General features: G+C 60.4%; 53 protein-coding genes (2 of these 53 cut by a window edge). 30 read left to right on the forward strand and 23 right to left on the reverse strand.

The features are described from left to right. Positions 1-1,211: the 3' portion of a bifunctional [glutamate--ammonia ligase]-adenylyl-L-tyrosine phosphorylase/[glutamate--ammonia-ligase] adenylyltransferase gene (gene glnE / locus NAT23_RS06570; protein ID WP_251926585.1), read on the forward strand. Its footprint begins 1,705 nt before the window's first position; 1,211 of the gene's 2,916 nt are visible here — the last part of the coding sequence; the start codon falls outside the window, past its left edge; its stop codon occupies positions 1,209-1,211. A 56-nt stretch (positions 1,212-1,267) separates the two neighbouring features. Here the strand turns inward: glnE and trhO are convergent, their stop codons facing one another. Continuing rightward, entirely contained in the window at positions 1,268-2,206 is a 939-nt protein-coding gene (trhO, locus tag NAT23_RS06575) for an oxygen-dependent tRNA uridine(34) hydroxylase TrhO (protein WP_251926588.1), read from the reverse strand. A 213-nt stretch (positions 2,207-2,419) separates the two neighbouring features. On the opposite strand from trhO, the gene NAT23_RS06580 reads away from it, so the two are divergent. From NAT23_RS06580 to NAT23_RS06595, 4 genes are all read left to right on the forward strand, one after another. After that, entirely contained in the window at positions 2,420-2,569 is a 150-nt protein-coding gene (locus NAT23_RS06580) for a hypothetical protein (RefSeq protein ID WP_251926590.1), read from the forward strand. A 174-nt stretch (positions 2,570-2,743) separates the two neighbouring features. Continuing rightward, positions 2,744-3,742, forward strand: a complete 999-nt coding sequence (gene dgcN, locus NAT23_RS06585) for an N-acetyltransferase DgcN (protein ID WP_251926592.1) — start codon at positions 2,744-2,746, stop codon at positions 3,740-3,742. Continuing rightward, positions 3,739-4,728: an N-acetyl-D-Glu racemase DgcA gene (gene dgcA, locus NAT23_RS06590; protein WP_251926593.1), complete on the forward strand. Its 990-nt coding sequence runs from the start codon at positions 3,739-3,741 to the stop codon at positions 4,726-4,728. The genes dgcN and dgcA overlap by 4 nt, the downstream gene beginning before the upstream one ends. Before the next feature lie 20 nt (positions 4,729-4,748). Further along, entirely contained in the window at positions 4,749-5,606 is an 858-nt protein-coding gene (locus NAT23_RS06595; RefSeq protein ID WP_251926594.1) for a D-amino-acid transaminase, read from the forward strand. A gap of 92 nt (positions 5,607-5,698) precedes the next feature. Here NAT23_RS06595 and NAT23_RS06600 read toward each other — a convergent pair whose 3' ends face one another. Then, positions 5,699-6,202 (reverse strand): hypothetical protein, encoded by a 504-nt coding sequence (locus NAT23_RS06600; protein ID WP_251926596.1) that lies wholly within the window; start codon positions 6,200-6,202, stop codon positions 5,699-5,701. A gap of 293 nt (positions 6,203-6,495) precedes the next feature. Between NAT23_RS06600 and NAT23_RS06605 the strand changes: the two genes are divergently transcribed. From NAT23_RS06605 to NAT23_RS06615, 3 genes are read left to right on the forward strand one after another with little or no spacing between them, the layout of a single operon-like run. Then, entirely contained in the window at positions 6,496-7,539 is a 1,044-nt protein-coding gene (locus NAT23_RS06605) for a TAXI family TRAP transporter solute-binding subunit (RefSeq protein WP_251926599.1), read from the forward strand. 4 nt (positions 7,540-7,543) lie between these two features. Beyond that, positions 7,544-8,065 (forward strand): DUF1850 domain-containing protein, encoded by a 522-nt coding sequence (locus NAT23_RS06610; protein ID WP_251926601.1) that lies wholly within the window; start codon positions 7,544-7,546, stop codon positions 8,063-8,065. Positions 8,066-8,077: 12 nt separating this feature from the next. Continuing rightward, entirely contained in the window at positions 8,078-10,261 is a 2,184-nt protein-coding gene (locus NAT23_RS06615; protein WP_251926603.1) for a TRAP transporter permease, read from the forward strand. On the opposite strand, the gene NAT23_RS06620 is transcribed toward NAT23_RS06615, so the two are convergent. The 3 genes from NAT23_RS06620 to NAT23_RS06635 all read right to left on the reverse strand — a co-directional run bounded on the left by NAT23_RS06620 (position 10,236) and on the right by NAT23_RS06635 (position 13,662). Beyond that, the gene (locus NAT23_RS06620; RefSeq protein WP_286009964.1) at positions 10,236-12,095 is read right to left on the reverse strand and encodes an EAL domain-containing protein; all 1,860 of its coding nucleotides are present in this window, start codon (positions 12,093-12,095) and stop codon (positions 10,236-10,238) included. The genes NAT23_RS06615 and NAT23_RS06620 overlap by 26 nt on opposite strands. A 157-nt stretch (positions 12,096-12,252) precedes the next feature. Next, on the reverse strand, positions 12,253-13,245 hold the full coding sequence (locus NAT23_RS06630) for an LLM class flavin-dependent oxidoreductase (protein WP_251926605.1): 993 nt from the start codon (positions 13,243-13,245) through the stop codon (positions 12,253-12,255). Positions 13,246-13,338: 93 nt separating this feature from the next. Then, on the reverse strand, positions 13,339-13,662 hold the full coding sequence (locus tag NAT23_RS06635) for a hypothetical protein (RefSeq protein WP_251926608.1): 324 nt from the start codon (positions 13,660-13,662) through the stop codon (positions 13,339-13,341). A gap of 111 nt (positions 13,663-13,773) precedes the next feature. Between NAT23_RS06635 and NAT23_RS06640 the strand changes: the two genes are divergently transcribed. After that, positions 13,774-14,610 (forward strand): ion transporter, encoded by an 837-nt coding sequence (locus tag NAT23_RS06640; RefSeq protein ID WP_251926609.1) that lies wholly within the window; start codon positions 13,774-13,776, stop codon positions 14,608-14,610. 361 nt (positions 14,611-14,971) lie between these two features. Further along, positions 14,972-15,922: a transaldolase gene (tal, locus tag NAT23_RS06645; RefSeq protein ID WP_251926611.1), complete on the forward strand. Its 951-nt coding sequence runs from the start codon at positions 14,972-14,974 to the stop codon at positions 15,920-15,922. Positions 15,923-15,992: 70 nt separating this feature from the next. On the opposite strand, the gene NAT23_RS06650 is transcribed toward tal, so the two are convergent. Then, complete coding sequence (locus NAT23_RS06650; protein ID WP_251592347.1) at positions 15,993-16,469, reverse strand: Dps family protein; 477 nt, start codon at positions 16,467-16,469, stop codon at positions 15,993-15,995. A 64-nt stretch (positions 16,470-16,533) separates the two neighbouring features. Then, entirely contained in the window at positions 16,534-17,691 is a 1,158-nt protein-coding gene (locus tag NAT23_RS06655) for a glycerate kinase (protein WP_251926613.1), read from the reverse strand. A 114-nt stretch (positions 17,692-17,805) separates the two neighbouring features. Between NAT23_RS06655 and NAT23_RS06660 the strand changes: the two genes are divergently transcribed. Both NAT23_RS06660 and NAT23_RS06665 read left to right on the forward strand, forming a co-directional pair. Further along, positions 17,806-18,354 carry a hypothetical protein gene (locus NAT23_RS06660; protein ID WP_251926614.1) on the forward strand — a complete coding sequence of 183 codons (549 nt, stop codon included), beginning with the start codon at positions 17,806-17,808 and terminating at the stop codon, positions 18,352-18,354. Next, entirely contained in the window at positions 18,351-18,734 is a 384-nt protein-coding gene (locus tag NAT23_RS06665) for a hypothetical protein (protein ID WP_251926616.1), read from the forward strand. Before NAT23_RS06660 ends, NAT23_RS06665 begins: the two co-directional genes overlap by 4 nt. Here the strand turns inward: NAT23_RS06665 and NAT23_RS06670 are convergent. Then, complete coding sequence (locus NAT23_RS06670) at positions 18,712-19,134, reverse strand: HIT family protein (RefSeq protein ID WP_251926618.1); 423 nt, start codon at positions 19,132-19,134, stop codon at positions 18,712-18,714. The two genes, NAT23_RS06665 and NAT23_RS06670, sit on opposite strands and share 23 nt — an antisense overlap. A 102-nt stretch (positions 19,135-19,236) precedes the next feature. On the opposite strand from NAT23_RS06670, the gene NAT23_RS06675 reads away from it, so the two are divergent. The 3 genes from NAT23_RS06675 (at position 19,237) to NAT23_RS06685 (ending at position 22,560) form a co-directional block, all read left to right on the forward strand. Continuing rightward, positions 19,237-19,368, forward strand: coding sequence for an entericidin A/B family lipoprotein (locus NAT23_RS06675; RefSeq protein ID WP_374708776.1), 132 nt, complete (start codon positions 19,237-19,239; stop codon positions 19,366-19,368). A 292-nt stretch (positions 19,369-19,660) separates the two neighbouring features. Then, the gene (locus tag NAT23_RS06680; RefSeq protein ID WP_251926620.1) at positions 19,661-21,853 is read left to right on the forward strand and encodes a TonB-dependent siderophore receptor; all 2,193 of its coding nucleotides are present in this window, start codon (positions 19,661-19,663) and stop codon (positions 21,851-21,853) included. A 104-nt stretch (positions 21,854-21,957) separates the two neighbouring features. Continuing rightward, positions 21,958-22,560 carry a YqaA family protein gene (locus NAT23_RS06685; protein WP_251926622.1) on the forward strand — a complete coding sequence of 201 codons (603 nt, stop codon included), beginning with the start codon at positions 21,958-21,960 and terminating at the stop codon, positions 22,558-22,560. A 28-nt stretch (positions 22,561-22,588) separates the two neighbouring features. Here the strand turns inward: NAT23_RS06685 and NAT23_RS06690 are convergent, their stop codons facing one another. The 6 genes from NAT23_RS06690 to NAT23_RS06710 are packed head-to-tail and all read right to left on the reverse strand — an operon-like array spanning position 22,589 to position 28,091. Beyond that, on the reverse strand, positions 22,589-23,383 hold the full coding sequence (locus NAT23_RS06690) for a 2,3-dihydro-2,3-dihydroxybenzoate dehydrogenase (protein WP_251926632.1): 795 nt from the start codon (positions 23,381-23,383) through the stop codon (positions 22,589-22,591). Next, complete coding sequence (locus NAT23_RS06695) at positions 23,380-24,234, reverse strand: siderophore-interacting protein (protein WP_251926634.1); 855 nt, start codon at positions 24,232-24,234, stop codon at positions 23,380-23,382. Before NAT23_RS06695 ends, NAT23_RS06690 begins: the two co-directional genes overlap by 4 nt. Positions 24,235-24,252: 18 nt before the next feature. Further along, on the reverse strand, positions 24,253-24,477 hold the full coding sequence (locus tag NAT23_RS14750) for a phosphopantetheine-binding protein (protein ID WP_286009965.1): 225 nt from the start codon (positions 24,475-24,477) through the stop codon (positions 24,253-24,255). Beyond that, positions 24,474-25,136 (reverse strand): isochorismatase family protein, encoded by a 663-nt coding sequence (locus NAT23_RS06700; RefSeq protein WP_286009966.1) that lies wholly within the window; start codon positions 25,134-25,136, stop codon positions 24,474-24,476. Before NAT23_RS06700 ends, NAT23_RS14750 begins: the two co-directional genes overlap by 4 nt. Positions 25,137-25,179: 43 nt before the next feature. Beyond that, a complete protein-coding gene (locus NAT23_RS06705; protein WP_251926636.1) occupies positions 25,180-26,856 on the reverse strand; it encodes a (2,3-dihydroxybenzoyl)adenylate synthase in 1,677 nt (558 codons plus the stop codon). Then, positions 26,853-28,091 carry an isochorismate synthase gene (locus tag NAT23_RS06710; RefSeq protein ID WP_251926637.1) on the reverse strand — a complete coding sequence of 413 codons (1,239 nt, stop codon included), beginning with the start codon at positions 28,089-28,091 and terminating at the stop codon, positions 26,853-26,855. The genes NAT23_RS06705 and NAT23_RS06710 overlap by 4 nt, the downstream gene beginning before the upstream one ends. A 371-nt stretch (positions 28,092-28,462) precedes the next feature. Between NAT23_RS06710 and NAT23_RS06715 the strand changes: the two genes are divergently transcribed. From NAT23_RS06715 to NAT23_RS06745, 7 genes are all read left to right on the forward strand, one after another. Further along, on the forward strand, positions 28,463-29,881 hold the full coding sequence (locus NAT23_RS06715) for a sugar porter family MFS transporter (RefSeq protein ID WP_251926638.1): 1,419 nt from the start codon (positions 28,463-28,465) through the stop codon (positions 29,879-29,881). A 63-nt stretch (positions 29,882-29,944) separates the two neighbouring features. After that, positions 29,945-30,610 carry an HAD family hydrolase gene (locus NAT23_RS06720; protein WP_251926639.1) on the forward strand — a complete coding sequence of 222 codons (666 nt, stop codon included), beginning with the start codon at positions 29,945-29,947 and terminating at the stop codon, positions 30,608-30,610. 2 nt (positions 30,611-30,612) lie between these two features. Next, positions 30,613-31,470, forward strand: a complete 858-nt coding sequence (locus tag NAT23_RS06725) for a LysR family transcriptional regulator (RefSeq protein WP_251926642.1) — start codon at positions 30,613-30,615, stop codon at positions 31,468-31,470. Positions 31,471-31,650: 180 nt separating this feature from the next. Beyond that, positions 31,651-32,409, forward strand: a complete 759-nt coding sequence (locus NAT23_RS06730) for a formate dehydrogenase accessory sulfurtransferase FdhD (RefSeq protein ID WP_251926644.1) — start codon at positions 31,651-31,653, stop codon at positions 32,407-32,409. A gap of 45 nt (positions 32,410-32,454) precedes the next feature. Continuing rightward, complete coding sequence (locus tag NAT23_RS06735) at positions 32,455-34,737, forward strand: FdhF/YdeP family oxidoreductase (RefSeq protein WP_251926648.1); 2,283 nt, start codon at positions 32,455-32,457, stop codon at positions 34,735-34,737. Beyond that, positions 34,734-35,012, forward strand: a complete 279-nt coding sequence (locus NAT23_RS06740; RefSeq protein WP_251926649.1) for a hypothetical protein — start codon at positions 34,734-34,736, stop codon at positions 35,010-35,012. The genes NAT23_RS06735 and NAT23_RS06740 overlap by 4 nt, the downstream gene beginning before the upstream one ends. A 180-nt stretch (positions 35,013-35,192) precedes the next feature. Further along, positions 35,193-36,848, forward strand: a complete 1,656-nt coding sequence (locus tag NAT23_RS06745) for an amidase (protein ID WP_251926652.1) — start codon at positions 35,193-35,195, stop codon at positions 36,846-36,848. On the opposite strand, the gene NAT23_RS06750 is transcribed toward NAT23_RS06745, so the two are convergent. Further along, positions 36,835-37,731, reverse strand: a complete 897-nt coding sequence (locus NAT23_RS06750; RefSeq protein ID WP_251926654.1) for a LysR family transcriptional regulator — start codon at positions 37,729-37,731, stop codon at positions 36,835-36,837. The two genes, NAT23_RS06745 and NAT23_RS06750, sit on opposite strands and share 14 nt — an antisense overlap. Positions 37,732-37,923: 192 nt before the next feature. Here NAT23_RS06750 and trpB point away from each other — a divergent pair, with 192 nt between their 5' ends. The 3 genes from trpB to NAT23_RS06765 are packed head-to-tail and all read left to right on the forward strand — an operon-like array spanning position 37,924 to position 40,400. Further along, positions 37,924-39,126 carry a tryptophan synthase subunit beta gene (trpB, locus tag NAT23_RS06755; protein WP_251926655.1) on the forward strand — a complete coding sequence of 401 codons (1,203 nt, stop codon included), beginning with the start codon at positions 37,924-37,926 and terminating at the stop codon, positions 39,124-39,126. A gap of 11 nt (positions 39,127-39,137) precedes the next feature. Further along, positions 39,138-39,986 carry a tryptophan synthase subunit alpha gene (gene trpA, locus NAT23_RS06760; protein WP_251926656.1) on the forward strand — a complete coding sequence of 283 codons (849 nt, stop codon included), beginning with the start codon at positions 39,138-39,140 and terminating at the stop codon, positions 39,984-39,986. Between the two features lie 36 nt (positions 39,987-40,022). Further along, on the forward strand, positions 40,023-40,400 hold the full coding sequence (locus NAT23_RS06765; RefSeq protein WP_251592294.1) for an I78 family peptidase inhibitor: 378 nt from the start codon (positions 40,023-40,025) through the stop codon (positions 40,398-40,400). Between the two features lie 111 nt (positions 40,401-40,511). Here the strand turns inward: NAT23_RS06765 and NAT23_RS06770 are convergent, their stop codons facing one another. Next, on the reverse strand, positions 40,512-41,606 hold the full coding sequence (locus tag NAT23_RS06770; protein WP_251592291.1) for a ribonucleotide-diphosphate reductase subunit beta: 1,095 nt from the start codon (positions 41,604-41,606) through the stop codon (positions 40,512-40,514). Positions 41,607-41,690: 84 nt separating this feature from the next. Further along, entirely contained in the window at positions 41,691-44,573 is a 2,883-nt protein-coding gene (locus NAT23_RS06775; protein WP_251926657.1) for a ribonucleoside-diphosphate reductase subunit alpha, read from the reverse strand. A gap of 595 nt (positions 44,574-45,168) precedes the next feature. On the opposite strand from NAT23_RS06775, the gene NAT23_RS06780 reads away from it, so the two are divergent. Together NAT23_RS06780 and NAT23_RS06785 are read left to right on the forward strand one after the other, a co-directional pair. Next, positions 45,169-45,879 (forward strand): winged helix-turn-helix domain-containing protein, encoded by a 711-nt coding sequence (locus NAT23_RS06780; RefSeq protein WP_251592288.1) that lies wholly within the window; start codon positions 45,169-45,171, stop codon positions 45,877-45,879. A 3-nt stretch (positions 45,880-45,882) separates the two neighbouring features. Beyond that, the gene (locus tag NAT23_RS06785; RefSeq protein ID WP_251926658.1) at positions 45,883-47,529 is read left to right on the forward strand and encodes an ATP-binding protein; all 1,647 of its coding nucleotides are present in this window, start codon (positions 45,883-45,885) and stop codon (positions 47,527-47,529) included. On the opposite strand, the gene NAT23_RS06790 is transcribed toward NAT23_RS06785, so the two are convergent. Together NAT23_RS06790 and NAT23_RS06795 are read right to left on the reverse strand one after the other, a co-directional pair. Continuing rightward, entirely contained in the window at positions 47,526-48,443 is a 918-nt protein-coding gene (locus NAT23_RS06790) for a LysR family transcriptional regulator (protein WP_251926785.1), read from the reverse strand. The genes NAT23_RS06785 and NAT23_RS06790 overlap by 4 nt on opposite strands. Positions 48,444-48,513: 70 nt before the next feature. Continuing rightward, on the reverse strand, positions 48,514-49,548 hold the full coding sequence (locus NAT23_RS06795) for a metal-dependent hydrolase (protein WP_251926659.1): 1,035 nt from the start codon (positions 49,546-49,548) through the stop codon (positions 48,514-48,516). Positions 49,549-49,646: 98 nt separating this feature from the next. Between NAT23_RS06795 and NAT23_RS06800 the strand changes: the two genes are divergently transcribed. Next, the gene (locus NAT23_RS06800) at positions 49,647-50,339 is read left to right on the forward strand and encodes a uracil-DNA glycosylase family protein (protein ID WP_251926660.1); all 693 of its coding nucleotides are present in this window, start codon (positions 49,647-49,649) and stop codon (positions 50,337-50,339) included. A 33-nt stretch (positions 50,340-50,372) separates the two neighbouring features. On the opposite strand, the gene NAT23_RS06805 is transcribed toward NAT23_RS06800, so the two are convergent. After that, a complete protein-coding gene (locus NAT23_RS06805) occupies positions 50,373-50,780 on the reverse strand; it encodes a DoxX family protein (RefSeq protein WP_251926661.1) in 408 nt (135 codons plus the stop codon). A gap of 116 nt (positions 50,781-50,896) precedes the next feature. Here NAT23_RS06805 and gloA point away from each other — a divergent pair, with 116 nt between their 5' ends. Together gloA and NAT23_RS06815 are read left to right on the forward strand one after the other, a co-directional pair. Continuing rightward, the gene (gene gloA / locus NAT23_RS06810; RefSeq protein WP_251926662.1) at positions 50,897-51,340 is read left to right on the forward strand and encodes a lactoylglutathione lyase; all 444 of its coding nucleotides are present in this window, start codon (positions 50,897-50,899) and stop codon (positions 51,338-51,340) included. A 237-nt stretch (positions 51,341-51,577) separates the two neighbouring features. After that, positions 51,578-52,690 (forward strand): GGDEF domain-containing protein, encoded by a 1,113-nt coding sequence (locus NAT23_RS06815; RefSeq protein WP_251926664.1) that lies wholly within the window; start codon positions 51,578-51,580, stop codon positions 52,688-52,690. Between the two features lie 20 nt (positions 52,691-52,710). On the opposite strand, the gene NAT23_RS06820 is transcribed toward NAT23_RS06815, so the two are convergent. The 3 genes from NAT23_RS06820 to NAT23_RS06830 form a co-directional block, all read right to left on the reverse strand. Then, a complete protein-coding gene (locus NAT23_RS06820) occupies positions 52,711-53,412 on the reverse strand; it encodes a phosphatase PAP2 family protein (protein WP_251926666.1) in 702 nt (233 codons plus the stop codon). Next, positions 53,409-54,122: a phosphatase PAP2 family protein gene (locus NAT23_RS06825; RefSeq protein WP_251926668.1), complete on the reverse strand. Its 714-nt coding sequence runs from the start codon at positions 54,120-54,122 to the stop codon at positions 53,409-53,411. Before NAT23_RS06825 ends, NAT23_RS06820 begins: the two co-directional genes overlap by 4 nt. A 186-nt stretch (positions 54,123-54,308) precedes the next feature. Beyond that, positions 54,309-56,196, reverse strand: partial view of a valine--tRNA ligase gene (locus NAT23_RS06830; protein WP_251926670.1) — the 3' portion only. The gene runs 950 nt beyond the window's last position; only the last 1,888 of its 2,838 coding nucleotides appear in the window; its start codon lies beyond the right edge, outside the window; the stop codon is at positions 54,309-54,311.

The following is a 56,196-nucleotide window of genomic DNA, read 5'->3' on the forward strand; positions in this document are numbered from 1 at the left end:
TTCGTCTTTGTGGCGCAAGCGCCTGGATCGCCGAGCAGATCGCGCGCTACCCGATGCTGCTTGATGAAATGCTGTCGCCAGCGCTTTTAGGCGTCAGCCCCAGCCGCGAAACACTGACCCATGAGCTTCGACAGGCGCTGGCGCGGATCCCCGACGACGATGACGAGGCGCTGATCGAGGCGCTAAGGCATTTTCGGCATGCCAAGGTGTTGCATGTGGCTGCCGGTGAAGTGGCCGGTGTGCACGACATCATGACCATCAGCGACAGCCTGACCATGATCGCCGAGGTAGTGCTCGAGGCGGTGCTCGGTATGGCCTGGCGCAGCCTGACGCACAAGCATGGCGTGCCCGAGGGGCATGAGCGTGGCCCGAAATTCTCCATTATCGGCTATGGCAAGCTGGGCGGCATCGAGCTTGGTTATGGCTCCGACCTGGATCTGGTGTTTCTGTTCGAGCCTTCGACCGCCTCACAAACGCCGGGGCCGCGTGCGATCGATGCGCCGGTGTTCTTCACCCGCCTCGGGCAGCGCATCATCCATCTGCTGACGGCCGTAACGCCGGCCGGCGTGCTGTACGAGGTGGACATGCGCCTGCGGCCCTCGGGTAATGCAGGGCTTCTGGTGTCGACGCTTGACGCCTTTGCCGATTATCAGCATCACCACGCCTGGACCTGGGAGCATCAGGCCCTGGTGCGCGCCCGGCCCGTGGCCGGTAATCAGGCGCTGGCCGAGCGCTTCGAGACGCTTCGCCGGGATGTGCTTTCAAAGGCGCGAGATGATGCGCGCCTCAAGCAGGAGGTGGTGGAAATGCGCGACAAGATGCGTGCGCATCTGGGCAGCGACGCGCAGGCGAGGGCATCGAGCCGATTCCACCTGAAGCAGGATCCGGGCGGGCTGGTGGATATCGAATTTCTCAATCAGTACATGGTGCTGGCCCATTCCCATGAAACCGGCGCGCTTTTGGCCTTTACCGATAACATCCGGCTGATCGAGACGCTTGAATCCAGCGGCCAGATGGCGCTTGCCGACGCCGACATGCTTCGAAACGCCTATCTCGCCTACCGCCGCGAAACGCATCGTATGGCGCTCAACAATGAAAAGAGCCTAACGGATGCGTCGATGTTCGACGCTGAGCGCGCAGGGGTCACGGCGGTATGGAAGCACTGGATGGGGCAGGATCTGGCCGCATCCGGCAGTGACACGCCAACTTAAGCCCTCCGCACAAAAAAGGCGCCGTCAGGCGCCTTTTCTTACAGATGTTGTAGCGTTCACTCTTGCTTGAGCTGGCGCTGATCGAAGCCGATGGGATGCGGCTGATTGCGCGTCTTGGCAAGCTCGATCTGTTTCTGGCGCTCGATGGCACGTTCCCGCGTTTTCTCAGGCAGCGCTTCCCAGCAGTGCGGACAGCTGATGCCGGGCAGGTAACGGTCACTTTGCATATCCTCGACGGAGACCGGGTGGCGGCAGGCGTGGCACTGCTCGAATTCCCCTTCGCTGAGGTCGTGCTTGACCGTGACGCGGTTGTCGAATACGAAACAATCGCCGTGCCATTTGGACTCTTCGCTTGGCACTTCCTCCAAGTACTTAAGGATGCCGCCTTTCAGGTGGTACACCTCTTCAAAGCCCTGACTCAGCATGTAGCTCGAGGCCTTTTCACAGCGAATCCCCCCCGTGCAGAACATCGCGACCTTCTTGTGTTTTTCCGGGTCATAGTGATTTTTCACGTACTCGGGAAATTCACGGAACGTCTTGGTCTTGGGGTCGACCGCGCCGTCGAAGGAGCCGATGGCCACTTCGTAGTCGTTGCGGGTGTCGATCACCAGCACCTCGGGGTCGCTGATCACGTCGTTCCACGCGTTGGGGTCGACGTAGGTGCCGACCTGACGGTTGGGGTCGATCTGCGGCACGCCCATGGTCACGATCTCTTTTTTGAGCTTGACCTTGGTGCGGTAGAACGGCTGCTCGTCGGCCGGCGATTCCTTGTGCTCGAGATCGCTCAGGCGCTCGTCGCGTTTCAACCAGGCAATCAGCGCATTGATGCCCTCGCGCGTGCCGGAAATAGTGCCGTTGATGCCTTCCTCGGCAAGCAACAGCGTGCCCTTGATGTCGTTTTCTGTCATGACCTCAAGCAGCGGGGCGCGAAGGTCCTGGTAATCGGGCAGCGTGACGAACTTGTAAAGCGCTGCCACCACGATGGGTGCATTCATGGAGCTCTCCAGTAGGTCATCCTCGCAAAGGATGGACCGGATAAAAGACGGCGCGTGATTGCTCACGCGTGGTTTTCGGGGCGCTAGTTTAGCGTTCGTGGCGGTTCAGGCAAGAGCGGCGGTGCTGCATTGTGTCGCGGGGCATTATTGAACCTTTTTGGAAAAGTGGTGTAGGTTTAAGGGAAAAGTTCATGCATTTCAAAAGGTTAATTTATGTCATTTTTTGAAGCCATCGGTATTGTCCTTGTGACCATCATCGGGATCTTCGGAGCGTTGGGGCTGCTCATGGCGTTGGTGTCGGCTCGCCCGGGCGCTCGGGCTCAGTCCCTGCTCAAGCGCGTTCAACGCAGGTTCATTAAATAAACGCACCGGTTTCAAGCCCGGTCAAGAGGTGAGGGACAGCTACGGCGAGCCGTTTTTGCACATGGCCGTTTATTCGCTGTCTCAGGCGCGTTATGTTGAGGTCTCATCGTGTCATCGGGCGTGCAACCACCACATCGACGACGCGAGTGTCACTTGCCACCGGGAGGCCTTTTCATGTTGAACACGCCGTATCTACTTTTCCTGGGCGATGCCCCTGATCCGCTGGCCGCAAAGGTCGCACAGGGCATTCGGGATTGGCGGCCAGACTACGCGCTTGGCCAGTTCCGGCTGGACGGCTGCCAGGCGGACATGAAACTGCCTGAATTGAGCATCGATGAGGCCGTCGAGCAGGGCGCGAAGACTCTGGTGATCGGCGTGGCCAATCGAGGCGGCGTCATTTCCGAGAGTTGGCTCGAGGTGCTCGAGTACGCGCTTTCCAAGGGGCTCGATATTGCCTCCGGTCTTCACAATCTTTTGACGGACGAGCCCCGGCTGACCAGGGCCGCTGAGACACATGGCCGGTCCCTGTTCGATGTGCGCGTACCCCAGCAGAGCTACCCCATCGGCGATGGCAAGACGCGCGCCGGCAAGCGGTGCCTGCCGGTGGGCACCGATTGTTCTGTCGGCAAGATGTACACGGCGCTTGCCCTGGATGCGGCCCTCAAGGCGCGCGGCGTGCCTTCCGATTTCAGGGCGACCGGGCAGACCGGCATCCTGATCACGGGTGAGGGAGTGCCGCTTGATGCGGTGGTCGCCGATTTCATGGCTGGTGCGGTCGAGTGGCTATCGCCGGCCAACGCCGAAGATCATTGGGACATCATCGAGGGGCAGGGTAGCCTGTACCACCCTTCGTTTTCCGGGGTGACAATGGCACTGATTCATGGGGGCCAGCCCGATGCGCTGGTGCTCTGCCATGAGCCGACCCGAACCCACATGCGCGGACTCCCTCACTATGAACTGCCAACCCTCGAGCAGCTTCGAGACACGGCTTTGCCGCTGGCGCAGATCGTCAATCCGGACTGCCGCGTCGTTGGCGTGTCCGTCAACACCGCGGCGTTTGATGACGATGAGGCGCGCTCTTATCTCGATGAGCTCGAGCAGCGGCTGGGGCTGCCGTGCATCGATCCGTTCCGACACGGCGCCGATCGGCTGGCGGAGGCGCTTTTGTCATGAAACTCGACGTCGAGGAAACGGTCTTTGCACTCGCCGACGCGTTCACCATTTCCAGAGGCTCTCGAACACAGGCGCGTACTGTCACGGTCACGCTTCATGATGAGACCGGCGCGCGCGGACAGGGCGAGTGCGTGCCGTATATGCGTTACGGCGAAACCGTTGAAAGCGTGATGGCAACGATCGAGAGTCTGCGTGACCGCCTCGCGGCCGGCATGACCCGAGAGGAGCTTCAAACGGCGCTTCAGGCCGGGGCCGCCCGAAATGCCCTTGATTGTGCGCTGTGGGATCTCGAGGCCAAGCGCGCAGGAACTTCCGTCTGGGCACTGGCTGGGCTGAGTTCGCCACCGGAGCCGGTGGTGTCGGCCTATACCCTATCGCTCGACGCGCCAAGCGCGATGCACGATAAAGCCGTGCGCCACGCCCACCGGCCGCTGCTCAAGTTGAAGCTTGGGGGCGAGGGCGATGAGGACATCGCGCGCCTTCGTGCCGTGCGGGCGGGCGCGCCCAACGCGCGCATCATCATCGATGCCAACGAAGGGTGGCGGGTCGAGGACTATCGGCTTTTGGCGCCTGTCATGGTGGCGCTTGGGGTCGAAATGGTCGAGCAGCCGCTGCCGGTCGATCAGGACGCCGCGCTTGAAACACTGACGCGTGACCTGCCTGTGTGCGCCGATGAGAGCTGCCATGACCGCTCGACGCTTGAAAGGCTTCGTGGTCGTTATGACATGATCAACATCAAGCTCGACAAGACCGGCGGCCTGACCGAGGCGCTTGCGCTCAAGCAGGCGGCCGAGGCGCTCGGGTTTCGCGTGATGGTCGGATGCATGGTGGGCTCGTCGCTTTCCATGGCGCCGGCGCTTCTGGTCGCGCAAGGGGCCGATGTCGTCGACCTCGACGCGCCCTTGCTTCTGTCCGAGGACCGGGCGCTGCCCATGCAATTTGACGACGCGGGCATTCATCCGGCATCGCCGGCACTTTGGGGCTAGTACAGCAAGGCGAGAAAACGATGACGCGTACGGTATACATCAACGGGCAGTATCTGCCTGAAGCGCAGGCCACGGTGTCCGTGTTCGATCGCGGGTTTTTGATGGCTGATGCCATCTACGAAGTCTGTGCGGTGCTGGAGGGCAAGTTGATCGATTGTCAGGGCCATTTTACCCGGCTCAGGCGGTCGATGGCCGAGCTTTCCATGAGCCTTGAACTAAGTGATGACGCGTTGCTCGAGATGCATCGCACGCTCATCGAGAAGAACGCGCTTGACGAGGGGTTGGTCTACCTGCAGCTGACGCGGGGCGTGGCCGACCGCGACTTCGCCTATCCGCCAGAAGGGACACCGCCGACGCTTGTGGCGTTCACCCAGGAAAAGGCCATTGTCGAGAGCGCGCTTGCAAAGCGCGGCGCGCGGGTCGCGACCCAGCCCGATCTGCGCTGGCATCGTCGTGACATAAAGACCACCCAGCTTCTGTATCCCTCCATGGCCAAGATGGCGGCGAAAGCCGCCGGCGCCGATGACGCCTGGCTGGTCGAAGAGGGGTACGTGACCGAAGGCTCCTCGAGCAACGCGTTTATTCTGACGCAGGACAACGTGCTGGTGACTCGGGAACTGTCAGCGGATTTATTACACGGCATCACACGCGCCGCCGTGCTCTCGCTTGCCGACGACGAGGGCCTTTTGATCGAACTTCGTGCCTTTACGCCGGATGAGGCCAAATCGGCTCGGGAGGCGTTCATGACCTCGGCCACCTCGATGGTGACGAGTGTCATAAGCGTTGATGGCCATTTGATCGGAAACGGCGCACCAGGGCCCGTGGCGGATAAGCTGCGAGCGCACTACCTCAAGCACAGTCGGGCGCATGCGATGTAGGCGGGCGCACGGGTGGGGATAAATGTCGAATAAAAAACGCCCGGAGCGTACTCTCCGGGCGTTTTCATCTGCGCTGAATGCCCAGGCAAGGCTTAGCGGCGCGTGTTGCTTGCCAGTTCCTGTTTGGTGTCCGGCTGGGTCAGGATCTGGTTCATGGGCGTGATGGTGTATTTGGCCCTCAACTCTTTCAAGGCCTTGGCGTAGTCCGGTTCTGAGAGCTTTCCGGTCGCGCGCTTGGTTTTCAGACGGGCTTCTTCCTTACGCTGCTGCTCCTGCAGGTAAGACCGTGTGGCCAGGTAGTTGGCAGATGTTGCCGCGTTATAACCGTTGGCCGGGTCCCACAGCATCGACAGAGGCCACAGTGCGGTGTTTAGTGCGGCCACGCCGTAATTGCCGGTATACCAGGAGCCGCCGCCCGGAAGCATGCCGAGAATGGCGCTTGAGTCCGGGTCCTTGACCACCTGGACCTGGCCGCGTTCCTTGTACATGGCGTATTCCTGCTGCTGTTGAGCGTTCAGGCCCGAGGCGCAGCCGGCCAGTGCCAGCGCAAGCAGGATAAGGGGGTAACGTACCCACCGTGAAATCGACTTCATCATGGCAAGTGTCTCAAAGCATCGTCAGGTCGAGGAAAAATGAAAGCGCAGACGCGTTCGAACGGGCGTATCAAATAAAGTGTTCATCTTAAGAGCTAAGCGGTCCGGGTGCCAGTCATGGGATGATGCGTTCAGTTAAACGTATTTGCCGGGCTTTGAATGGTGCGAAATGGCGTATCGAACGGCGTTAGTTCACAGAGATCATACTAAAGTCGAGATCATGCTTGATGGCCGATATCAGCTCCCACCCTGTAGGCTGACTTACGGCTTACCAATAAAACACTAGGGAACAAACGATGCCTTCAATAACAATGAAACTGAGCGCAGCCGCGCTTTTGGGCGCGCTGGCACTGGCGGGTTGCAGCGATGGCGGCGATGACAAGGCGTCGTCGCAGGCCTCGACCCAGAGCAAGCAACAGGGCGGCAATGACGGCGCGTCGACGGCGGCCGAGACGGTTAACCTCATCTTCGGAACCGGCGGCACCTCCGGCAGCTACTACCCCATCGGCGGCGCGCTCAAGACAATCTTCGAGCAGAGTGATCTGGTCGATAACGTGCAGGTTGTCTCGACCGGTGCCTCGGTTCAAAACATCAACAACATCAGCGATGGGCTCAACCAGATTGCGATCGTGATGAGCGATGTAGCCTTTGATGCGCTTAACGGTCAGGGGCAATTCGAGGGGCAGCCGGCGAAAATCAGCGCACTTGCTGGCCTTTACCCCAATGTCGTTCAGGTGGTGGCGACCGAGGAAAGTGGCATTTCATCGATCAAGGATCTGGCCGGCAAGCGCGTCGGCGTGGGCAAGGTGGGCTCGGGTGTTGAGCAAAGCGCGCTCAAGGTGCTTGAAGCAGCCGGGCTTTCCACCGAGGATCTCGGGCGCGTGAGTCATACGGGCTACGCCGACAGCGTCACCGAAATGAGCAACGGCAATCTCGATGCTGCCTTTTTCACCTCTGGCGTCCCTAACAGCAGCATTACCGGCTTGATGCAGTCTAACGACATCACGTTTGTACCGGTCGAGGGCGATACCGCCAAGAGCCTGCTCGAGAAGTACCCGTACTACGAAACTTTCACACTGCCGGCCAAGGCACCTGAGCGCTACAACCTCGATCAGGCGGTCAAGACGGTGGCCATTCGCAATCTGCTGATCGTGCCCGACAGCATGAACAACGATGTGGCCAAGGATCTTGCCAAGCGCTTCTACGAGTATCTTGGCACCGACAAGGTCTCGGTCGGGGCGCTCAAGCGTGTCGAGCGTGACACCATGAACCAGGATCTGGTTCTACCGGTACACTCGGGCGCGAAAGCGTTCTACGAAACTCTCTCTACGTCAAAGTGACCGAATGAGGCGCGTTGCGGTATCGGCTCTGGTTGTCGGCGCGCTGTCGCTGGCGGCCGGGGCCGTGCCTTTGCCGCTTCTGGTCGTTAACCACGACAACCTCCCTTACTACGCCTTCGTAATGCCGGAGCAGACAACGTTTCAGATGCGTTGGCGTCATTCAGTCGAAAAAGAGGTTTGGTATGAAACTTATCGGCGCGAGCACGCAGCACTCATGCTCGACCAGACCCGGTTCAAGACCTTTGGCGCCGGGGTGCCGTCGCAGGGGGGGACCCGTACCGAGCTGGTCGATGGGTTTGTCGTGATGCGCGGATTCTCGCGTCGCGTCGACCCACTCTGGATACAGGTTGCGCCTGATGAAACCTATGCCCTCGGGTGGGGCGGGGCGTGGTTTCCGTTTTACTTTCCAGAGCGTGCATCCCTGGTTCATATCACAGCAACCCGCGGCACTTTGATTCACTTCGCGCCATCACTGGTGCGCCCCTGGCTTCTAAAAATAAACAAAGCGCTGAACGTGTTTTCCTAGGAGATTTCTCTCATGTCGTCGCCGTCCCCCACCCCCGATCAGGACAGCGTGCAACAAACCCTCGAACAGCTTGACCGGGAAAGTGCCATCCGGCACACCCTGCCACGAGCCATTCGTACGTTTGTCCTCTACGCAAGTATCGCACTGGCGCTGTTTCATCTTTATACGGCGTTTTCCGGCCCGCTGGTCGATGTCGCCCAGCGAAGCATTCATCTCTATACCCTTTTGGGGCTTGCGTTCGTGCTGTATCCGGCGACCCGCAAGGGCGCCAAGGACCGTCTGCCCTGGATCGACGCATTGCTTGCGCTGGCCGCGTTCGCGGTCGGCATCTACATGCTGTTGGTGGCTGATCGAATCATTGCGTCGGCTGGACGTATTACCCCGACGGACATGTGGGTGGGCGTCATAGCCTTGCTCCTGGTCCTGGACGCTGCCCGCCGAGTGACCGGCTGGGGGCTGACGCTTCTGGCGGTTCTCTTTCTAGGCTACGGGGTCTACGCCAAGCTGTCGTTTTACCCGGCGCTCAACGAAAACATCGTCATGGCGGTTGGTCGTCAGGTGATCTCGCATCTGGTCTTCATCACTGAAGGCGTCTTGGGCACGGCAGTGGCGGTATCGGCAAGTTACATCATTTTGTTCATTTTGTTCGGCGCCTTTTTGGGCAAATCCGGGCTTGGTCAGCTTTTCAATGATCTGGCACTGGCGGTGGCCGGCCATACCCGAGGCGGGCCTGCAAAAGTGGCGGTGCTTGCCAGCGGTTTTCTGGGCTCGATCAATGGCTCAGCCATTGCCAACGTCGTCACTACCGGCGCCTTCACGATCCCCTTGATGAAAAAGACCGGGTATCGCGCCAACTTTGCCGGCGCCGTCGAGGCGTCGGCAAGCGTTGGCGGGCAAATTCTTCCTCCGATCATGGGGGCGGCGGCGTTCATCATGGCCGAAGTTCTGTCGGTGCCGTACACCCAGGTCATCCTTGCAGGCATCATTCCGGCGCTTCTTTATTACGCGGGCGTGCTGTTTCAGGTCCATCTCAGGGCCTCGCGCAACGGGCTTGAGGGCATACCGCGCAGCGAGCTGACACCGGTCAAGCAAGTGCTTGTGGCGCGCGGTCATCTATTGGTGCCGATGGCGGTGCTGCTCTGGCTGCTGTTTGAAGGGCGGGCGCCGTTTTTCGCTGCGTTCTGGTCGATCGCGGCGACGGTCCTGATCTGTGCGACGCCGCGCGTGCTTATCGGTGCAAGCCTTATTCTGACCGCACTGATTCTTGAGCCGCTCTGGCGGGCAGCGTTTGCCGGGCAGGCTTTGCCATCACTGCCGTCGAGCCGCTGGTGGCTCTTTGGCATCATCCTCGTGCCGGCCGTGATCAATCTGGTGCGAGCGCGACTGGGGCTTGTTGCTGAGACCATGGACTTGCCTGCCTGCAAAGATGCCATGACCGATGGCGTGCGTAATGCCATCCCGGTTGCAATCGCCTGTGGGGCGGTCGGCATTGTAGTTGGGGTTGCAACGCTCACCGGCATCGCACTCGAGGCCGCGGATGCGGTCGTGCAGCTGGGAAGTCAGATTCAATGGCCAATGCTTCAGCTTCTGGTCACGCTCATGCTGACCATGATCGCCTCGATCGTGCTCGGCATGGGACTGCCCAGCATTCCGACCTACATCATTACCAGCACCATGGCTGCGCCGATTCTTCTGAATCTGCCGCTGTTTACCTCGCTTGCCGGCAGCAGCGATACCGCGATGTTCGTCGCGCACATGTTTGTGTTCTATTTCGGAATCTTTGCCAACCTGACGCCGCCGGTCGCGCTGGCGGCCTACGCAGGCGCAGGTATCAGCGGTGGTTCGCCGAATGCGACCGGCGTTCAGGCTATGAAACTTGCGATTGCCGGGTTCGTGGTGCCGTACATGTTTGTGTTTGCCCACAGCATGCTGATGATCGACGTCAACGTACTGGAAGTCATGTGGGTCGTTGCCACAGGCCTTGCAGGGGTATTGATGCTGGCGATTGCTGTCGAGGGGTATTTCCGGCGGCCTATCAATATGGCGCTGCGAGGGGCGGCGCTTACCGGGGCGCTTGCGCTGATGTATCCCGGGGCGATCAGCGACGCGGCCGGGATCGTGATTCTGGGGATGCTCTACCTGGCCGGGCGTCGCACCCCAGGCGTCGAGGCTACGTCGCCCGAACGTGATCGATAGCGTCGTCAAATGACAGGGTCGGGGCGAACGCATCGCCCTTGCCCTCATCACAGCCGAGTTCGAGCAGCTGAGCCTTTTGAGTGTCGGTGTCGATGCCAACTGCCACGACGCGCCACTGTGCGCTGTGCGCAAGCGCCAGGGTGCTTGAGATCGCGGCCTGCGCTTCTTGTAGCTTGTCTGACCACTGCCGCGGCAGTTGCACGGACGAGATGGGCAGTGTCAGCAGCTCAAACAGCGGTGCGTGGCTAAGACCGAAGTCACTCAAGCTAAACCGCACGCCGATCGTTGCCAGTGAACGAATATGGCGCTTCAACTGAGTGTCGGTGTGAGCCAGGACATTCTCGGGCAGGTTGATGATCAATGTGTTGGGCGAAATGCCATGTCGGTTCAGTAGGTTGACGACCGAATCGCTGAAATCGGCTTGAATGCACCAGGCTCGACTGACGTTGAATGCGATGGGCGGGCAGGGCGTCTTTTTGCGCTGACACGCAGCGATCTGGCCCGCGATGGTTGTAAGCACCCACCGATCCATGGCTTCGGTCAGGTTGAGCCGATCGCACGCGTCCACGATTTCTTCCCGCGTTACTTCACCAAGCTCAGTGTCATACCACCCGATGCGAGCCTCAAGGCTTGAAACCGAGTTATCGCTAAGGGCGTAAACCGGCTGATAGGCCAGGGTGATGCGCTCTTCCTGGAACGCCTGGGGAAGACGTCGTGTAATCGTTGCGCTTCGTACAAGATCTTGCCGATGGTGTTCAGCATCGATCTGGTGAAAGGCGGGAATGGCGACGCCGTCATGTTCAAGCGTGTACTGCATATGAGAGATGATGTGGCTTGCACGTTCGAACAATCGACAATCGCTTAACCAGTTAAGTCTGGGGGCACAGCCGAAGGGGTCTTCTGGATGATCGTAGGCGCCATGCAGGGCATCCGCTGCCCGCTCGACCAGCTGTTCACGACCGGCCTGCGTTGCGGCTTCGAACAAAATCGCCATAACGGTATTGCCCAGCCGCCCGAAGAGCAGCCCATGGCCTCGAAAGGATTGCCTGAGTCGGCGCGAGGCTTCGATGGTGACCTTGGTGGCCTGATCGATGCCATAGCGGGCGCGCACCTGCTCGAGATTGGGCAAGTCCACCATGACCAGCGAGTAGTGGCTATCAGCATGAACTTCGTCGTTTAGAAGCTCGTCGATGCGTTCCATGAAGCGACCTGGGTAGAGGTAGTGCGTCAACGGGTCGAGCGAGTTTCGAAGCTTGGCGTCGTTGCGTTCGTTGTTGAGCGTCAGATCGTTGGTCAGTTCATGAGACAGAAAGGTCGCGAACTCATGGAGCAGTTCACGCTTGTGCGGGCTCAAGCGACGTGGGATATCATCGATCAGGCACAGCGTACCGAGCGGGAGCCCGTTGGCGGCTCGAATCAGCGCACCGGCGTAGAATCGAATGTGGGGTGGCCCGGTCACGAGCGGATTGGATACAAACCGAGGATCCTGAAGCGCGTCCTCGATGATCAGATCTTCCTCCTCATTGAGCGCGTGCGCGCAAAAGGATAGATCACGGTGCGTCTCGCGGGCGGTCAGGCCGACGCGTGACTTGAACCACTGGCGGTACTCATCGACCAGTGAGATCAAAACGATCGGCACGTCAAACGTTCGGCTGACCAGGCGGGTCAACCGGTCGAAGCGCTGTTCCGGGGCGGTATCGAGAATGGAAAGGTGCCTGAGCTCGTTGAGCCGCCGGGTTTCCTGAGGATGAGGATCCGCTGGAACAGCGCCGTTATCGAGTCGCATGTATTGCTCCTTGCTGAAGGAGGATTCGCACGTATCGGATAGTGTCATCAGGCTTCGCTCCCTGAACCCTGTTAAATGGGCTATCGGCAGAATATCTTTTTATTAGATATAGTTTATAAAATAAATGCATACTGCCAAATACCCCATGAATACCTTCAGACCACATTGGCATGGGGGCGCCTCCCACTTGTGCGCCGATAGGGCGTTATTCTCTCAGTTTTGCAAGAAGACGGTAGCTGTTCAATCGGTCGTTCATGTCGAAGGCATCGGTATTGATCATCAATTCATCGATTTGGGTACGTTCGATCAGCTGCTTGAGCTGAGTGCGTGCGGTCTCCGGTGATCCGACAACGGAGGCTCCCAGGTGGCGCTCGACGGCGATGCGCTCATGGGGCAACCAGTCGAGTGTATCTACCGGTGGCTGAAGGCGCGTGGTTTGACCTCGAATCAGGTTGAGGAATTTCTGTTGTTGCGTAGTGGCAAGCCACTGGGCGCGTTCATCGGTTTCAGCAATGACCATCGGGATGCCGAGCATGGCATAGGGCGCCGAGAGAACATTCGAAGGCCTGAAATTGGTTCGATAAAGGTCAAGCGCCTCGTACATGTAGCCCGGTGCGAATTGCCCCGCGAAGGCGAACGGCAAGCCGAGCCGCCCGGCAAGTTGAGCGCTGTAACCGCTCGAACCCAGTAGCCAGACGGGCACATGCGTATCCTGACCTGGTATGGCCTGAACGCGTTGACCCGGTTCGGGGGCGCCCAAATAACGCTGAAGCTCGGCAAGCTGGTCGGGAAAGTCATCCACGCCGCCCTGGGACGAGCGCCTCATCGCGTGCATGGTCGCGCCATCGCTTCCGGGGGCTCGGCCCAGGCCCAGATCGATTCGATCGGGATACAGGGTGGCAAGCGTTCCGAATTGCTCGGCGATCACAAGCGGAGGGTGGTTTGGAAGCATGATGCCGCCTGATCCAATGCGCATGTGCGTCGTCTGTTGAGCGATATGGCCGATCAGAATCGAGGTGGCGGCGCTGGCGATGCCGGAAATATTGTGGTGTTCAGCCAGCCAGTAGCGGTTGAAGCCGAGGGCTTCGGTTTCCTGGGCAAGGTGTACCGAATTCTTGAAGGTTTCGGCAGCACTGCCGCCTGCGCGAATGGGCGCAAGGTCGAGCACTGATAGTGGAAGCGTTGAAAGTGATGACATGATCCCCCCATCCTGCAATAAAAGTTAGCGTGCTTACAATGTAGCGCAGGATGGGGGGCTTGGCCGAGTTTTACAACCGTTTGATCGCCGTGATCAGCGCTTGGTCTCGAACTCGCCGTCGATGACATTGAGCGACGGGTCGGTGTGTGCGGCATGTGTGCGCTCGGTCCGACCTTCGAAGGTATATCCGCCCTGTTGGGCTTTTTGCATCCGGCGTTTCAGAAAGGGCGCGGTCAACGTGCCGAGCACGATCACAAAGGCCGCGACCAGAAGGCCGAATATGACAAAGGCGGCCACACCCAAGAGCATCAGGGCGCGCTTGAGCGGATTGGCGCCTGAGCGCTGCGCTTTCTGGTGCAGGTGGCTTTTAAAATCCAGCGTACGCTGCCAGGTGTTCTGTGAGCGAAATGCGGTCATGGAGCCTCACTGAGTCGTGATGTGATGTATGGTAGGACTATGCCACAGGTTGTGCGTTCCATGGTTCGCCATGCCTTCAGCCTAAACCAAGATTGAGCCGAAGATGGCGAGGTGCTCGAGTTGCCGGGTCAAGAACGTCTTTCCCCGTTTCAGATTTTTCTGTTGTTCCTATCGTTTTATGTCCTGATCGCCATCGGGGCTCAAACGTTTTTCCAACTCCCCCGTGAACTTCAGCGGCTCTTTCGCTACCTCGATTACATTGTCTGCGGGTTCTTTTTCATCGATTTCTGCCTGAGGTTCAAGCGCGCCGAAAGCAAGCTTGGCTACATGAAATGGGGGTGGATCGACCTGCTTGCGTGCATTCCGCTGATGAGCCAGTTCCAGGCCGCGCGTCTTTTCAGGGTCATTTTGATCTTCAGGCTGGTTCGCGCGCTGCGCTCGATCAAGTCTCTGGTCGACGTGGTGTTTCGAAACCGCGCCGAAGGCGTGTTCGTCACGGCGGCTTCGGCCACGATGCTGCTGGTCGCATTCGGTGCGATCGCGATGCTCTTGATCGAGGGGCCTGTCCCTGAAAGCCAGATCAATACGGCAGAGGAGGCGCTCTGGTGGGCGTTTGTCACGGTGACCACTGTCGGTTATGGGGACTATTACCCGGTGACACTGGGCGGACGGCTGGTTGCAGTCGTGGTCATGATCGGGGGCGTGGGCATGTTCGGTAGTTTTGCCGCATACGTCGGCTCCCTGTTCGTCGCGGATGAAAACGACGACGCCGACCGTCAGCATCGAGCGAACCGGGAGATGATGCGTCATTTGAATCGTCAGATCGATGGGTTGGGCAAGGAGGTGGCGCTTTTGAGAGAGGAGCTTGCCGAGGCTCGAGCGTCCAGGCGCAGCGAGGAGGGGGGCGCTGAAAAAGTGGCCGAGTCGGACGCACCGGGGCGTCACTAAAATCGAGTTAGAGAGCCATCCTTGGCGGTGTTACTTCCTTGCTGCTTGCTTCACCCTGAAGCGTGATCCTTCCTGGGATGCCACAGCACAACAGGCCGGACCTTGGTTGCCGAATTATTAAATATTAGAGGGTTCTAAAAGTAAATCGCCTATTGGAATAAATTCAATTTTTCTTAATCCTGTGTTTTCCACAGCCCGTGTCTAGCCTCCGTAACGCATTGATTACGTGGATAAGAGACAATCGGCCGTGCCCACTATCTCGACCGCGCCCAAAACAGCTATGCTGTAGAGGAACTTCTGACACGTTTAATCGAGTGCCAGTCATCAACAAGGTCGAATCCTGAATCTCTGGAGGAACGTTATGACAACGCAGCTGGAAGCGTTGAAAGAGCTGTCTCATGTGGTTGCCGACACAGGCGACCTCGATGCGATCCGCAAGTATCAGCCAATGGATGCAACCACCAACCCATCCTTGATTCTCAAGGCCTTCGATCTTGAAAGCTATCAGGACCTGATCAAGAACGTCATCTCTCAGGTCAAGGAAGAATCGAATGACAAGGATGAGCAGGTTGCCTCTGCGGTAGACCACCTGGCGGTCGCCATCGGTACCGAGATTGCGGGCATCGTACCTGGTCGAGTCTCGACAGAAGTGTCCGCCAAGCTCTCGTTCGACAAGGACGCAAGCATCGAGAAGGCGCATCACCTGATCGATCTGTATGAGAAAAAGGGCATCACGCGTGATCGCGTTCTGATCAAGCTGGCATCCACCTGGGAAGGCATCTGCGCCGCCGAGCAGCTCGAGAAGGAAGGCATCAACTGTAACCTGACGCTTCTGTTCTCCGACGCTCAGGCTCGCGCCTGCTTTGAAGCCGGAGTCTTTCTGATCTCGCCGTTCGTCGGCCGCGTGACGGACTGGTACAAGAAAGAAACCGGCAAGGATTACAGCGCCGAGGAAGATCCGGGCGTTCAGTTCGTACGCGGCGTTTGCGAATACGCAAGCGACTACGGCTACGAAACGGTCGTCATGGGTGCAAGCTTCCGTAATACCGGTCAGATCCTGGCGCTTGCCGGCTGCAACCGCCTGACCATCTCGCCGCAGCTGCTTGAAGAGCTTAATGGCAACGAAGGCTCGGTCGAGCGCAAGGTCAGCGACACCGGTGCTGGCGACAAGACGTTGCCGCGCATGACCGAAAGCGAGTTCCGTTTTCAGCATAACGAAGACGCCATGGCCAATGACAAGCTGGCCGAAGGCATTCGCAAGTTTGCTGAAGATCAGGATACGCTCGAGCAGCGCATCGCCGAAATGCTGTAAGGCCTTTGCCTTTGATACGAAAAACCCCGCGAATGCGGGGTTTTTTTAGATCCAGTGAATGCGGGCCGGGTCACTTGCCGAGATAGGCCGACAGCATCCACACCGTCTTTTCCTGCTCACGGATGTAGTCGCTTACCTGAGAGGCGGTGCCTTCGTCATCGGCGTCATTGGCCGCGCTCAGAACGCTTCGCTGTATCTCAAGCAGCGTGGAAAAACCGCTCACCATTGTCTTCACGCACGCATCGCCGTCGCTGACGTCGACCACTTCCTTGACGGTGCTGACCTTGGCGTAATCGCTGTAGGCATGCAGTGGCGTATGACCAAGCGTCAGAATGCGCTCGGCAATCTCGTCGACCTTGGTCAGAAGGTCGGTGTAGATCACCTCGAACTGGTTGTGCAGCTCGAAAAACTGGGGGCCTTTCACGTTCCAGTGGCAGCCGCGCGCGTTCATGTAAAACATCTGATAGTTCGCCAGAAGTTCATTGAGCTTTTCGGCAAGCTGATTGGCGTTCGATGACTGTAAACCGATGGCGTTGGTGGACGTCATTGACCTCTCCTTGAGCGTTGAACACGTCTTACCTGGAAAAAGGTGGTCCTCCGCGCTCGATATTTCAATCTTCGGTCGAGGATTTCGTGAAACCAGTGCCTGCGCGCCACAGCCGAAACACGGCTTCCGAGCGGTCGGCAAGCAGCTCACCGCAACGCGCGAGCGCCTCATCGAGCGCCATCGGGCGGTCGGCGAGTGCGAATGCTGCGGTCACGCCGTCCTCGAGCGCACGTTCCCAGCCGGTGTCGAGGCAGCCGGCCAGTACGATCGTTGGAACATGGTTCATGGCGGCGCGCCGAGCGATACCGATCGGCGTCTTGCCGGCGAGGCTCTGCCCGTCAAGGCGGCCCTCGCCGGTAATCACGAGCTCGGCGGTACTGAGCGTCTGTTCGAACTTTACGTGCTTCATCACAAGGTCGATGCCGGGCGCGAGCTCTGCGTCGAAAAACGAAAGCGCGGCAAAGCCCATGCCGCCAGCGGCGCCTGCGCCTTCATGGGTTTGAGCGTCGGTGCCGGTGTGCTCGGCCACAACGCGGGCAAAGATGGCAAGCGCCTCATCGAGCTCGGCAACGTCTGCTTCATCGGCGCCTTTTTGCGGGCCAAATACGGCGCTCGCTCCACGTGGCCCGCACAAGGGGTTGCTCACATCCACGGCAGCTTCGAAGTGTACGCCGGCAAGGCGGGAATCAAGACCTTGCGCATCAATGCGTACAAGGGTCTTGAGCGCTGCACCGCCGGGTGGCAGTAGGTCACCGCGCTCATCGAGAAACGCCATGCCGAGTGCGTGCATCATACCGCTGCCGGCGTCGTTGGTGGCGCTGCCGCCAAGCGTCAGCACGATATGCTCGGCGCCGGCATCGAGTGCCTCACCGATGAGCAGGCCGACACCTTCTGTGGTGGTGTGGCACGCGTCTCGCTCTTCGCGCTTGAGATGTTGTAGGCCGGCCGCTTCAGCCAGCTCGATGAAGGCGGTCCGGGTGGCGGCGTCCCAGCCCCAGTCAGCATCGATGGGTCGCCGCAAGGCATCGACCACGCGAGCTCGCCTTCGGGTCATGCCGGTTGCCTCGATCACGGCGTCGAGCGTGCCTTCGCCGCCGTCGCCCATCGGGCAGATCAGCACCTCGCAACCGGGGTCGGCCCGTCGGATGCCCTCGGCCATGGCGTTGGCTGCCGCTCTGGCGCTGAGGGCATCCTTGAAACTGTCCGGTGCCAATATAATCATGACGCGCCTCTCCTTAAGTGTTGGCCATTCCCACCTTTTAACTACCTTAGCACCGTGCGACCGGCTGACCAGCGACATACACTGAGAGTTCCACGCCCTATCAGGAGAGTGCACATGAATGGTCGAATCCGCGGCATGATCGCCGGGGTCGGGGCCGCGCTTTTAAGTGGCTGTGCGCTTCAGGGCACTGACCCGCTTGCCAGTGGCCCTGCGCCTGAGCCCCAGACGGGGTGCCGGCTGGCGCTCGAGCGCCCAGCCACCAACGTTGACTGGATGCGTGCAGCGTCAGAGGCGCTCAAGGCCCAGCACTATCACGTTTCCGACAGTGACGCGGAGCTTGGCGTGCTCAATGCCCGCCGGGTTCGATCATTGCCAGGGCTTGGGGCGACCGAACTCGTCTCCGGAGTCGATGGCTTTCCGGGCATGTACCACGCCGAGGGCCGAATCAATGATCCGTGGCAGGTGTTTCGCGGTGATCCGCGGCGCATTGACCGCGTGACGCTGTTTAATGACGGGGGTGAACTTCGGCTTACACGGGGCACGACCGTGCTTTCGGACCGAAATTTTCCGATCGACGCCCGCCCCACAGCACAAACCGGGTTCTGTGTCGGACTACTGGATGCCGTCGCCGACCGGTTGGATCTTAAGGAGGGTGCGCAATGACAGTACGTTCGTGGCCGTTTTATGCGCTGCTGCTTTTATGGATGACCGGGTGTGCAAGCGTGTCATCCACGCCCCCGGCGCCGGTGGTTGTCGCCACCAGTGCGTCGCCGCTTCAAACACAAAAGGCGTTGGCCGGAGTGCTGGTCGAGCGCGGCTTTACCATCGACCATGCCGATCACGATCTATGTACTCTGAGTGCGCATTTTGCTGCGCGGCCGCCGTTTCATGTCGAGGGTGAGTGCCGGCCAGAGACGCCCGGCACGCGGCTTGAACTTCGTGCACGTCGGGGTACGACCTGGCTTGCCGGCCCGCGGTTAACGGGCCTTGTTGAGGCCCTTGCTCAAAAACTCCCCGAGGCTAGGGCAGTAGCAACACCTTGAGCTCTTCCATGCGCTTGGCAAGCACCTCAGTCGTCATGGGCTCGGCCGGAGAGTGGCCCCAAACGGGCCCCGGCCAGGCGGGATCTTGCTTGAAGCGAAGCACTAGGTGCACATGAAACTGGGGCACCAGATTGCCCAGCGAGGCCACGTTGAGCTTGTCGGCATTGAAGTGGTCTTTCAGGCATTGCCCCCATTCGGCTAGGATGCGCCAAAGGGCTTGCTGCGCGGTGTCTGGAAGCTCGAAAAGCTCCACACATTCCGGATGCTCGGGAATGAAAACCAGCCAGCAATAGCGCGTATCGTCGAACAGCCGAACCTGACAGGACACGCGCTCGCTAAGCGCAAGCGTTGTCAGGTGATGTGTGTCGGCCTGAAGGCGTTCATCCAGCGTGAAGGTCATGTGTGACGCACTCCGGTTGTGAAGTAGGCGGTAAAGTGTGACAAAGCTGCTACGCTTTGAAATGCATGGATGCCATTCAATCAGAACGACACGGAGTAAACCATGAAGAAACCGTTTTTGATGCTAGCAAGTGCCTTGATGGCCATGAGTATTCTGGCAGGGTGCAACACAATGCACGGTGCAGGGCAGGATGTTGAGGAAGGTGGCGAAGCCATCCAGAACGCCGCCGACTAAGCCACGTACATCGACGAAAAGCCGCCGGGTTCCGCCCGGCGGCTTTTTTTGTATCTGTAGAAACGTCGCTCTGACACCACGAGGCAGGCGGACAATTTTTTTGTGTGTTTGTTCCCACTTCCACTTGATAATGTTTATCATTCTTTTTATCTTAGCGGCACAGCAGGTTTACCGATCTCGAGCGACGTGCATTAGACCTTAGACCTCCGGTATTCCTGAATACACGATAAAAAGCGATCCGAACGTCCTGGCGACGGTCGAATCGGACAAGGGACTCATTTCAGGATCACGCATGAATTTAACGCTTTCCTCGCGCTTTTCACGTACGCCACTGGCCATTGCCGTTAGCCTCGCCGTCACTTCTGTACCGCTTGCCGCGCAAGCTGAAACGGCCACGACGACCGCAACAGCTACATCGACGGCCTCAACAACTACATCGACGGCCACTACACATGCGAGCTCCGACCGGGAAAGTACCATCACGGTTCAGGGGAACCGGCTCTATGATATGGTCTCCACCGAGCAAAACGGCGGCTACAGCGCGGATGCGGCGACAGTTGGCACCAAGACCCCAGCGGCACTTAGAGACATTCCGCAGTCGGTCAGCGTGGTGACGCGCGAGGCAATGGACGACCAGAACTTCGATACGCTCGATGAAATGGCCAAGCGCACACCAGGGCTTCGTGTTCTTTCCAACGACGACGGGCGCTCCTCTATCTATGCGCGAGGCTATGAGTACGACGAGTACAACATCGATGGTTTGCCCGCACCGATGGCCAGTATCTTGGGCACCGTCCCTAACCTGTCGGCGTTTGACCGGGTCGAGATCATGCGCGGGCCGTCTGGGCTGTTCAACAGTACCAGTGAAATGGGTGGCATCATCAACTTAGTGCGTAAACGCCCGACCGATACGTTCCAGGGCCACGTGACCGGCCGTTACGGCAGCTGGAATCAGCACTACGAAGAAGCCGACTTGTCCGGTCCGATCGATAAGGACGGCCGCATCCGGGGGCGGATGGTCATTAGCAACAACGGCTCGGATGGGTACGTCGATGAAAACGAGAACAAGCGCCAGACCTTCTACGGCGCGCTCGATATCGATCTCGACGAGGCGACCACATTGTCGCTGGCTTACCTTCGTCAGCATAAAGACATCGTGGTCAATAACGGCGTGCCGACCGACAGCGACGGCAATCTGCTGGACGTCACACGTTCTACCTTCGCCGGAGCCGACTGGAACAGCTTCGAGATGCAGAGCAACGACTACATTGCCGAGCTGACGCATCGATTCGATAACGGCGGCTATGGCCGCATCGGCGCACGCTATTCCGACCGCTCGGCCAACTTCAACTATGCCTATGGTCGAAGCGCTCTTGCAGACGATGGCACATTTACGGCCGTAGGTCTGGGGGGCGACGTCGACCAGAAGTCGCTTTCACTCGATGCAAGTTACAGCCAGCCGTTCGAAGCGCTCGGCAACGTCAGTGAGTTCGTGGTCGGGGCCGACTACAAGCGCTATGAGACCGAAACGTTCCAAGCGGTCTCCAATCTGGGTGACACGACGCTCGATGACATCAATGACATCACCTATGTCGATGTGGCGGAGTCCGGTACGCCGCGTACCGATAATCGAACCACCCTTGAAGAGTACGGTCTTTATTCCAAGCTGACGTTCCGGCCGATCTCGTCACTGGCGTTGATCGCAGGCGGTCGTGTCAGCGCCTATAAGCAGCGCGTGACCGATCACACCGATAACAGCGTTTCGGATCGCAGCGGTGAGGGCAATTTCACGCCCTACGCCGGCCTGGTGTACGACCTCGACAGCCAGCACTCGCTCTACGCCAGCTACTCCGAAGTGTTCAAGCCGCAAAGTGATGCGGTTGATGCCAACGGTGACCTGCTTAAACCCCGAAAAGGGACGCAATATGAAGTCGGGGTCAAGGGCAGCTACTTCGACGGCGATTTAAATGCACGCATCAGCGCATTCCGTCTCTATGACGACAACTACGCGGCGTCGGTGCCTAATGAAGGCTATTCGGCCGCCATTGGTAAACGTAAGATTCAGGGCGCCGAGTTCGAAGTTACCGGTTCGCCGACCGAGAACCTCGATCTGATCGCTGGCTACACCTATATGGATACTGACGTAGAGAGCGGTGACAGCGAGGCGACCTTCCTGCTGATGCCGAACAACATCTTCAACGTCTGGGCGCAGTATGGCTTCAAGGGCGGCGCATTCGATGGCTTCCACGTTGGTGGGGGCGTGACGGCTCTGAGCGACTTCAGTTCGAGTCAGGGAATCGAGGCACCGGGTTACGCGGTTGTCGATGCCATGGTCGGCTACGACTTCTCATCGAATCTGAAAGGTCAGCTTAACTTTAACAATATCCTCGATAAAACTTACTACACTCGTGTAGGAAGTACTGGTACGTTCAACATGTACGGTGCGCCCTCCAACGTCGTGGCCTCGCTTCGCTACGACTTCTGATCGCATCACGCTCGAGGCTGGCGCTTGTTTGGCCTCGAGTCGCGTGGTATCACGACAACCCCGATGCACCCGCATCGGGGTTTTTTCATTGAAAGGGAAGCGCCGTGGCGTTGTCTCGGGTTCATGCGTTGTTTCAGCGTCTTCAGGCCGCGTCGCAGGCGAGGTGGGCCAATGCCGTGCTGTTTCTGGCGGCGCTGTGCGAAATCCTGATTCTGCCCCTGCCGATCGACGCACTTTTAGTGCCGTGGATGCTTGCCAACCCGCGCCGTGGCGCGTGGCTTGCAACGATTGCGTTGGCGGGAAACCTGCTGGCGGCGCTGATCGGCTACGGCGTCGGGGCGCTCGCGATGGAGAGCATCGGGCAGTCGCTTCTGGCCTGGACTGGCACGCTCGATCATTTCGAGGCGTTCGTTGCCACCATGCAGGCCCATGGTTTCTGGGCCATTGTCATGGTGGCGTTTACGCCTGTGCCGTTTCAGGTCGCGCTTTTAGGCGCTGGCGCCGCTCAGTACCCGCTTGCGCTGTTTCTACTGGCCTGCGCGCTGGGGCGCGGCGCGCGATTCTACGGGCTGGCGCTTTTAGTGCGCGTGGGCGGCGAGCCGGCGCTCTCTGTCGCGCGCCGACACGGCCGTGCGGCGATGGGCCTCGGGGCGCTTGCCTGTCTGGTGGTGGGTGGCGTCTATCTGTTCGGGCGGGTGCATTCATGACCGCCCGCTGGTTGCGGGCGATCGATCGCTAGATCTGACCGAGGGTCGCGCCGCCGTCTAGGCGCAGGTCATGCAGGGTGATATGACGGGCGCTGTCGGAGAGCAAATACAGGATGCCCTCGCAGATGTCGTCTGGGGCGGCAATGCGCTTGAGCGGAATGCCGGCCTTGTAGGTCGCGAGCGAGCCCTCGAGGGTGGTGTCGCGGTCGGCCGGGGACTGCCACATGCCGTGCAGCATGTCCGTGTCGGTGGAGCCTGGTGAGACCACGTTGCAGCGAATGCCGTACTCGGCAAGCTCCAGGCCCAGACAGCGCGTCATCTGAGTCGCCGCCGCTTTTGAGGCGCAGTACGCGCCCATCGCCATTCGGGGCGTGGACGCCGCGTTGGAGCTGACCACCACCACCGAGCCTTCCCGGCGCGTCATCATGCGCTTGCCTACCGCGCGGGTCAGATAGAACACCCCGTCGGTATTGACGCGAAACGCGTTCTGCCACTGGGTGTCGGTCAATTCAAGCAGTCGCCCCATCTGAAGCGTGCCGGCGACACAGGCCAGATGGTCGATGCGCCCGTGATGGGTCTCGGCGGCCGCGACCGCGTGTTCGACCGCTGCCGGGTCGCTGACATCGACGCCATGAACGCTCAGGCGGTCTCCTGCATTGAGGGTGCCGGCCGCCAGGGCCAGCGCCTTGGTGTCAAGGTCGAGCGCGGCTACATGCGCCCCCGCGTGCAAAAGGCGCTCCATCAGGGTTCGGCCGATGCCCTGGGCGGCGCCGCTGATAAGCACGACGCGTCCGCCGAATTGTTGATCGAGAGCCTGAGTCATTCGTTTTCATCCATGATGCGATGGCGCTCCTGGTGGTAGCGCTCCTCGCTGAATTGATCCTTCCAGTACGGCACAGCGTAGAAGCGCCCCTTGGGCAGGGCGAGCGTGTTTCGAAAATGATCACGTAGTGCGAGTACGGCGCTGTTTTCGCCGCCGGCCCAGCCAAAGACCGTGACGCTTTCGTCAAACGACAGGGCACGGGCGGCCTCGATCAGGCGCGTCGACTCGCCAGCCGCCTGGGCGCCGCGGTAGAGCCAGTGGATGTTCAGGCCGGCCGGATGCTCGAAGTCGGTGTAATCACGCTCATCGATCGCCTCGATCAAGACATGACCGGAAGCGTTGCCTGGCAGCGCTTCACACAGTGCGACCATCGCGGGCAGGGCCGAGAGGTCGCCAGCCAGAAGGTACTGATCGGCCGGCTTTAAAAGCGGCAGTGGGCCGCCGGGGCCGGAAATGCCAATGAGATCGCCCTGGGTGGCCCGGGCGGCCCAGCGCGACGCCGGGCCGTTATCGCCATGCAGTACGAAATCGATGGCAAGCTCACCGCGCGCGTTATCCATCTGGCGCACCGAATAGGTGCGGGTGATCGGCCGTTCCTCGGGTTCGGGCCAGATCGGGCCATCGGCGGTCAGTTCCGGCAGCCTGGGCGTGCTCTGGTGATCGCGCGGCAGAAAGACCTTCAAGTGGCCGCCCGGTGCGTTGTCGGGAAAGCCTGCCAGCGCCTCGCCCCCTAAAAAGATGCGCACCATGTGCTCGGAGAGCGGCTCGGTCCGCATGACTTCCAGAAGCCGCGGTGGGCGCTTTTTCCGAGTGGGCGCCGGCGCCGCGGCGGTGTGAGTTGACGTGGTCATGGCGGTCCTGCGTGGTCGTTAGGTGTTGTCGAGCAAGGCAACCCAATCATCGAGGGTCGGGTTTTCGGCCAGGTCCATGAAGGACACGCTGTAGCCATGACGACTCAAGCGCTCGGCAAGCGTCATCATGCGCATGGAATCAAGCCCCATGAACAACAGGTTGTCGCTGGGGTCGAGCGTTGAAACGTCGTGTTCGATCAAGGGGTCGAGTTCAGCCTTGAGCGTTGAAAGCGTATCGGTCATGCCTGGGTCTCGCAGGTGGTGTGATGGGTCAATGCGTTGGTAATGGTTGCGCGAGTCTGGGTCACGCCACAGCGCTTGGCAACGTAGCTTGTGGCCATCAGATGCTCCTCGAGTGAGAAGTCCGCCAGGGCGTCGAGCACGAAAAACGGCTGGACGTCCTGCATGAAGGCCTCGAGCGCCGAGGCCAGGCAGCCGATGTGGGCGTAGACGCCGGTCACGATCAGTTGATCCCGGCCCTGCTCACGCATCATGTCGCGAAGCGGTGAGCGCTGAAAGGCGCTGTAGCGCCACTTGGTCAACACCGTGTCCTTCGCACTCGGGGCGAGTCTGTCGACGACGGGCGCCTGTTCGGGGGCAGCGGGCAGACCCGGGCCCCAGAAGTCGTTGAGCAGGGCACGGTCGTCGTCCGGTTGATCGGTCGGCTGCGCGGTATAGACCACCGGGATGCCGGCACGGTCGGCGATGGCGCGAAGAGCGGCGATGTTCTCGATCAGCGCCGGAATCGGGGCCTGACTGCGATCAAACTTGTTGAGAAAGTACTCTTGCATGTCGTGAATCAAAAGCACCGCCCGGTCTGGTTCGACCTGCCAGTCGACCCGGTTGTCGGGCTGGTCGGCCGCACTCGGCATGGGGTAGCTTGCAATTGCGGGAATGGTCATCGAACTCTCCTGTGAGCGCTTGGGGCAAATCGAAACGGCGATATCAGGCCGAGAAATAGGTGTCCTTGAGGGCCTGGCGGAGCGCCTTCTTGCTGATCTTGCCCACCCCTGTGTGGGGGAAGGCGTCAATCGCGCGAACCTGATCCGGCAGCTTGAACGTGGCAAGGCCCCTTGTTTTCAGGAAGTCGACCAGCGTCGGCGTATCGGGCGCAGTGACGCCTTTTCTGGGAATCACGAAGGCGCAGGGGCGTTCACCGAGAAAGTCGTCCGGCATCGCCACCACCGCAGTATCGAAGACGTCCGGGTGGGCGAGGATCAGGTTTTCCACTTCTTCCGGCGAAATCTTCTCGCCGCCGCGGTTGATCTGATCCTTTTCGCGCCCGCCGACAATCAGATAGCCCGCCGGGGTCTGGGCGACCACATCGCCGGTGCAGTAGAAGCCATCCGCGGTAAAGCTTTTGGCGTTAATGCCTGAATTATCGAAATACCCGCGAATGGTATAGGGCCCGCGGGTTTGCAGATTGCCGGGAGTACCCGGGGCGACCGGCTGGCCGTGGTCATCGACGATGCGCACCTCATCAAGTGCCGAGATCGGTCGGCCCTGGGTGTAGAGAATCACGTCCTCGTCATCGTCGAGGCGGGTGTAGTTCACCAGACCTTCGGCCATGCCGAACACCTGCTGAAGCGTGCAGCCAAGTACCGGGCCGACCCGTTTGGCCGCCTCCGAGTTCATCTTTGAGCCGCCGACTTGAAGTACCTGAAGTGAGGATAGATCGCGCTCGGTATGCGCAGCGGCGTCGAGCCACAGCATCGCAAGCGGTGGCACCAGCGCAGTGTGGGTCACGCCTTCGCGCTCGATCAGCTCGAAACAGGTGGTCGGCGAGGGCTCGGGGGCCATCACCATACAGCCGCCGGCGGCGATGACGCCGAGAAAGCCCGGTGAACTCATGGGGAAGTTGTGCGCTCCCGGCAGGGCGATCAGGTAGGTGGTGCGTTCATCGAAACCACACGGTGCCAGGCTCCCGATCACGCTATAGAGGTAATCCTGATGGCGTCTCGGGATGAGCTTGGAAAGCCCGGTGGTGCCGCCGGAGAGCTGGAAAAACGCCAGATCGTCGGCGTCCACGCCCGGCCAGTCCTCGAGCAGTGGGGCGTCGCTCTCAAGGGACTCGAGGGCGGTGAACTCCTCGGGCGCCCCGTCGATGTAGACGTGCTCGAGCGTCGGGCAGGCCGCCTGGACCTCGTGGGCAAGGGTTCTGAAGTCAAAGCGCGGCTGGCCGCTAACGCGGTCGGCCATGGTAATCAGCGCGCGGGCGTTTGATGCCGTGCAGAAATGGGTGATTTCCTTGGCGCGGTGCGCCGGCAGTGCGAACACCGGCAAGAGCCCGAGCCGGAAAAGCGCGAACGTCGTGACGACAAACGAGGCCCGGTTGCCAAGCTGCACCACCACGCGATCCCCCTTCTTGAGCCCGCTTCGCTGAAGACCGGCGCACAGGCGATCGACTCGGGCGTCGAGGGCGCGATAACTCAGCCGTGTCTCGCCGTCGACCAGAGCCGGGTCGGCGGCGAAGCGCTCGGCCTGCGTTTTCAGAAGTTCCCCGAAGGTCTGATCACTCCAGAGGCCTTGGTCGCGGTAGTGCTGCTTGAACGCCTCGGGGTAGTCCGGCGATTTGGCGCGAACCTCGTCCAGGTCGGCGGCGATGTAGTCGTTGGTGCTCATAGTGTGTTCAGTGCGTCCAGTCCCATGGCGTTGAGCATGGTTTTCAGTTTCGTGCCGGTTTCGACCAGCTCCTTTTGTGGGTCCGAGCCCGGAACGAGTCCGGCGCCGGCGTATAGGCGAACGTGGGTGTCGTGGACATCGGCGCAGCGAATCGCCACCGACCACTCACCATTGCCTTCGCTGTCGCACCAGCCGACGGCGCCAGCGAAATAACCGCGTTTAAACGGTTCGATATCATGGATGGCCTGGTAGGCCGCCTGACGCGCATGCCCACACACCGCAGGCGTCGGGTGCATGGCGGCCGCCAGCTCAAGGGAGGTGGTGTCCGGGTCCTTGAGCTCGCCAACGATGGTGGTCGACAGATGCCACAGTGTGTCGGTGCCGATCACCGAGGGGCCGTCCGGGATGTCCAGATAGGCGCAGTAGGGCGAAAGACCGTCGATGACGGCGTCGATCACCAGCGCGTGTTCGCGACGGTCCTTGTCGGAGGCGGCCAGCTCACTTGCCCGGCGTTGATCTTCGCTTTCGTCAGAATGACGCGGGATCGAGCCGGCCAGCGGGTTGACGATGACCTGATTGCCCTCGCGGCGGACCAGAAGCTCCGGGCTTGCGCCGATGAAGGCATGGGCCGGGGCGCTGTCGGGCTGTTCGGGGGTCATTGGCAGTGAGAAGCTGTAGCCGCGCGGGTTAATGGCGATCAATCGTTTGATGAGTGGCTTGAGATCGACGCTTTGGTCGGTGTTCATCTCAAGCGTTCGGGCCAGCACGATCTTTTCGACCCGGCCCTGCCGCATGGCCTCCAGCGCCTGTTCGACGCCGTCGCGATAGCCCTGAGGGCGCGGGAAAAGCGCGTGCTCGGTCGGCGTTACGCGCACGGGCGTGCGGCTCAGGTCATGGCGTGCATCAATGCTCAGCGCCGACGTTTCGAACCAGTGCTTCGGAACGTAAAGGTGCGCGGGCTGGGTTGTGTCGAAGGGCAGAGCGCCGACCACCACCGGGTTGGTTTGACCGTCGCGTCGCGCGCGCTCGAACAGAGTATTGACCTGCTCGTTAAGGGTCTCGGGTGTTGCCGGCCGGTTGCTGTGGGCGTTGAACAGGCAGCCTTTGGCGAGCAGAGTTCGATGCGGTGAGCTGAACAGGAAATCGTTGAGTTGAAACGATTCGATCAGATCCATGGGGGTGTCTTGCACGGCCGTGTGTCCCCCGGACTCACCGTCGAACATGATGGAACTCATAGGAAGGCTGCCTCCTGCAGTGACCCGATAATGATGATGCGATGAGGGTCATCCTATTCTAAATGAGAAAAGTTATCAAAATCATTTGTGTTGTTTTTTTCAGTGTTTTATTGCAGTGAGCTAATGAGACTTTGGTCGCCATCGACAAAAGTAGTGATCAAGACTTGAAGTGGGTGGTTACTCAATAAAAACAAGTCTTTGGCTTAGGTTTGTTTTTGAAATATATGTTCTCTTTCATTTTTTTATGAAATGTATGGTTGAAAGCGACGTCGGGTTGTCGACATGCTGTCAGAACTTAGTCCGTGCTTAATTCCATTTAGGCACGAAAGGACATGGCTACGCGTAGGTCAATAGGAGTTCATTGGATGGGCATGAGTCACGAAAGCGCGGTCTCGGAACCACTGGGAAACGGTTCGACATCGGCTCGGCGCCAGTGCTCCCTTCGAGCGATCACGACAGTGTCGACGTTTGGCGGGCTGCTGTTTGGCTACGATACCGGCGTGATCAATGGGGCCTTGCCCTACATCGCCAACCACTTTCACCTGACGCCCCTGACGGAGAGTCTGGTGGTGTCGTCGCTGGTGTTCGGTGCGGCGCTAGGTGCCATGCTGAGTGGTCGCATGTCCGACAATCACGGTCGGCGCAAGATGATATTGTGGCTGTCACTGATCTTTCTAATCGGTACTCTTGGCAGCACCTTCGCCATCAGCACCAGCATGATGGTGGTTTCTCGTTTCGTACTAGGCCTTGCTGTCGGCGGTGCCTCGGTCATCGTTCCGACCTATTTGGCCGAAATGGCACCGAGTGCGATACGCGGCCAGCTGGTTACGCGCAACGAGCTAATGATCGTTACCGGCCAGCTGATGGCATTTAGTTGCAACGCATTGATTGCAAACACGTTCCCCGAGGCACATATCTGGCGGTGGATGCTGGTGGTGGCAACGCTTCCCGCCATCGCGCTTTGGGTCGGCATGATGGTGATGCCTGAAAGCCCGCGCTGGCTGGCGTCCAAGGGTCGGTTCAAGGAAATGCGGGCGGTGCTTAAACAGGTACGTGATACCGACAAGCTCTCCGAGCTGGACGCGGAAGCCCGCGAAGTGCGTGAGCTGGCCGAAGAGGACCGCAAATGCGAACAGGGCGGGTGGCGCGATTTGAAAACGCCTTGGATTCGTCGGCTGTTTCTGGTCGGAGTCGGCGTGGCGGTCGTTCAGCAGATCACTGGCGTCAACAGCATCATGTACTTCGGCACCCAGATTTTGACCGAGTCCGGCTTCGATACTCAGGCCGCACTGGTGGCCAATATCGCCAACGGTGTCATTTCCGTGCTGGCTACGTTCGTCGGTATCTGGCTTCTGGGCCGCGTCGGCCGTCGCCCGATGCTCTTGACCGGCATTCTCGGGACCACCACGGCGCTTTTGATGATCGGCATTGTCTCGATGATGATTTCGGCTGGCCCGCTTCGTGCAACGCTCGTGCTCTCCTTGACCGTCACCTTCCTGGCATTTCAACAAGGGGCGGTGTCTCCGGTGACCTGGCTGATGCTTGCCGAGATCTTCCCGATGCGCATCCGAGGCTTTGCGTTCGGGATGACCGGGTGTGTGCTGTGGTTGGTCAACTTTCTGGTCGGCTTCTTCTTCCTGCAGCTGGTGGGGTGGTTCAGCATTTCGACCACGTTCTTCCTTTTCTTCGTGCTCGGCCTTGGCGCGTCTTTGTTTGTCTATCGATGCACGCCCGAGACGCGTGATCTGAGCCTTGAAGAGCTCGAGGCTAAGTTCAAGCGGACGGTTTAACGCGTCGCCCGTTTTGGAAGGGGCGTGCTAAGGTTGGCGTTTTGAACTGGAAGGACACGTTCGATGACACTCAAGGCCATCCTGTTCGACTGCGACGGCACCCTGGTCGATTCCGAAAGCGCGCACCGGGCGGTGTGGAACGAGGTGCTTGCCCCATACGATGTCCATATCGACGAGGACGAGTACAAGGCGCATTACTCCGGCAACCCGGTCACGACCAGCGTGACCCAGATGAAGGCGCTGCACCCGGAGCTTAATACCCCCGATGATGAGCTTGTGCGACAAAAGACCACCCGCACCGCCGAGCGCTTCGCGCAGACGCCGCTAAACGCGCTTGAGGGTGTAATGGCGACGATGGCACGGTGTGATGAGCTGGGTCTTCGCCGCGCCCTGGTGACCGGCAGCGGGCGTGACGAGGTCAGCGCCATCCTCGATAACCTCGAGCTTTCGACACTGTTTGAGGTCTGGGTTACTCGTCAGGACGTTACCCACAGCAAACCCGACCCCGAAAGCTATACCCGCGCGCTTGACGTGATGGGGCTGGCGCCCAACGAGGCGATCGCGCTTGAGGATACCTCGCACGGGGTGACCTCAGCCGTGCGCGCCGGCGTCGAGGTGATCGCCATTCCGAACGCGTATTCGGCCGCGCATGACTTCAGCGGGGCGGTGTTCGTTGCACGCGACATGACCGCCGCGCTTGGCTGGATCGAAGCGCACCGGCTCGCCTGAGCATGGATCATCGCCAGCTCCGCTTTCTGGTCGCGCTTGCCCGGGAACGCCACTTCGGGCGGGCGGCCGAGCGCGTCAACGTCACCCAGCCGACGCTCTCTGCCCGGCTCAAGCAGCTCGAACAGGAGCTGGGCACGCCGCTCATTCGCCGTGGCCGCCGCTTTGAAGGGTTTACACAGGAAGGTCAGCGAGTGCTGGCGCACGCCCGCCGCATCCTGTCGGAGTTCGATGAGCTTTACGCCGAGCTGGACCCGACGCAGGGCCCAAGCGGCTGGCTGACCATCGGCATCGTGCCTTCGGCCCTTAGTGAGGTCGCCTCGCGTCTGGCTAGGCTTCGTGCCGCATTTCCGGCGCTTCGACTCCGCGTTCGCGAGTACACCGCGCTTGCGTTGATGCAGGCGCTGGCCGACGAGGAGGTCGACCTCGCGATCAGCTATCTGGACCTGCCGGCGGCGGAGCCTTTTGTGGCGCGGCCGCTGTTTGAAGAGCAGTACAGCGTGCTGGCCTCGCCCTCGGTGGTACTTTCCGAGCCGATAAACTGGGCCTCGCTTGCCGGGCAGCCCTTGTACATGCTGACCTCAGACATGCAGCAGCATCAGTTGATCCGCGCCCGCCTCGAGCGCGAGGGCGCCAATACCGAGGCGGTGGTCGAGGTCGACTCCATGGCGATGCTGATCGTGCTCTTGAAGCAGGACCGCGCCGTGACTGTAGTGCCCGAGCGTCTGGCGGCCACGCTGACCGATGAGCCCTTGGCGTGCCATGCGTTGCCACCGCTGCCTACGCCGTCGCGGCTGGGGCTTTTATGGAAGCGGCGCGACTACCAGCTTGCCCGCCTCAGTGCGGTGCTTGGTGTCTTTTGAGCGCCGGCCCGTGCGGGCGCTCGCGTTCTATTCTTAAACACGCCAGCGCGGGCATGGCGTCACTTTTGATAGATACGCTCTATGTTGATATCGGCGCTGTTGATTAGCCTGCTTGTTGTTATCGCCGTAAACTTTAGTGGTACACGGCGGCTCGAACCGACCCCAACGTGAGTCCCTGTTATGTCTTCTAAAACGCCAAACGTCTACGAATGGGCCGTTGATTTGCGGCCAGAGAGCCTGAATGGCCCAGAGGAGCAGGCGGTAACGCTTGCCCTGAACGAGATGGCCTTTGCCTCCGTTCTGGCCTCGCCCGAAGACCTTGAGGCCTGGGCCACCGGATTCGCGTTCAGCGAAGGCTTGATTCGACACGTCAGTCAGATAGAGACCATCGATCAACGACCGCTGCGACACGGCCATCTGGTGCGACTTACAGTGCCTGAGCATCTGGAGGCGCAGGCCCGAGAGCGTCGGCGGGTCGGTGCCTCTACCAGCAGCTGCGGGCGCTGTGGCACGGCCGAGGAAGGGTTGATGTTCGAAGGGCTGCGCCAGCTTCCGCCGGCAAGATTGCCCGCCCCCGAGCAGTGGCAGACCCTGCTTGAGGCGCTGAATGCGCGCAGTCAGGCCGGCTATCACGTGGCGCTTGGGGTCGATGATCAGGCGCGCCTCACATCAGGTCGCGACATCGGGCGCCATAACGCGCTGGATAAGCTACTTGGCAAGGGGCTTTTGGGCACGATGCCGCAGACGGTTCTGATTTCGAGCCGATGCAGCCTCGAGCTGATTCAAAAGAGCGTGCGTGCAGGCGTTACCTCGCTTGGCACGCTGTCGCTGCCTTCGACGCTCGCCGTGGAAACCGCCCGTCTGTGCGGACTCAACCTCATCTGTTGCCATCGCGGGCACAGGCTTCAGTTGCTGAGTCGCGGCCGGGACCCCGATTGATGTTTGAACGGTGATGCGCCGCCCTGGCGGCGCGCAAGGCTTATCATGAGTAAAGAACGCATCCACGAGTACCACCACCCGGCCGCTGGCTGGGGCGCCCTCAAGTCCGTTGGCAAGTTCATCGCCGAAAGCCGCGCACCGTTTTCAAACGTTCGGGCGCTTTTGAAACTCAATCAGCCCGATGGCTTCGATTGCCCCGGCTGCGCCTGGGGCGACCCCGAACACGGCTCGTCGTTCGAGTTCTGCGAAAACGGCGTCAAGGCCGTCACCTGGGAAACCACCGCCAAACGCGTGACGCCCCGTTTTTTCAAGCGCCACAGTGTCAGCGAGATGATGGGGTGGGATGATTTTCGTCTCGAGGATCAGGGCCGGTTGACCGCGCCAATGCGCTATAACGCTGCCACCGACCATTACGAGCCCATCGAGTGGCACGAGGCGTTCGACCTGATCGCTGCTCACCTGAGCGCGCTCGAGAACCCGAACGAGGCGGTGTTCTATACCTCCGGCAAGGCCTGTAACGAATCGGCCTACGTCTTCCAGCTTCTGGCCCGGCTTTTTGGCACCAATAACCTGCCGGACTGCTCCAACATGTGCCATGAGGCCAGCGGTGCGGCGCTCGAGGCCTCGCTCGGTGTGGGCAAGGGCAGCGTATTGCTCGAGGATTTCGAAGAGGCCGAGGCGATTTTTACCTTCGGTCAGAACCCCGGCACCAACCATCCGCGTATGCTCGGCACGCTCAGGGAGGCCGCCGACCGCGGCTGTGAGATCGTTGCCTTCAATACGCTGAAGGAGCGCGGCCTGGAGCGGTTCGCCGACCCGCAGCGAAAGCTCGAAATGGCCACCAACGGCAGCGGCCGGGTCAGTACGTTCTACTATTGCCCGAAACTCGGTGGCGACATGGCCGCCGTGCGCGGCATGGCGAAAGTGCTGTTCGAGCGCGATGACGTCACGGGTGAGGTGCTCGATCACGCCTTTATCGCCCGCCACACCGACGGGCTTGCAGCGTATCGTGCTGAGGTGGCGGCGACGCCCTGGGCGGCGATCGAGGATCAGTCAGGGCTTGCGCGCTCGGAGATCATCGAGGCCGCCGAGGTCTACATGCGCTCCAACGCCACCATCATCTGCTGGGCGATGGGGCTGACCCAGCACGAGCACTCGGTGGCAACGATTCGAGAAGTGGTCAATCTGTTGCTGCTCAAGGGCAACATCGGCAAGCCCGGCGCCGGCACCTGCCCGGTGCGGGGGCATTCCAACGTGCAGGGCGATCGCACCATGGGCATTTACGAGAAGCCGGCGCCCGAGTTTCTCGATGAGCTGGAGGCGGCCTATCATACGCCGATGCCGCGAGCGCACGGGGTGGATACCGTCAACGCCGTGCGGGCAATGGATGAGGGGCGCGCCAAGCTTTTTATTGGCCTTGCCGGTAATTTCGCCCGCGCCACGTCCGACAGCGCGGTCTGCGAGCGGGCACTTAAACAATGCAATCTGACCGTGCACATCTCGACCAAGCTCAACCGCAGTCACCTGGTGACCGGCCAGGATGCGTTGATTTTGCCCTGCCTCGGGCGGGTCGAGGTCGATCGCAAGGCCGATGGCACGCCGCAGTTGATCACGGTCGAGGACTCGATGAGCATGGTCCACGGCTCGGCGGGCATCCATAAGCCGGCCGCCAGCACACTTGTCAGTGAAGTCGAGATTCTCACGCAGGTCGCCGAGCGGGTGCTCGGAAATGATGTGGTCGACTGGCCGTCACTTCGACGCGACTACGACGCCATCCGCGAGCACATCGCTCGGGTGATCCCGGGCTTTGAAGACTTCAACGAGCGCGTTCGCGCCCCGCGCGGTTTCTGGCTCGAGAACCCCAACGTCTCGCGCACCTTTCCGACCGAGACCGGACAGGCCCGGTTCAGTGCAGCGGCGCTGCCGGTTGAGGTGCTTCATCAGAAACTCCGGGCGCGCTCGAACTGGCTCACGCTTCAGACTCTTCGAAGCCACGATCAGTACAACACCACCGTGTATGGCTACAACGACCGCTACCGCGGCGTGGAAGGTCAGCGTCAGGTCATTTTCGTAAACGCGGAGGACATGGCCCGTCTCGGGCTCGAGGCCGGCGAGTTCGTGGATCTGATCGGCGATGAATCGGATGGTCAGACCCGACGTGCGGCCGCGTTCAAGGTCGTGCGCTACGATACGCCGGCGGGCTGCGCAGCGGCCTATTACCCCGAAACCAATCCGCTGATTCCGCTGGACAGCGTTGGCATCGAAAGCAACACACCCAACTCGAAATCGGTGGCGATCCGGCTGGTGAAAAGCCAGCGGCTGGCATGATGAACGACACCGTCAACAAGGCCCATGCGCTGCTTGAGCATCGAAGTGATCTTGCACCGCTCGAGGCGTTGATCGTCACTGCGCTTGACGACGGCGTGGGGCGCGATACCGGTCGGCTTGCTCGGACCTTTGAACTCGAGCACGCGCTGGTGTATCGCAGTGCACTCGAGCTTGAGCGCAAGGCGTGGGTTGTGAGTACGGCGCGGTCAGGGCGCAGCCCGGGACTTGCCCTTGCGCTAACTGACGTTGCACGCACCTCGATGGGCGCTTTCTAGGCGTTGACGCCTCTCACGGCTGCCGCCATTCCTCTGGCGGCGGCCCGGATACATTTTTAAACAGCGCTTGATGCCCTGCGCCCTGCGGCCGCCAGGGTGGTTAGACGTTAGTCTATGTGGTCATTTTTTCACCGTTCCGGTTAAGTCTCGCTCTACACGCTTTACGAGTTCGGAGACGACATGGCGCTCGCGCGCAGTGTTTACCCACGCGGCATTCATCGCTTGGCCCTTGGCCTGATCATCGCCCAGGTTATGCTTTTGACGTCGATGGTCTCGGCAAGTGACAGCCGCGCCGATGGGTTTTCACCGTTTCAGAAAACGGTTCCGGAGTTGGTGGCCGCCTTGAACGATGGCCGTATCAGCTCGGCCGAGCTGGTGCAGTGGTATCTGCGTCGAATCCGGGCCTTTGATGATACCGGCCCCCGCGTCAACGCCATCCTGCGCGTCAATCCACGGGCGCTCGATCAGGCCCGCGCCATTGACCGTGCCCGGGCGCGAGGCGACGCCGTAGGGCCGCTTGCCGGGGTGCCGTTTTTGGTCAAGGACAACATCAACGTCCACGGGCTTCCCACCACCGGGGGCTCGGTGGCGCTTCGAAACGCGATGCCGCGAGACGACGCCTTTTTGATCAAACGGTTGCAGCAGGCCGGGGCGATTGTGTTGGCCAAAGCCAACATGACTGAATTCGCGGCGTCGTTCGGCCGGCCCGGGTACAGCTCCCTCGGTGGCACCACGCGAAACCCCTATAACCCGGACCGTTACGCCTCAGGCTCCAGCAGTGGCCCGGCGGCGGGCGTTGCGGCCAATCTGGCCGCGTTCGCGGTGGGCACCGACACCGAAGGCTCGGTACGGGGGCCTGCAAGTGTGACCGGCCTGGTTGGGCTCAGGCCAACCTATGGCCTGATTAGCCGAAGCGGGATTCTGCCGCTGTCACCGACCTTCGATACCCCTGGCCCGTTGACCCGAAGCGTTTCCGGAAGCGCCCTGATCACGCGCGTGATGGCGGGCATTGACTCGGACGATGATTCGACCGAGCGGCTCACGGCCTCGATGCTCGAGACGCTTGGAAAGGTCGGCCCGGCGACGCTTGAAGGGCTCAAAGTCGGCCGGGTGACTGGCCTTGACGGGGGCAATGCCCAAATCGATGACGCCATGACGCCGCTTGTGGCCTCGCTTGAACAGGGCGGGGCGGTGGTGTCGCCGGTGCAGCTACCTAGGGCGTTCGACCGGCTGTGGTCGCGGGTGATTGCGCCGGTTCAAAACGCCGAATTCCGGCCAGCGATGGAGCGCTTTCTGGGCGATAGCGTTACGGGGGGGCCACCGGACATGAACGACATCATTGCGCGCTGCGAGGAGAACAATCGCCACAACCCTCATCAGCAGGTCAATCCCGAGCGGATCGAGGGCATGGAGCACACCCTAGGGCGCCGCGATACCGTATCCCCCGATTACCTGGATACCCTCTCCTATACGTTGCCCAAGCTTCGAGAGCGGCTGGTTGCGCTGATGGACGAGCAGAACCTGGACGTGTTGATCTTTCCGACCCGGGAGTGCCCGGCCCACCCGCGCACGCCGTCTGGCAAGGCGGGCTTTACGTGCACCAGGGTCGATCACGACCCGATCGGGTATCTGGCAACCGTGACCGGTGCCCCGGAGCTGACGCTGCCGCTTGGCATGACCGAGGCGGGCATGCCGTTCGGCGTGTCGCTTCTGGCCCGGCCGTTCGAGGAGAACACGCTGTTCGCGCTCGGTCAGGCGCTCTTCAAGCAGTCGCCTGCGCCGCGCTATACGCCAGAGCTTGCTTCAGACTGGTATCAGCGGCTCAGCCTTCCCTAGCGAGTGCGCCCTCTTTGGCGAGCGTTGTATGAAACCACTCGGCCAGTGCGCGGTGGCGGCGCTCGGACACCGCGCCGCCCGAGCACAGCACGAGATGCCCACCGGTGGCCTCGAACCCCCAGGGGGCAACCAGCCGCCCCGCATCAATATCGGCCTTGACCAGAAGCTCCGGGGCGATGGCGACGCCGATGCCCGACACCGCCGCTTCGAGCAGGTAGAAAAGGTGCTCGAACCCCTGGTCCAGGGTCAATGTGGTGGCATCGAGACCGCGCGCGGTCGCCCAGTGCGTCCAGGCGGCGGCGCGTGAGGTCGTGTGAAGAAGTGGCGTGCCAACAAGTGCGGAGGGCGGCGTATCCTGCCAGCGTTTGGCAAGGGCCGGGCTTACGACCGGGCCGATGCGCTCTTCGAGCAGTCGCTCGATTAGCGCACTCGAGGGCGTATGATCCAGAAACACGACCGCCGACTCCCGCTCGCCGCGCTGAGGCAGGGCGCTGTCGCTGGCGGCGACCTGTACATCGATGCCAGGCACGGCCTGCTTGAGATGTGCCCAGTGCGGAATCAGCCAGCGGGCGAGAAAACTGCCCGGGCAGCGCAGGACGATCGGCGCGTCGCGCTGGTGGTCGAGCAGGGCCTGACACCCAAGGGTCAGCCGATTGATGCCTGCATGCACGTCGTCGTAGAGCTGATGGCCATCGGCGGTCAACGCCAGCTGACGACCGGCGCGCTCGAACAGGGCGCACTCGAAATACCCATCCAGGGTCTTCAAGTGCCGGCTGACGGCGCCATGGGTCACGTTCAGTTCGCGCGCGGCCTGGACGACACTTCCAAGGCGGGCGGTGGCTTCGAACGCGCGCAGCGCGTTCAGTGGGGGCAGCTTCGACATGTGGCGTCCTTGCGTTCGGTCTGATCGGTTACCTTTTTTGATGGTGGCCTGAGTATATATCCCAAGATTCTGGGTGAATACCTTGCAAACGTGTGAGAAAAATTCACGCAAAAGGGATAAATTGTCGCTTTCTAAGTGGGGCGTTTCTTGCCATGCTTTGGCCATCGAACGACCAATGACGAGGGCTCGTTAATGACCGCACTATCCGCTTTACCCGACCCGCAGGGCTTTTTCGGCGATTTCGGTGGCCAGTTTGTGGCCGAAACGCTGATGCCGCTTATTCTCGAACTCCAGGGCTGCTATGAGGCGGCCAAGGATGATCCGGCCTTTCGGGAAGAGCTTGCCTATTTTCAGCGCGATTACGTCGGCCGCCCGAGTCCGCTGTATTTCGCCGAACGCCTGACCGAGCATTTCGGCGGCGCCAAGATCTACTTCAAGCGCGAAGAGCTCAATCACACCGGCGCGCACAAGATCAACAACTGCATTGGTCAGATCCTTCTGGCCAAGCGCATGGGTAAAAACCGCATCATCGCTGAAACCGGCGCCGGCATGCACGGCGTGGCGACCGCAACCGTTGCGGCGCGTTTTGGCATGAAATGCGTGGTCTACATGGGCGCGACCGACATCGACCGCCAGCAGGCCAACGTGTTCCGGATGCGCCTGCTCGGGGCGGAAGTCATCCCGGTCGAGTCCGGCATGGGCACGCTCAAGGACGCGATGAACGAGGCGCTCAGAGACTGGGTCACCAACGTCGATGACACGTTCTACATCATTGGCACCGTGGCCGGGCCGCACCCGTATCCGGCGATGGTACGAGACTTTCAGGCCGTGATCGGTCATGAAACCCGCGATCAGATGCTCGAGAAGGAACAGCGTCTGCCGGATTCGCTGGTGGCCTGCATCGGCGGTGGGTCAAACGCCATGGGGCTGTTTCATCCGTTTTTGAAGGATGAGAGCGTTCACATGATCGGCGTCGAGGCCGGCGGCCACGGGATTTCGACCGGCGAGCACGCGGCGAGCCTCAATGGCGGCGAACCCGGCGTACTGCACGGCAACCGGACCTACCTGCTTCAAAACGTCGACGGCCAGATTCAGGACGCGCACTCGATTTCGGCCGGGCTCGACTATCCGGGCATCGGGCCGGAGCACGCCTATCTTCACAGCACCAAGCGGGTCGAGTACGTCTCGATCACCGACCAGGAAGCGATCGATGCGTTCCAGCTGTGCTGCCGCAAGGAAGGCATCATCCCGGCGCTTGAAACCGCGCACGCCCTTGCCGAGATCGCCAAGCGCGCGCCGGAACTGCCAGAGGATCACCTGATGGTTGTGAACCTCAGCGGCCGCGGTGACAAGGACATGACAAGCGTTGCCGAGTATCTGGGCGATTCGTTTTAAAGGAGAGGACAATGACAGCACAGGCAAACGCAACCGACGTGTCGATCTCGCGCATCACGCAGCGCTTTGAAGACTTGAAGGCCGAAGGCCGCTCGGCGCTGGTGACCTTTGTGACCGCCGGCGACCCGGACCCGGAAACCTCCCAGGCCATTCTTGATGGCCTGCCGGCCGCCGGCGCCGACATCATCGAGCTCGGTATGCCGTTTACCGACCCCATGGCCGATGGCCCGGCCATCCAGAAAGGCGCCCAGCGCGCGCTCAAGGCCGGCCAGAATCAGCGCAAGACGCTCGAGATGGTGCGCCGCTTTCGCGCGCACGATCAGGACACGCCGATTGTCTTGATGGGCTATTACAACCCGATCTATCGCTACGGGGTCGAGGCGTTTTTAAACGATGCCGCCGAGGCTGGCATCGATGGACTGATCGTGGTCGACCTGCCACCTGAGCACGACGGCGAGCTGTGCCTGCCGGCTGCGGAAAAGGGGCTCAACTTCATTCGTCTGGCCACGCCAACGACGGATGACGCGCGTCTGCCCAAGGTGCTCGAAAATACGTCCGGATTCTTGTACTACGTCTCGGTTGCCGGTGTGACCGGCGCGGGGTCGGCGTCAAGCGAGGCGGTCGAAAAGGCGGTCGAGCGGCTCAAACTGCACTCAAGGCTGCCGGTTGCGGTCGGGTTCGGCATCAAGACGCCCGAGCACGCGGCGATGGTTGCCCGCTCTGCGGATGCGGTCGTGGTGGGGTCTGCGCTGGTTAACACCGTCGAGCAGGCCGAATCGCCCCAGGCGGCCATCGAAGGCGTGCATTCACTGACCCGTGCGCTGGCCCAGGGGGTGCGCACAGCCCGGCAAGCCCGGTAAGCTGTCGGCTTTATGCGTTTATCAAAGGAGAGCGGTATGAAGGCTCGGATCACATTCGGTTCACTGGCAGTGGCGCTGATGGCCCTTGGCGGCTGCGCATCACAGGGCGGCTCCAGTGAGGCGCCCAGCGAGGCTGCCGCCTCCAACGGCGCACAGCCTGCGCAGACGACGTCTACAGAGGCGCAGACGCAAGGCGCGTCGATGGCGACAGGCCAGTGCACCACTGATGGCTTGAAGCCGCTGATCGGTCAGCCACTTGATCAGAAAAATCGTCAGATCATCGTCGATGAGAGTGGGGCGACGTCGTATCGAATGCTGCGCCCGGATACCCCGATGGGCGAGGGCAGCGACCCGTCTCGGCTCAATATCACACTCGATGACGAGGCGGTGATCAGCGCGTTTTCCTGCGGCTGAGCCCGAGGCTCTTGATGCCAGACGCAGGCGCCATGAAACAGGCGCCATAAAAAAAGCCCCGCATTAGCGGGGCTTTTTCGTTGCCTGGGGGCAATTTTGTTGCCGGGGACATCAGTCCCAAGTCAGGGCGCCACCGGTCTGGTATTCGGTCACGCGGGTTTCGAAGAAGTTTTTCTCCTTCGGAAGATCGATGATTTCCGACATCCACGGGAAGGGGTTGTCCACTTCCTCGAACAGCGGCGTAAGCCCGATCTGTTCGGCGCGGCGGTTGGTGATGAAGTGCATGTACTGCTCGCACAGATCGGCGTTCAGGCCAAGAATGCCGCGGGGCATGGTTTCGCGGCCGTAGGCCACTTCCAGCTCGCAGGCGTTCTTGAGCATGCCGCGCACTTCTTCCTGGAACTCCTCGGTCCACAGGTGCGGGTTTTCGATCTTGATCTGGTTGATGCAGTCAATACCGAAGTTCATGTGGATCGACTCGTCGCGCAGGATGTACTGGTACTGCTCGGCGATGCCGACCATCTTGTTGCGACGGCCCAGGGCCAGAATCTGGGCGAACCCGGTGTAGAACCACATGCCTTCGAAAATGACGTAGAAGGCGATCAGGTCGCGCAGAAACGCCTGGTCACGTTCCGGGGTGCCGGTCTGGAATTCGTTGTTTTCCAGATTCTGGGTGTACTGAAGCGCCCAGGCATCCTTTTCGGTGATCGACGGCACTTCGCGGTACATGTTGAACAGCTCGCCTTCATCAAGGCCGAGCGAGGTGCAGATGTACTGGAACGTGTGCGTGTGAATCGCTTCCTCGAACGCCTGGCGCAGCAGGTACTGGCGGCATTCGGGGTTGGTGATGTTGCGATAGATCGCGAGCACGATGTTGTTGGCGACCAGCGACTCGGCGGTGGCGAAGAAGCCCAGGTTGCGCTTGAGCATGCGGACTTCGTCTTCGGTCAGGCCCTGGGGGCTGTTGACCGGCGCGCGCCAGGTAGCGATGTCGCCCTGCATCGAGACTTCGGTGGGCATCCAATGGTTGTTGCAGCCATTGAGGTATTTTTCCCACGCCCAGGTGTACTTCAGCGGCAGCAGCTGGTTCACGTCGCTGCGGCCGTTGATCATGCTTTTTTCGCTGGCGTCGATGCGCCCGGCGCCGGCCTGGATTTCACCGAGACCGGACGTGTCGATTTGATCGTCCACTGTGGTTGCTTGCATCGTTGTCATCCTTTCAGTACCGCCGCGTACGCGACGGCGTATTCTCGGGAAACCCGGCAGGAAGCCCTGCCGGGGCGTCGGCCGTTATTGGCAGGCTTCGCAGTCCGGATCGTCGATCGAGCACGCCTGGGGCGGTGCCGAGCCAAGCGGGGCCTGAACGTCCGGTTCGGGCGTCGGAGCCGGGGCGTTTTGCTGCGCCTCCGGTACCTTGACGCCGGTCAGCTTGCCGTCGGTGCCCTTGAGCGTCGATTTCTCGACCCGCGAGCTTGCCTGGGCGCGAAGGTAGTAGGTGGTCTTGAGGCCAAGCGCCCACGCCATCTTGTAGGTGGTGTCGAGTTTCTTGCCCGACACGCCCGAGATGTAGAGGTTCAGCGACTGGGCCTGATCGATCCACTTCTGACGGCGTGCGGCGGCTTCGACGATCCAGCGGGTTTCCACTTCGAACGCGGTGGCGTAGCGCGCCTTGAGCTCGTCCGGTACGCGGTCGATGAGCTGAACGCTGCCGTCGTAGTATTTGAGGTCATTGATCATCACCTCATCCCAAAGCCCGGCCTCTTTGAGGTCATTGACCATGTGCTGGTTGATGACCGTGAACTCGCCGGAGAGGTTCGACTTGACGTAGAGGTTCTGATACGTCGGCTCGATCGACTGCGACACGCCACAGATGTTGGAAATGGTCGCGGTCGGGGCGATCGCCATGACGTTGGAGTTACGCATGCCCTGCGCCTTGACCGTCTCGCGGAGACTGTTCCAGTCAAGCGTCTGCTCGCGGTTGACCTGGATGTACTGCTCACCACGCTCCTGCACCAGCATCTCGAGTGAGTCGATCGGGAGCACGCCCTGGCTCCAGAGCGAGCCTTCGTAGCTTTCATAGCGCCCGCGCTCGGCCGCGAGTGCGCTCGAGGCCTGGATCGCGTGGAAGCTGATCTCTTCCATGGAGCGGTCGGCGAAGGTCACGGCGTCGTCGCTTTGGTAGGCGATGCCCTGCTTGTAGAGCGCGTCCTGGAAGCCCATCAGGCCAAGACCGACCGGGCGATGGCGGAAGTTGGAGCGCTTGGCCTGCGGGACGGCGTAGTAGTTGATGTCGATAACGTTATCGAGCATGCGAACCGCGGTCTTGACGGTACGGCTGAGCTTCTCGGAATCGAATTTACCGTCAACGACGTGCGCCGCCAGGTTGATCGAGCCCAGGTTACAGACCGCGATTTCGTCCGCGGACGTATTGAGCGTGATCTCGGTGCACAGGTTGGAGGAGTGCACCACACCTGCGTGACGCTGAGGGCTTCGAACGTTGCACGGGTCCTTGAAGGTGATCCACGGGTGGCCGGTTTCAAACAGCATCGAGAGCATCTTGCGCCACAGATCGCGGGCATTGACGCGCTTGAAGAGCTTGAGCTGACCGGTGCGGGTCATCTCTTCGTATTCGCTGTAGCGCTTTTCGAACGCCGCGCCGTACAGGTCATGAAGGTCCGGCACGTCAGAGGGCGAGAACAGCGTCCATTCCTGCTCATCGACCACACGCTTCATGAACAGATCCGGAATCCAGTTCGCGGTGTTCATGTCGTGGGTACGACGACGGTCATCGCCGGTGTTCTTGCGAAGCTCAAGGAACTCTTCCAGATCCAGGTGCCAGCTTTCCAGGTATGAGCATACCGCGCCCTTGCGCTTGCCACCCTGGTTGACCGCGACCGCAGTGTCGTTGACGACCTTCAAAAATGGCACAACGCCCTGGGATTTGCCGTTGGTGCCCTTGATGTAGGAGCCCAGTGCACGCACCGGTGTCCAGTCGTTGCCAAGCCCGCCGGCCCACTTGGACAGCATGGCGTTGTCGCGGATCGCGCCGTAGATGCCATCGAGGGCGTCCGGCACGGTGGTCAGGTAGCAGGAGGAAAGCTGGCTGCGCACGGTACCCGCGTTGAACAGCGTCGGGGTCGAGGCCATGTAGTCAAAGCTTGAGAGCAGCTCATAGAACTCGATCGCACGGGCGTTCTTGTCTTCTTCGTTCAGCGAAAGCCCCATGGCGACGCGCATGAACATGACCTGGGGCAGTTCGTAGCGAACGCCGTCCCGGTGCAGGAAGTAGCGGTCATAGAGCGTCTGAAGGCCCAGGTAGGTGAACTGGCTGTCGCGCTCGTGGTTGAGCGCCGCACCCAGACGGTCGAGATCGAACTCGTTGAGTGCCGGGTCGAGCTGGTCGAACGAAATGCCGCGCTCGATGTAGGCCTTGAAGGCCGGCGCGTAGAGCTCGGCCATGTCGCCGTAGGTGGCCTCATCGGCAACCTCAAGAAACGAGAGCGCTTCGCGGCGCAGGTTATCCTGAAGCAGACGAGCGGTCACGAAGGTGTAGTTCGGTTCGCGCTCGACCATCATGCGCGCGGTCATCATCAGTGCCGTGGCGACGCCGTCGGAAGTGACGCCGTCATAGAGGTTCTTGAGCGACTCATCGACCACGCGCTTGACGTCGACGTTTTCAAGATCCGTGCAGGCCTCGGTCACCAGCACTTCGATGCGGCCCAGATCCAGCGGCTGCTTGCTGCCGTCGGGCTGAGTCACGTTGATGGTGGGGTGGGGCTTCTCGATGCCCTGAGTGCGTGCGGCGCGGGCACGTGCGTGCTCTTCACGGTACAGCACGTAGGCACGTGCGACCTTGTGCGCCTCGGAGCGCATCAGCGCGAGTTCGACCTGATCCTGGATATCTTCGATGTGCAACGTGCCGCCATCGGGCATGCGACGCTGAAAGGCGTTGACCACCTGTTCGCTCAGTTCGCGTACCTGGTTGCGAAGGCGCGAGGAGGTCGCGGCGTTGTCGCCTTCCACGGCCAGAAAGGCCTTGGTCAGGGCCACCGAAATCTTGCTGGCATCGAACTCGGCCACATCACCGCCGCGCTTGATGACGCGAAAGTGCTTGGGCGTTGGAACGTCGTCGATGCCGATATCACTGATCTGATCAGATAGTGTCGAACTCATGCTGGGCTCACCCCTTGAACGTTATGCGAGCGATAGAAGTCATCAAGGCCGTGCCGAAGTGCTGTGGGAATTGCGACGTGATGTCGCCGTTTTTTCTGGCGAAACGGGGCTTGACGAAAAACGCGAAAGCTGTTCCAAAATCTATATGTAGGGATCTTGGATCTAAGTGAGCACAAGATAGTGTTGTTTTGGCCTTCAGGCAATACATTAAGTCAATACATCGCTTGGGGTGAAGCTGTGGGTAAGATGTGGGCAACTGGTGTGCTGGTGCACTCTGGCGGGCCGCGACGCCGAGCGGTGATCTTTTATTTATTTTTATTTTGTTTTGAATATTTTAGATAGCCTTTGACTATTTTCAGCCTAAATAAAACGTGCGTTTGACCGAAGCAGTCAAGACGCGAATGAAACTCAATGGTTTATTGATCGGGTATTTGATAACGTGTGCCTGACGTTAGGGGACGGTAATCAGATACGATGGCCGGCAACATAATGACCATGGGGTAAACTCAGTACACATGTACTGACCATATGAGCATGACCCTTTACGGTCGGTTATCGGTTTTTTCATTTTGCTAACCATTGGACGGACTGCGCCTTGGATACCACCAACACCGCCCAGGATCACATTCTGATCATTGAGGATGACGAACGTCTGGCTCAGCTGACTTGCGAATACCTTGAAGGCAATGGCTTCAAAGTAAGCGTCGAGCATGATGGGGCGAACGGCGTCGAGCGGATTCTCGCCCTGCGTCCCGATCTGGTCATTCTGGATTTGATGCTGCCCAACGAAGATGGCCTGTCGATCTGTCGCCGAGTGCGCGATCAGTACGCAGGACCGATCCTCATGCTGACGGCTCGTACCGACGACATGGACCAGGTGCTTGGCCTGGAGATGGGCGCCGACGACTATGTGCCAAAGCCTGTACCGCCACGGGTACTGCTTGCCCGTATGCGTGCACTGTTGCGTCGCTCCGATGCGCCGGAGCCGAGTTCATCCGATGCCCGCATCGAATTCCGGGATCTGGTGATCGATTCCGGCACCCGAGAGGCGTGGCTCGATAACGAGCGCATTGACCTGACCAGCGCCGAATTCGATTTGTTGTGGCTGTTGGCGTCCAACGCCGGTCGGGTGCTGACGCGCGAAGAAATCTTCTCGGCCCTTCGCGGCATCAAGTACGATGGGCAGGATCGCTCGATCGACGTGCGCGTATCGCGGATTCGACCCAAGATTGGCGATGACCCTCACCACCCGCAACGAATCAAGACGGTTCGCAGCAAAGGCTATCTTTTCGTCAAGGACTTCTAACGTATGAGGCAGTCCTCTCGGGGCGGCGTTTTCCTGCATGTGTATCTTGCGATCTTCGCAGCCCTGCTGATCATTTTCGTGCTCGGGTTGATCGGGGTGTCGCTGGTCAATGACATGCGGGCTCAGAACTACCGGGAGGATCTGGCGAGTGCGCCCATGTCCCTTTTAGGGTTCATGGTGCAAAGTCAGCCCGATGAGGCGCGGGATCAGTGGCTTCGTGATCACGAACAAACGCTTGGCATCGGGCTTGCGCTGTCGGATTCCGAAACCCTGATGCTCGATTACTGGGACAGGCGCAGGCTCGACAAGCAGCATGTACTGGCGGCCCGTGTCGAAGGAGAGTCCGGCTGGCGGCTGTACCGGTCGCTCAAGGACACCGATCAGGTGCTGGTGGCGCATTTCAACGGCCTGAGTGAACAGCAGCCTCAGCGACTGATGTCGCTTTTGCGCAGCTGGCTCGAGTCAGTGCCGGTCGATCAGCGTGAGGCCCGCTTCAAACGTCTTCGGGATGCAAGTGCCTTGCCCATGGGCATGGGCAGCGGGACGCCGGTCGGGCTTAACGACGCGCAGAGCGAGCAGCTCAACGCCGGTAACGTCGTTATCAGCATTGCCCCAGAGCGCCCCTTCATCAGTTTCTACGCCCAGCTTTCCGATGGCCGGTGGATCACTGCCGGGCCGCTGCACCCGTTCGAGCCCATTCCCACCACCACGATCGCGATCCTGATGATCACGATGCTGCTGGTGCTGGCCGGGGCGCTGTACTTGATCGTCGGGCGGGTCGAGTCGCGAGTGAAGCGGCTCGAGAAAGCTGCCTCACGTTTGGCCGCTGGGCACCTCGATACGCGGGTCAACGTCAACACCAACGACTATCTCGGCCAGCTTGGCCATGCGTTCAACGCCATGGCCTCTCAGGTGCAGGTGGTACTTTCGGCTCAGCAGGATTTGATGCGAGCGGTGTCGCACGAGTTTCGAACGCCGGTGGCGCGGATTCGCTTCGCGATCCAGATGGTCGACGACATGAGTGAGTCGCCCTCGATCAAACGGCAGATTGCCGAAATCGATGCCGACATCGAGGCGCTGGATAACCTGATCGACGAGATTCTGACCTACGCCCGCCTCGACAGCGCCGGCGACGGCCGCGTGCCGTTGACCATCACCGAGGTCGACAGCGAAATGGTGGTGGCAAATGTCATTGAAACCCTGCGTCCGCTCCATCCCGAGCTCGAGCTGATCAATAACTGCAAGGAGGCGCCGCTGGTTGCCGCCGATGAGCGCTACCTTCAGCGCGCGGTGCAGAACCTGGTCGGCAATGCCTGTGCTCATGCCCGCGGCCGGGTGGAAGTCAGTATCGAGCAGCAAAACGACAAGGTCGCCTTCCACATCGACGACGACGGCCCGGGCGTTCCCGAGCGCGACCGCAAGCGCATCTTCAAGCCGTTTGCCCGCCTCGATGACAGCCGGGCGCGGCGCTCCGGCGGCTATGGCCTGGGGCTTGCGATCGTCTCCAAGATCGTGTTCTGGCACCAGGGTGATGTGACCGTCAGTGACGCACCCAGCATGAGCGGGGCGCGTTTCACCATCGAGATTCCGTGCTATTCGGAGGCGGAGTCGAACTATCTGCGGCTCACGCGCTCGAACGGCGAGCGCTAGGCCGGGCGAATCCCGGAGAGCACCGAAAACGAGGTGTCCCGTGCGGTGCACAGAAAATCGTGCATCCACGGGTGTTCCATCAGCTCCCCCCGCACCGCCGCATAGAGCGTGCTCCAGAGGCCGGTTTCCCCAAGCGGCCGGGCACGAATGTAATCCCGTTCCAGATACTCCGTCAGCGCCCAGTTCGGCAGCGCGCATACGCCCCGTTCACTCGCAACCAGCTGCATCATCATGATGGTGAGCTCCGCAGTGCGGATTTCCCTTGGCTGTATTTCGGCCGGCACCAGAAACTTGGTGAAAACGTCGAGTCGGGCGTGCTCGACCGGGTAGATGATCAGGGTTTGATCGCTCAAATCGGCTGGCACGATGTGCGAGCGCCGGGCCAGCGGGTGCTGCTTGGCCACGGCAAGCTGGCCTTCGTAGCGAAAAAGCGGTTCGTAGTGCACATCGGGCAAGGGTTGGGGGTCGGCCGTGATCACGAGGTCGAGCTCGCCCTTGGCAAGCGCCGGCAGAGGGTCGAAGACATTGCCGCTTGGAATATCGACTTCGATGTCCGGCCAGTGGTCTCGGAACTGATCGATGGTTGGCATCAACCATTGAAAGCAGCTGTGACACTCGATGGCCATGTGCAGTCGACCGCGCTCTTCACCGCCGGCCATTTTGGCGATGTCGCGCTCGGCCATGCGCACCTGGGGCATGACCTGATCGGCCAGGGTCAATAGCCGCTGGCCGGCCGGTGTGAACTTAACCGGTTTGGTTTTTCGAAGAAAGAGCGGACTGCCCAGACGGTCTTCCAGATCCTTGATCTGGTGAGACAGCGCTGACTGGGTCAAATGAACGCGCTCGGCGGCCTCGACCAGAGAGCCTGCGTTTCGAAGCGCGACGAGGGTGCGCAGATGGCGAAGCTCCAGCATAAACATGAGCCTGTTTCATGGTTTAAAGTATTGGTTATGATTGTCACTCATTAGGGCGCGTCTGTCGCCCTCAAGGTCGGCAGTGTCGCACGCGAACCGTCTCGTCAGGCGCATCGTCTGCCGGACACAGTGCGCTCGGGTCGGTAATGCGCTTCAGCACGCGAGCAATGAAGGCCCCGTTGTAACTGGCGCTGTCGAGCGTATAGGAGGGGATCGGTGTCACGCCGCCCTCTGTTTGCCTCGCTACCGCAAACCGGAAGGGGTGATGCCCCGGCACGCCCATGCGGTCATCGGTGGCGACGAGTGTGTTGTCCATGCGGGTATTGAACGAGAGCTGGCCGCCGGTGAACCAGGCAAGCCGCTTAAGTTCGGGCCACATGGGCTCGGGCCAGGGGCCAGTCTCGAAGGTATCAAAGCGGGGCGGCTGAGCATCGAGCAGGCTGACATAGGCCTCTCGGCGGGTATCGCCATCGCGGACAACCACGCGCCACAACAGCGACGTAAGCGGCATGGGCTGGATCAACTGCGCGTCATCCTGCCAGTGGTGTTCGACCATGATCGGGCTAACCCGGGCCGCAACGATGTGCTTGGCAACGACCGTCCATCCCAGATACGCGCTCGAGAGGATCAAGCCGGTCGCGATTGCCCGCCGGGCAGGGGGGCGCCAGAGCCCGATGATTGCTGCGACCAGTAGAGGCAGGGTGTAGAGCGGGTCGATAATGAAAATGGTATTCCAGGCGACCGGTGGCGATTGCAGTGGCCAGAGTAGCTGCGTGCCGTAGGTGGTAAAGGCGTCCAGCATCGGGTGGGTCAGCAGAGGCAGCGCGCAGAACCACCACCAGCGGGAGAGCGTGATGCCCCCGGGGCCGAGCCGACGCAGAAGCCAGGCAAGGCAGGTTGCAAGAATTGCCAATACGAACAGCGAGTGGCTAAAACCCCGGTGGTAGGTGAAATCGGCAATGGCGCTGCCGTGGTCGATCAGAACGTCCAGGTCCGGAAGCGTTCCAAGAACCGCGCCACCGATGAGGGCCTTTCTGCCCAGTGGCCGGCTGAGTACGGCGCCTCCGAGGGTGGCGCCAAGCGCCGCTTGCGTCATCGAATCCATGCTGTGGCCTTCATGATCAAATCGGGTAATGGTGACAGCCTAGCAGGCTCGTGTTGGGCTAGACTCATTATTTTCAACGACTTGATGGCATGTGACTCATGACGCTTTCACAAAAATTGACCCGCCGGTTCCGCCAGGCGGCGGCTGAGACTGACGGCATCGATGAGGCGGTCTATGACCGCTACAACAAAGATCCGTTGACGCCGATCATTGGGCTTGGGCGAAAGGATCTTCGTGTGGGGATCTTCGGGCGCGACCCTGGGCGTGATGAGGTCAAATACGGCGAGGCGTTCATCGGTGCCGGCGGCCAGCTGGTGCGCCGTGCGCTGTATGAGTGCCTCTATCAAACGGCCATGCCGGATTTCGAGGCCTCGAAAGCTGTGGGCGAGCATGTGTTCTGGGCCAATACAGTGCCGTACAAGCCCGTCGGCAACAAGGCGTGGTCGATGGCGGTCAAACGTCGATTTCACCCGCTGGTGCGCACGCTTCTGATCGATTATTGGGAGGGCGATGCCCTGATTACCCTGGGGCGCGAGGCGTTTTTCTGGTTCGGCATCGATCAATCAAAGGCGGTGCGCACGCAGCTGGAGGCGTTCTGGCGTCAGGACGACCGCTTCGAGCGCCAGTGCGAGATCACTCTGAGCGACGAGGAAGGGCGCTCGCGCACCCTCACGCTTTATCCGCTGCCGCACCCCTCGCCCCTCAACCAGACCTGGTATAAACGCTTTCCCGGGCTTTTGACGCAGCGCCTCGAGCAGGTCGGGTTGACCCTGGAGGCCGCGACGCGCTGAGAGGTGGCCTATTCATGTAGAGGGGCTCTAACGTCAATCGGGGCGAAGGCCGTACCGCCCGCCGCCGAGACAGACCAGCGCCAGAGCACCGAAGAGCCACATCGCTTCTCTCTCGAGGCGCCAACCACCGCCTGAACCGAGTTCGAACACATGGCTTAACTGAAAAAGGGCAATCGCCGCGACAAGATCGATGGCAATAAGGAGCGCGGCCATTCGAACGTAGGCGCCCAGTAGAATCAGAACCGGCGCCACAAGCTCACCGATGAATACGGCGTAGCAGAGCCAGTCCGGCAGGTGCCAAAGTGTTAGCCGGTCACCGATATGGGCAAGGGTTGCGTCATCGCCTACCTTGGCCACGCCGTGAAGCAGAACCGTAAAGCCAAGCGCGGTGCGCAAGAGCAGTTTCCCGAGAGCGTCGTTCTTGAAATTCAGCACCTTCATGACGATAGTCTTACTCCATTGAACGTGGCGGCTTAGCGTCATTTAAGATGCCAGTTCGCTGCTGGCCTAGCCAGTGGCGGTTTGTATGACCCGACGATAATCAGGAAGAGACTGTCATGAAATACCTGCATACGATGGTTCGCATCACCGACATCGATGAATCGCTCAAGTTCTATTGCACACTGCTGGGCATGAAGGAAGTGCGCCGCAAGGAAAGCGAGAAGGGGCGGTTTACCCTGATTTTTCTGGCCGCCGATGAAGATGAGGCGCGCTCCAACGCCGAAACTGCGCCCGAACTTGAACTGACCTACAACTGGGACCCGGAAACGTTGACCGAGGGCGCACGCAACTTCGGGCATCTGGCGTTTCGGGTCGAGGACATCTACCAGACCTGTCAGACGCTGATGGATAACGGCGTCACCATCAATCGTCCACCGCGCGATGGCCACATGGCGTTCGTCAAATCCCCGGATGGCATTTCCATCGAGCTGCTTCAGAAGGGCGATGCGCTGTCACCGAGCGCGCCCTGGGATACGATGGAAAACACCGGCTCCTGGTAATACTCGCTTCTTTGGCGCGCTCCAGGCGGGCGCGCCGCTTCCCGCCCGACCTCTTCTCCAGGCGCCCAACTGGGCAGCGTATTCAGAATGCGTTAATCTTGGTTTTCTAATTAAAATTTGTTTCAACAAGGCGCGTGCTCGATTTCCTGCACTTATCGCACTTGTTGGTCGATAACGACCATTGGCTTTTCAATTCAAGCGTCATGGCGCATGCCGTGATCGGATCAGGTCGATCTCATGAACGATTCAAGCGCCGCTGGTGGGTTCAAACAGTGGCTGATGCGCGCGCCCGGTACGTTGAGCGCCCGAGAAAACAGAAGTTACGAAGTCTTCGTATGGCTTCATCTGATTCTGATTGTCGACCACCTCGTGTTTTTCCTTCCCGTGTATACCTGGCTGGGGCAGCCGGTAGTGGCTGCCAGCGGCGGCGCAAGCCTGCTGGTTAGCGTACTGTCGTTTCTGAGTCTTCGGCGTGGTCACGTCGATGTGGCGTGTCTGATGCTGCCTGCTGCGCTTTTAGGCCATGTGACCGCTGCCACGCTTCATTTCGGGCTCGAAAGCGGCTTCATGGTGGCGGTGCTGCTCTCGATTCTTTTGCTGTTCATGAGCGAGTTCCCGCTCTTTATCAAAAGCGTGTGCTCATGCGGGTTTTTGATGGTTGTGGTCGGGACGTTCATCATGCTGACGCACTGGTTACCCATCGCACCGCTTGGCTTCGATCAGCGTCAATTCCTGTGGCTTTTGAATCTTTTGAACAGTGGTGTCGTAGTAGCGGCCATGCTCTACAGGTTGAGTGCGGTCACGCTTCGATTCGAGCGAATGTATCAGCGCAGTGCCAACCGGGATTCACTGACCAACGTGCTCAACCGCCGTGGCGTCATGGCCGAAGGGGAGCGGTGTCAGCGCTCGGGCGTGCCCTATGCGGTGCTCCTGGTCGATGTGGATCATTTCAAGTCGATCAACGACACCTATGGTCATGCCTGTGGGGACGATGTACTGCGTCACTTGGCGCGGCTGATGACCCAAAGTGTTCGTGAGGGCGATGTGATTGGCCGGGTTGGTGGGGAGGAGTTTCTGGTAATTTTGCAGGACCTCGACGGTCATGGGGCCGATTTCATTGCCGAACGGCTTCGACAGCGTCTTGAGAAGACGCCGTGTCGCATCAAGCCGGGAGTCAGCGTTCAGGTCACGGCAAGCATCGGCACGGCGTGTTCGCGCCAGGTGGCCGCGGGGCTTGGCGCCATTATCGAGCAGGCCGACGCCCGTCTTTATGAAGCCAAGCGGCGCGGGCGCAATCGAGTCGTTGGCGCCGAGAGCGAAAGCGACATCATGGCACTCGACGCCGAATGAGCCGCGCGCTGCTTTAACGTCTAGCCGTAGGGCCGAAACCGGGCGAGCAGGCGGCTGATGCGCTCGATCAGTCGAGAGGCCAGCGGGGTGCCAAGCCACCAGGGCAGCGTGATCAGGGCGATCGACAGCGAGCCCATGTAGACGTCACTGAACCAGTGCGCGCCGACCATGATGCGCGGAGCGCTCAATACCACCACCAGTGCAGCACTCAAGGCACCTATACGCGGCGTTGCGAACTTCAGCATGAACGCAGCGAAAACCATCAGCATCAGACCGTGGTCGCCCGGGAAGCTGTTGTGTGCGCTGTCCTTGGTCGGAATCGACACCACATCGGTCAGAAGGCGTGCCTGCTCGAAAAAGAGCGTCGGGCTTGCGTGCTTGTAGCTGATGCCATCATTGGTGAAAAGCGCCAATACCCCGCCGGTCAGCAGCATCACCACCCCGATACTTGCCCACTTCACCAGGCGGTTGGGCGCTGTGTCGTGCCGCAGCGCCAAAACGAACAAAAGCCCCATGATGCCAAGTGCCACCATGTCAAAGGCGCGAGCATTGAGGATGGCCAGCACCGTGGTCCAATCGTTGTGCTCAGGCGTGATGAACTGGTTGAAGAACCAGAAGACGCTGTCGTCGAGCCACGGCCAGAGGGTCAGATGTGGCGCCCACCAGCTGAGAAACAGGGCCGCACCGATCAGATTGAGCAATAGAATGTGCATCGGTTTCATGAGGGATCTCCCTTGTTGGACGTGGGAAACAGTCGGCCCAGTCGTCGGCTGATCCAGGTGGTTAGCGCCCGTGCCACGGGCGTACACAGCACCCAGGGCAGCAGCAACAGCGCAAGTGACAGCGAGCCGACCATGATGTCGCTGACCCAATGCGCTCCGACCATGACCCTGGGGGCAATGGCAATCGCGACCAGCAGGATGCTTGCCCCGCGCGTGAGACGGTCGCCGAAGGTCAGCATGAAGCCTGCAAAGATCATGGCCATCACGCCGTGATCGCCCGGGAAGCTGTTGCCGGCGCTGTCCTTGGTGGTGAAGTGCACGAAGTTCGACACCAGACTTGCGTCATCGAAGAAGCGTGTAGGGCTTGGGTGATGAAAGGGCAGATGGCGAACAACTTCATTCATTAGCCCGGCCGTGATCACCATGGTCAGACCGATCCCGAGCCAGCGCTGCCAGCCGCCCCTGGTATCTCGTACACACGCCCAGCACATGATCGTCAGCATGCCTGCAATGACAAACAGATCGAACTTTCGATTATTGAGCGCGGCAAGCGTCGCGTCCCAATGCGGGTTACCCATCGTGATGAACTGATTGAAAAACCAGAACACACTGTCATCGACGGTTGACCAGAAGGTGAACTGTGGAATCCACCAGGTCGAGATGAGCAATACCCCCAGGGCATTGAGGCAGAGAATGCGGGTCAGGTTCATGAGCGCAGCCGGAATTAAAAAAATGGTTAGCGCGCTAGTGTAGAGTAACGCCGTGAAACAGAACAGCGTTTCTTAATTATTTATTAAGATAAATAGTGTCGTTTTTATTGAAGTAGTGCATATGGCGCGCATAAAAAACGGCTGCCTGATGAGGCAGCCGCTTGACGGGATACGCTAACGAATTGATTACAGCGCTGAAATCTTGTCGCGCTGGGCCTCAAGGGCCGCAAGGGTGTCCTTGAACTCCGAAAGCTTGGCCTGTTCCTTTTCGACCACGGATGCGGGCGCCTTGGCCAGGAAACCCTCGTTGCCGAGCTTTTTCTCGGTGCCGGTAATAAGGCCCTGTTGCTTCTGGATGTCCTTATCGAGGCGGGCAAGTTCCTTGTCCTTGTCGATCAGATCGGCCATCGGCACCAGCACTTCCATCTGCCCGACCAGCTGCGTTGCCGACAGCGGTGCGTCTTCGGGGGTATCGAGCCACTGGGCCGAATTCAGCTTGGCAAGCTTGGTCAAAAACCGCCGATTGGCCTCGAGCTGTGCCTGATCCGAGGCGGTGCCCTTGGTCAGCAGCACGTCCAGTGCCTTGCCCGGCGCGATGTTCTTCTCGGCGCGAATATTACGCACCGCGATGATCACGCCCTTGAGCCACTCGATGCTTTGCGTTGCCTCGGCGTCGAGGCGATGGTCGTCGGCCTCGGGCCACGGCTGAACCATGATCGAGTCGCCTTCGGCGCCGGCAAGCGGTGCGATTCGCTGCCAGATTTCCTCGGTGATGAACGGCATCATCGGGTGGGCAAGGCGCAGTACGGTTTCAAGCACCCGTACAAGTGTTCTGCGCGTGCCGCGCTTGGCCGAATGCGAGGCGTCCTCATCCCACAGTACCGGTTTGGAAAGCTCCAGATACCAGTCGCAGTACTCGTTCCAGATGAAGTCGTAAAGCGCCTGGGAGGCGTGGTCGAAGCGGTACTCGTCCAGTGCCTTGGTGACTTGGGTCTCGACCTGCTGAAGCCGTGAGATGATCCAGCGGTCGGCCAGTGACAGCACGACATCGCCGCCTTTGAGGCCGGTATCCTCGCCTTCGGTGTTCATCAGCACGTAGCGCGCGGCGTTCCACAGCTTGTTGCAGAAGTTGCGATAGCCATCGAGCCGGCCCATGTCGAACTTGATATCGCGTCCGGTGGAGGCCAGTGACAGGAAGGTATAGCGAAGCGCGTCGGTGCCGTGGGGCTCGATGCCATCGGGGAACTCGGCCTTGGTCGCCTTGGCGATGGCCTTGGCCTTTTGCGGCTGCATCATGTTGCCGGTGCGCTTGTCGAGCAGGGTGTCGAGCTCGATGCCATCGATCAGGTCGATCGGGTCGAGGACGTTGCCCTTGGACTTCGACATCTTCTGGCCTTGGCTGTCGCGTACGAGGCCATGGACGTAGACGGTCTTGAACGGCACCTGATCTGTGAATTTAAGCGTCATCATGATCATCCGGGCGACCCAGAAGAAGATGATGTCAAAGCCTGTGACCAGCGTGCTGGTGGGGTGGAATGTCTCGAGTTCCGGCGTTTTCTCCGGCCAGCCAAGGGTACCGAAGGTCCAGAGCCCGGAGCTGAACCAGGTGTCGAGGACGTCGTCGTCCTGAGTGAGGGTGACGTCATCGCCAAGCCCGTGCTGCTCACGAACGTCGGCCTCACTTCGGCCCACATAGATGGCGCCGGCCTCGTCGTACCAGGCCGGAATGCGGTGGCCCCACCAGAGCTGACGCGAGATGCACCAGTCCTGCAGGTCCCGCATCCAGGCGAAATACATGTTCTCGTAGCTTTTCGGCACGAACTGGATGTCGCCGTTCTCGACCGCCGCGATGGCGGGCTTGGCGAGTTCCTCGACGGCCACGAACCATTGATCGGTCAGAAGCGGCTCGATGACATCGCCCGAGCGGTCGCCGTAGGGCAGGGTGTTGGTAATGGTCTCGACCTTGACCAGAAGACCCTTGGCGTCCATGTCCGCGACCAGCTTTTCACGAGCGTCGAACCGGCCAAGACCCTGGTAGGCCTTTGGCAGCGTGGTGTCGATGTCGGTGCGGGGC

The organism is Larsenimonas salina (assembly GCF_023736155.1).
Lineage (GTDB): Bacteria > Pseudomonadota > Gammaproteobacteria > Pseudomonadales > Halomonadaceae > Larsenimonas > Larsenimonas salina.

What these genes read in the sequence shown, in the direction of transcription:
- NAT23_RS06790 (WP_251926785.1), bottom strand. Translation starts at nt 48,443, where the DNA reads ATGCTGGAGCTTCGCCATCTGCGCACCCTCGTCGCGCTTCGAAACGCA.
- NAT23_RS06795 (WP_251926659.1), bottom strand. Translation starts at nt 49,548, where the DNA reads ATGGATTCGATGACGCAAGCGGCGCTTGGCGCCACCCTCGGAGGCGCC.
- NAT23_RS06580 (WP_251926590.1), top strand. Translation starts at nt 2,420, where the DNA reads ATGTCATTTTTTGAAGCCATCGGTATTGTCCTTGTGACCATCATCGGG.
- NAT23_RS06630 (WP_251926605.1), bottom strand. Translation starts at nt 13,245, where the DNA reads ATGTCATCACTTTCAACGCTTCCACTATCAGTGCTCGACCTTGCGCCC.
- trpA (WP_251926656.1), top strand. Translation starts at nt 39,138, where the DNA reads ATGACAGCACAGGCAAACGCAACCGACGTGTCGATCTCGCGCATCACG.
- NAT23_RS06635 (WP_251926608.1), bottom strand. Translation starts at nt 13,662, where the DNA reads ATGACCGCATTTCGCTCACAGAACACCTGGCAGCGTACGCTGGATTTT.
- NAT23_RS06600 (WP_251926596.1), bottom strand. Translation starts at nt 6,202, where the DNA reads ATGATGAAGTCGATTTCACGGTGGGTACGTTACCCCCTTATCCTGCTT.
- NAT23_RS06670 (WP_251926618.1), bottom strand. Translation starts at nt 19,134, where the DNA reads ATGACCTTCACGCTGGATGAACGCCTTCAGGCCGACACACATCACCTG.
- NAT23_RS06775 (WP_251926657.1), bottom strand. Translation starts at nt 44,573, where the DNA reads ATGAGTTCGACACTATCTGATCAGATCAGTGATATCGGCATCGACGAC.
- NAT23_RS06655 (WP_251926613.1), bottom strand. Translation starts at nt 17,691, where the DNA reads ATGATTATATTGGCACCGGACAGTTTCAAGGATGCCCTCAGCGCCAGA.
- NAT23_RS06750 (WP_251926654.1), bottom strand. Translation starts at nt 37,731, where the DNA reads ATGTCGAAGCTGCCCCCACTGAACGCGCTGCGCGCGTTCGAAGCCACC.
- NAT23_RS06710 (WP_251926637.1), bottom strand. Translation starts at nt 28,091, where the DNA reads ATGAGTTCCATCATGTTCGACGGTGAGTCCGGGGGACACACGGCCGTG.
- NAT23_RS06605 (WP_251926599.1), top strand. Translation starts at nt 6,496, where the DNA reads ATGCCTTCAATAACAATGAAACTGAGCGCAGCCGCGCTTTTGGGCGCG.
- NAT23_RS06620 (WP_286009964.1), bottom strand. Translation starts at nt 12,095, where the DNA reads ATGACACTATCCGATACGTGCGAATCCTCCTTCAGCAAGGAGCAATAC.
- NAT23_RS06785 (WP_251926658.1), top strand. Translation starts at nt 45,883, where the DNA reads ATGAGGCAGTCCTCTCGGGGCGGCGTTTTCCTGCATGTGTATCTTGCG.
- NAT23_RS06825 (WP_251926668.1), bottom strand. Translation starts at nt 54,122, where the DNA reads ATGAACCTGACCCGCATTCTCTGCCTCAATGCCCTGGGGGTATTGCTC.
- dgcN (WP_251926592.1), top strand. Translation starts at nt 2,744, where the DNA reads ATGTTGAACACGCCGTATCTACTTTTCCTGGGCGATGCCCCTGATCCG.
- NAT23_RS06745 (WP_251926652.1), top strand. Translation starts at nt 35,193, where the DNA reads ATGGCGCTCGCGCGCAGTGTTTACCCACGCGGCATTCATCGCTTGGCC.
- NAT23_RS14750 (WP_286009965.1), bottom strand. Translation starts at nt 24,477, where the DNA reads ATGACCGATACGCTTTCAACGCTCAAGGCTGAACTCGACCCCTTGATC.
- trhO (WP_251926588.1), bottom strand. Translation starts at nt 2,206, where the DNA reads ATGAATGCACCCATCGTGGTGGCAGCGCTTTACAAGTTCGTCACGCTG.
- NAT23_RS06680 (WP_251926620.1), top strand. Translation starts at nt 19,661, where the DNA reads ATGAATTTAACGCTTTCCTCGCGCTTTTCACGTACGCCACTGGCCATT.
- tal (WP_251926611.1), top strand. Translation starts at nt 14,972, where the DNA reads ATGACAACGCAGCTGGAAGCGTTGAAAGAGCTGTCTCATGTGGTTGCC.
- NAT23_RS06820 (WP_251926666.1), bottom strand. Translation starts at nt 53,412, where the DNA reads ATGAAACCGATGCACATTCTATTGCTCAATCTGATCGGTGCGGCCCTG.
- NAT23_RS06675 (WP_374708776.1), top strand. Translation starts at nt 19,237, where the DNA reads ATGAAGAAACCGTTTTTGATGCTAGCAAGTGCCTTGATGGCCATGAGT.
- NAT23_RS06730 (WP_251926644.1), top strand. Translation starts at nt 31,651, where the DNA reads ATGTCTTCTAAAACGCCAAACGTCTACGAATGGGCCGTTGATTTGCGG.
- NAT23_RS06715 (WP_251926638.1), top strand. Translation starts at nt 28,463, where the DNA reads ATGAGTCACGAAAGCGCGGTCTCGGAACCACTGGGAAACGGTTCGACA.
- NAT23_RS06765 (WP_251592294.1), top strand. Translation starts at nt 40,023, where the DNA reads ATGAAGGCTCGGATCACATTCGGTTCACTGGCAGTGGCGCTGATGGCC.
- NAT23_RS06720 (WP_251926639.1), top strand. Translation starts at nt 29,945, where the DNA reads ATGACACTCAAGGCCATCCTGTTCGACTGCGACGGCACCCTGGTCGAT.
- NAT23_RS06650 (WP_251592347.1), bottom strand. Translation starts at nt 16,469, where the DNA reads ATGACGTCCACCAACGCCATCGGTTTACAGTCATCGAACGCCAATCAG.
- NAT23_RS06665 (WP_251926616.1), top strand. Translation starts at nt 18,351, where the DNA reads ATGACAGTACGTTCGTGGCCGTTTTATGCGCTGCTGCTTTTATGGATG.
- NAT23_RS06705 (WP_251926636.1), bottom strand. Translation starts at nt 26,856, where the DNA reads ATGAGCACCAACGACTACATCGCCGCCGACCTGGACGAGGTTCGCGCC.
- NAT23_RS06800 (WP_251926660.1), top strand. Translation starts at nt 49,647, where the DNA reads ATGACGCTTTCACAAAAATTGACCCGCCGGTTCCGCCAGGCGGCGGCT.
- NAT23_RS06610 (WP_251926601.1), top strand. Translation starts at nt 7,544, where the DNA reads ATGAGGCGCGTTGCGGTATCGGCTCTGGTTGTCGGCGCGCTGTCGCTG.
- NAT23_RS06725 (WP_251926642.1), top strand. Translation starts at nt 30,613, where the DNA reads ATGGATCATCGCCAGCTCCGCTTTCTGGTCGCGCTTGCCCGGGAACGC.
- dgcA (WP_251926593.1), top strand. Translation starts at nt 3,739, where the DNA reads ATGAAACTCGACGTCGAGGAAACGGTCTTTGCACTCGCCGACGCGTTC.
- trpB (WP_251926655.1), top strand. Translation starts at nt 37,924, where the DNA reads ATGACCGCACTATCCGCTTTACCCGACCCGCAGGGCTTTTTCGGCGAT.
- NAT23_RS06695 (WP_251926634.1), bottom strand. Translation starts at nt 24,234, where the DNA reads ATGACCACGTCAACTCACACCGCCGCGGCGCCGGCGCCCACTCGGAAA.
- NAT23_RS06770 (WP_251592291.1), bottom strand. Translation starts at nt 41,606, where the DNA reads ATGCAAGCAACCACAGTGGACGATCAAATCGACACGTCCGGTCTCGGT.
- NAT23_RS06805 (WP_251926661.1), bottom strand. Translation starts at nt 50,780, where the DNA reads ATGAAGGTGCTGAATTTCAAGAACGACGCTCTCGGGAAACTGCTCTTG.
- gloA (WP_251926662.1), top strand. Translation starts at nt 50,897, where the DNA reads ATGAAATACCTGCATACGATGGTTCGCATCACCGACATCGATGAATCG.
- NAT23_RS06595 (WP_251926594.1), top strand. Translation starts at nt 4,749, where the DNA reads ATGACGCGTACGGTATACATCAACGGGCAGTATCTGCCTGAAGCGCAG.
- NAT23_RS06815 (WP_251926664.1), top strand. Translation starts at nt 51,578, where the DNA reads ATGAACGATTCAAGCGCCGCTGGTGGGTTCAAACAGTGGCTGATGCGC.
- NAT23_RS06690 (WP_251926632.1), bottom strand. Translation starts at nt 23,383, where the DNA reads ATGACTCAGGCTCTCGATCAACAATTCGGCGGACGCGTCGTGCTTATC.
- NAT23_RS06700 (WP_286009966.1), bottom strand. Translation starts at nt 25,136, where the DNA reads ATGACCATTCCCGCAATTGCAAGCTACCCCATGCCGAGTGCGGCCGAC.
- NAT23_RS06615 (WP_251926603.1), top strand. Translation starts at nt 8,078, where the DNA reads ATGTCGTCGCCGTCCCCCACCCCCGATCAGGACAGCGTGCAACAAACC.
- NAT23_RS06740 (WP_251926649.1), top strand. Translation starts at nt 34,734, where the DNA reads ATGATGAACGACACCGTCAACAAGGCCCATGCGCTGCTTGAGCATCGA.
- NAT23_RS06735 (WP_251926648.1), top strand. Translation starts at nt 32,455, where the DNA reads ATGAGTAAAGAACGCATCCACGAGTACCACCACCCGGCCGCTGGCTGG.
- NAT23_RS06660 (WP_251926614.1), top strand. Translation starts at nt 17,806, where the DNA reads ATGAATGGTCGAATCCGCGGCATGATCGCCGGGGTCGGGGCCGCGCTT.